At 58.3% G+C, this 56215-nt stretch carries 57 protein-coding genes (2 of these 57 only partly in view); 30 read left to right on the top strand and 27 right to left on the bottom strand.

Annotation, left to right across the window (positions count from 1 at the left end; genetic code table 11):
* Together ACXWTF_RS08135 and ACXWTF_RS08140 are read right to left on the bottom strand one after the other, a co-directional pair.
* On the bottom strand, nucleotides 1–1003 hold the 5' portion of the coding sequence (locus ACXWTF_RS08135) for a glycerate kinase type-2 family protein (protein WP_461714500.1). The gene continues 281 nt to the left of window position 1, outside the view; 1003 of the gene's 1284 nt are visible here — the first part of the coding sequence; it begins with the start codon at nucleotides 1001–1003; its stop codon lies beyond the left edge, outside the window.
* Nucleotides 993–1802 carry an HAD-IIB family hydrolase gene (locus ACXWTF_RS08140; RefSeq protein WP_461714501.1) on the bottom strand — a complete coding sequence of 270 codons (810 nt, stop codon included), beginning with the start codon at nucleotides 1800–1802 and terminating at the stop codon, nucleotides 993–995. The genes ACXWTF_RS08135 and ACXWTF_RS08140 overlap by 11 nt, the downstream gene beginning before the upstream one ends.
* Nucleotides 1803–1946: 144 nt before the next feature.
* Between ACXWTF_RS08140 and ACXWTF_RS08145 the strand changes: the two genes are divergently transcribed.
* The 3 genes from ACXWTF_RS08145 to ACXWTF_RS08155 all read left to right on the top strand — a co-directional run bounded on the left by ACXWTF_RS08145 (nucleotide 1947) and on the right by ACXWTF_RS08155 (nucleotide 3825).
* A complete protein-coding gene (locus ACXWTF_RS08145) occupies nucleotides 1947–2699 on the top strand; it encodes a TIGR01458 family HAD-type hydrolase (protein WP_461714502.1) in 753 nt (250 codons plus the stop codon).
* Between the two features lie 75 nt (nucleotides 2700–2774).
* Nucleotides 2775–3377, top strand: coding sequence for a hypothetical protein (locus tag ACXWTF_RS08150; protein ID WP_461714503.1), 603 nt, complete (start codon nucleotides 2775–2777; stop codon nucleotides 3375–3377).
* A gap of 13 nt (nucleotides 3378–3390) precedes the next feature.
* Entirely contained in the window at nucleotides 3391–3825 is a 435-nt protein-coding gene (locus ACXWTF_RS08155) for an ankyrin repeat domain-containing protein (RefSeq protein ID WP_461714504.1), read from the top strand.
* 88 nt (nucleotides 3826–3913) lie between these two features.
* Here ACXWTF_RS08155 and ACXWTF_RS08160 read toward each other — a convergent pair whose 3' ends face one another.
* A complete protein-coding gene (locus ACXWTF_RS08160) occupies nucleotides 3914–5668 on the bottom strand; it encodes a hypothetical protein (protein ID WP_461714505.1) in 1755 nt (584 codons plus the stop codon).
* Nucleotides 5669–5861: 193 nt separating this feature from the next.
* Here ACXWTF_RS08160 and ACXWTF_RS08165 point away from each other — a divergent pair, with 193 nt between their 5' ends.
* Nucleotides 5862–6491, top strand: coding sequence for an HAD hydrolase-like protein (locus ACXWTF_RS08165; protein WP_461714506.1), 630 nt, complete (start codon nucleotides 5862–5864; stop codon nucleotides 6489–6491).
* A gap of 21 nt (nucleotides 6492–6512) precedes the next feature.
* On the opposite strand, the gene ald is transcribed toward ACXWTF_RS08165, so the two are convergent.
* Nucleotides 6513–7610 (bottom strand): alanine dehydrogenase, encoded by a 1098-nt coding sequence (ald, locus tag ACXWTF_RS08170; RefSeq protein ID WP_461714507.1) that lies wholly within the window; start codon nucleotides 7608–7610, stop codon nucleotides 6513–6515.
* 513 nt (nucleotides 7611–8123) lie between these two features.
* On the opposite strand from ald, the gene ACXWTF_RS08175 reads away from it, so the two are divergent.
* From ACXWTF_RS08175 to ACXWTF_RS08185, 3 genes are all read left to right on the top strand, one after another.
* Complete coding sequence (locus ACXWTF_RS08175) at nucleotides 8124–9914, top strand: metallophosphoesterase (RefSeq protein WP_461714508.1); 1791 nt, start codon at nucleotides 8124–8126, stop codon at nucleotides 9912–9914.
* Nucleotides 9915–9927: 13 nt separating this feature from the next.
* A complete protein-coding gene (locus ACXWTF_RS08180; protein ID WP_461714509.1) occupies nucleotides 9928–10743 on the top strand; it encodes a tetratricopeptide repeat protein in 816 nt (271 codons plus the stop codon).
* Between the two features lie 76 nt (nucleotides 10744–10819).
* On the top strand, nucleotides 10820–11743 hold the full coding sequence (locus tag ACXWTF_RS08185) for a glutaminase (RefSeq protein ID WP_461714510.1): 924 nt from the start codon (nucleotides 10820–10822) through the stop codon (nucleotides 11741–11743).
* A 171-nt stretch (nucleotides 11744–11914) separates the two neighbouring features.
* Here ACXWTF_RS08185 and ACXWTF_RS08190 read toward each other — a convergent pair whose 3' ends face one another.
* The 6 genes from ACXWTF_RS08190 to acsA all read right to left on the bottom strand — a co-directional run bounded on the left by ACXWTF_RS08190 (nucleotide 11915) and on the right by acsA (nucleotide 17418).
* Nucleotides 11915–12070, bottom strand: a complete 156-nt coding sequence (locus tag ACXWTF_RS08190) for a hypothetical protein (RefSeq protein WP_461714511.1) — start codon at nucleotides 12068–12070, stop codon at nucleotides 11915–11917.
* A gap of 183 nt (nucleotides 12071–12253) precedes the next feature.
* The gene (locus ACXWTF_RS08195) at nucleotides 12254–12499 is read right to left on the bottom strand and encodes an acyl carrier protein (RefSeq protein WP_461714512.1); all 246 of its coding nucleotides are present in this window, start codon (nucleotides 12497–12499) and stop codon (nucleotides 12254–12256) included.
* Complete coding sequence (locus ACXWTF_RS08200) at nucleotides 12496–13713, bottom strand: dihydrolipoamide acetyltransferase family protein (protein WP_461714513.1); 1218 nt, start codon at nucleotides 13711–13713, stop codon at nucleotides 12496–12498. Before ACXWTF_RS08200 ends, ACXWTF_RS08195 begins: the two co-directional genes overlap by 4 nt.
* Nucleotides 13710–14693, bottom strand: a complete 984-nt coding sequence (locus tag ACXWTF_RS08205; protein WP_461714514.1) for an alpha-ketoacid dehydrogenase subunit beta — start codon at nucleotides 14691–14693, stop codon at nucleotides 13710–13712. Before ACXWTF_RS08205 ends, ACXWTF_RS08200 begins: the two co-directional genes overlap by 4 nt.
* Nucleotides 14690–15655 (bottom strand): pyruvate dehydrogenase (acetyl-transferring) E1 component subunit alpha, encoded by a 966-nt coding sequence (pdhA, locus tag ACXWTF_RS08210; RefSeq protein ID WP_461714515.1) that lies wholly within the window; start codon nucleotides 15653–15655, stop codon nucleotides 14690–14692. The genes ACXWTF_RS08205 and pdhA overlap by 4 nt, the downstream gene beginning before the upstream one ends.
* An 11-nt stretch (nucleotides 15656–15666) precedes the next feature.
* Nucleotides 15667–17418, bottom strand: a complete 1752-nt coding sequence (acsA, locus tag ACXWTF_RS08215; RefSeq protein WP_461714516.1) for an acetate--CoA ligase — start codon at nucleotides 17416–17418, stop codon at nucleotides 15667–15669.
* A 111-nt stretch (nucleotides 17419–17529) separates the two neighbouring features.
* Here acsA and ACXWTF_RS08220 point away from each other — a divergent pair, with 111 nt between their 5' ends.
* From ACXWTF_RS08220 to ACXWTF_RS08285, 14 genes are all read left to right on the top strand, one after another.
* A complete protein-coding gene (locus ACXWTF_RS08220) occupies nucleotides 17530–18315 on the top strand; it encodes a lipoate--protein ligase family protein (RefSeq protein WP_461714517.1) in 786 nt (261 codons plus the stop codon).
* Complete coding sequence (gene lipA / locus ACXWTF_RS08225) at nucleotides 18284–19150, top strand: lipoyl synthase (protein ID WP_461714518.1); 867 nt, start codon at nucleotides 18284–18286, stop codon at nucleotides 19148–19150. Before ACXWTF_RS08220 ends, lipA begins: the two co-directional genes overlap by 32 nt.
* Entirely contained in the window at nucleotides 19147–20484 is a 1338-nt protein-coding gene (locus ACXWTF_RS08230; RefSeq protein WP_461714519.1) for a dihydrolipoyl dehydrogenase family protein, read from the top strand. The genes lipA and ACXWTF_RS08230 overlap by 4 nt, the downstream gene beginning before the upstream one ends.
* A 130-nt stretch (nucleotides 20485–20614) precedes the next feature.
* Nucleotides 20615–21619: an AAA family ATPase gene (locus ACXWTF_RS08235; RefSeq protein ID WP_461714520.1), complete on the top strand. Its 1005-nt coding sequence runs from the start codon at nucleotides 20615–20617 to the stop codon at nucleotides 21617–21619.
* A 142-nt stretch (nucleotides 21620–21761) separates the two neighbouring features.
* Entirely contained in the window at nucleotides 21762–22931 is a 1170-nt protein-coding gene (locus tag ACXWTF_RS08240; RefSeq protein ID WP_461714521.1) for a vWA domain-containing protein, read from the top strand.
* A 56-nt stretch (nucleotides 22932–22987) separates the two neighbouring features.
* A complete protein-coding gene (locus ACXWTF_RS08245; protein ID WP_461714522.1) occupies nucleotides 22988–23368 on the top strand; it encodes a hypothetical protein in 381 nt (126 codons plus the stop codon).
* Nucleotides 23368–24060: a DNA/RNA nuclease SfsA gene (gene sfsA, locus ACXWTF_RS08250; protein ID WP_461714523.1), complete on the top strand. Its 693-nt coding sequence runs from the start codon at nucleotides 23368–23370 to the stop codon at nucleotides 24058–24060. The genes ACXWTF_RS08245 and sfsA overlap by 1 nt, the downstream gene beginning before the upstream one ends.
* Nucleotides 24061–24143: 83 nt before the next feature.
* Nucleotides 24144–24962 (top strand): thioredoxin family protein, encoded by an 819-nt coding sequence (locus ACXWTF_RS08255; RefSeq protein WP_461714524.1) that lies wholly within the window; start codon nucleotides 24144–24146, stop codon nucleotides 24960–24962.
* 71 nt (nucleotides 24963–25033) lie between these two features.
* Nucleotides 25034–25672 (top strand): hypothetical protein, encoded by a 639-nt coding sequence (locus ACXWTF_RS08260; protein ID WP_461714525.1) that lies wholly within the window; start codon nucleotides 25034–25036, stop codon nucleotides 25670–25672.
* A 136-nt stretch (nucleotides 25673–25808) separates the two neighbouring features.
* Nucleotides 25809–27362: a SulP family inorganic anion transporter gene (locus ACXWTF_RS08265; protein WP_461714526.1), complete on the top strand. Its 1554-nt coding sequence runs from the start codon at nucleotides 25809–25811 to the stop codon at nucleotides 27360–27362.
* A 104-nt stretch (nucleotides 27363–27466) separates the two neighbouring features.
* Nucleotides 27467–27922, top strand: a complete 456-nt coding sequence (locus ACXWTF_RS08270) for a MarR family winged helix-turn-helix transcriptional regulator (protein ID WP_461714527.1) — start codon at nucleotides 27467–27469, stop codon at nucleotides 27920–27922.
* Nucleotides 27919–29043, top strand: coding sequence for an efflux RND transporter periplasmic adaptor subunit (locus ACXWTF_RS08275; protein ID WP_461714528.1), 1125 nt, complete (start codon nucleotides 27919–27921; stop codon nucleotides 29041–29043). The genes ACXWTF_RS08270 and ACXWTF_RS08275 overlap by 4 nt, the downstream gene beginning before the upstream one ends.
* 12 nt (nucleotides 29044–29055) lie before the next feature.
* Complete coding sequence (locus ACXWTF_RS08280; protein ID WP_461714529.1) at nucleotides 29056–32190, top strand: efflux RND transporter permease subunit; 3135 nt, start codon at nucleotides 29056–29058, stop codon at nucleotides 32188–32190.
* Nucleotides 32177–33580 carry an efflux transporter outer membrane subunit gene (locus ACXWTF_RS08285; protein WP_461714530.1) on the top strand — a complete coding sequence of 468 codons (1404 nt, stop codon included), beginning with the start codon at nucleotides 32177–32179 and terminating at the stop codon, nucleotides 33578–33580. Before ACXWTF_RS08280 ends, ACXWTF_RS08285 begins: the two co-directional genes overlap by 14 nt.
* A gap of 27 nt (nucleotides 33581–33607) precedes the next feature.
* Here ACXWTF_RS08285 and ACXWTF_RS08290 read toward each other — a convergent pair whose 3' ends face one another.
* Nucleotides 33608–33805, bottom strand: a complete 198-nt coding sequence (locus tag ACXWTF_RS08290; protein WP_231018395.1) for a hypothetical protein — start codon at nucleotides 33803–33805, stop codon at nucleotides 33608–33610.
* Complete coding sequence (locus ACXWTF_RS08295) at nucleotides 33805–34017, bottom strand: hypothetical protein (RefSeq protein WP_345984606.1); 213 nt, start codon at nucleotides 34015–34017, stop codon at nucleotides 33805–33807. Before ACXWTF_RS08295 ends, ACXWTF_RS08290 begins: the two co-directional genes overlap by 1 nt.
* A gap of 186 nt (nucleotides 34018–34203) precedes the next feature.
* On the opposite strand from ACXWTF_RS08295, the gene ACXWTF_RS08300 reads away from it, so the two are divergent.
* Both ACXWTF_RS08300 and ACXWTF_RS08305 read left to right on the top strand, forming a co-directional pair.
* On the top strand, nucleotides 34204–35331 hold the full coding sequence (locus ACXWTF_RS08300; protein ID WP_461714531.1) for a hypothetical protein: 1128 nt from the start codon (nucleotides 34204–34206) through the stop codon (nucleotides 35329–35331).
* A 9-nt stretch (nucleotides 35332–35340) separates the two neighbouring features.
* On the top strand, nucleotides 35341–36507 hold the full coding sequence (locus ACXWTF_RS08305) for a hypothetical protein (protein ID WP_461714532.1): 1167 nt from the start codon (nucleotides 35341–35343) through the stop codon (nucleotides 36505–36507).
* A gap of 17 nt (nucleotides 36508–36524) precedes the next feature.
* Here the strand turns inward: ACXWTF_RS08305 and ACXWTF_RS08310 are convergent, their stop codons facing one another.
* The 14 genes from ACXWTF_RS08310 to nifB all read right to left on the bottom strand — a co-directional run bounded on the left by ACXWTF_RS08310 (nucleotide 36525) and on the right by nifB (nucleotide 48356).
* Nucleotides 36525–37094, bottom strand: coding sequence for a DUF2628 domain-containing protein (locus ACXWTF_RS08310; RefSeq protein WP_461714533.1), 570 nt, complete (start codon nucleotides 37092–37094; stop codon nucleotides 36525–36527).
* Between the two features lie 112 nt (nucleotides 37095–37206).
* The gene (locus ACXWTF_RS08315) at nucleotides 37207–37446 is read right to left on the bottom strand and encodes a hypothetical protein (RefSeq protein WP_461714534.1); all 240 of its coding nucleotides are present in this window, start codon (nucleotides 37444–37446) and stop codon (nucleotides 37207–37209) included.
* A gap of 10 nt (nucleotides 37447–37456) precedes the next feature.
* Complete coding sequence (locus ACXWTF_RS08320) at nucleotides 37457–37642, bottom strand: hypothetical protein (RefSeq protein WP_461714535.1); 186 nt, start codon at nucleotides 37640–37642, stop codon at nucleotides 37457–37459.
* A gap of 210 nt (nucleotides 37643–37852) precedes the next feature.
* Nucleotides 37853–39403, bottom strand: coding sequence for a nitrogenase molybdenum-iron protein subunit beta (nifK, locus tag ACXWTF_RS08325; RefSeq protein ID WP_461714536.1), 1551 nt, complete (start codon nucleotides 39401–39403; stop codon nucleotides 37853–37855).
* Nucleotides 39403–40875, bottom strand: coding sequence for a nitrogenase molybdenum-iron protein alpha chain (nifD, locus tag ACXWTF_RS08330; RefSeq protein WP_461714537.1), 1473 nt, complete (start codon nucleotides 40873–40875; stop codon nucleotides 39403–39405). Before nifD ends, nifK begins: the two co-directional genes overlap by 1 nt.
* Before the next feature lie 45 nt (nucleotides 40876–40920).
* On the bottom strand, nucleotides 40921–41274 hold the full coding sequence (locus ACXWTF_RS08335; RefSeq protein ID WP_461714538.1) for a hypothetical protein: 354 nt from the start codon (nucleotides 41272–41274) through the stop codon (nucleotides 40921–40923).
* Between the two features lie 101 nt (nucleotides 41275–41375).
* Complete coding sequence (gene nifH, locus ACXWTF_RS08340) at nucleotides 41376–42281, bottom strand: nitrogenase iron protein (RefSeq protein WP_461714539.1); 906 nt, start codon at nucleotides 42279–42281, stop codon at nucleotides 41376–41378.
* Between the two features lie 327 nt (nucleotides 42282–42608).
* Complete coding sequence (locus ACXWTF_RS08345) at nucleotides 42609–44117, bottom strand: GNAT family N-acetyltransferase (protein ID WP_461714540.1); 1509 nt, start codon at nucleotides 44115–44117, stop codon at nucleotides 42609–42611.
* A 2-nt stretch (nucleotides 44118–44119) separates the two neighbouring features.
* Nucleotides 44120–44389 (bottom strand): hypothetical protein, encoded by a 270-nt coding sequence (locus tag ACXWTF_RS08350; protein WP_461714541.1) that lies wholly within the window; start codon nucleotides 44387–44389, stop codon nucleotides 44120–44122.
* Between the two features lie 36 nt (nucleotides 44390–44425).
* The gene (locus tag ACXWTF_RS08355; RefSeq protein ID WP_231018408.1) at nucleotides 44426–44620 is read right to left on the bottom strand and encodes a CCE_0567 family metalloprotein; all 195 of its coding nucleotides are present in this window, start codon (nucleotides 44618–44620) and stop codon (nucleotides 44426–44428) included.
* Between the two features lie 71 nt (nucleotides 44621–44691).
* The gene (locus tag ACXWTF_RS08360) at nucleotides 44692–44919 is read right to left on the bottom strand and encodes a FeoA family protein (RefSeq protein ID WP_461714542.1); all 228 of its coding nucleotides are present in this window, start codon (nucleotides 44917–44919) and stop codon (nucleotides 44692–44694) included.
* Between the two features lie 11 nt (nucleotides 44920–44930).
* Nucleotides 44931–45755: a GNAT family N-acetyltransferase gene (locus ACXWTF_RS08365; protein WP_461714543.1), complete on the bottom strand. Its 825-nt coding sequence runs from the start codon at nucleotides 45753–45755 to the stop codon at nucleotides 44931–44933.
* A complete protein-coding gene (gene nifV, locus ACXWTF_RS08370; protein ID WP_461714544.1) occupies nucleotides 45746–46861 on the bottom strand; it encodes a homocitrate synthase in 1116 nt (371 codons plus the stop codon). Before nifV ends, ACXWTF_RS08365 begins: the two co-directional genes overlap by 10 nt.
* Before the next feature lie 112 nt (nucleotides 46862–46973).
* Nucleotides 46974–48356 carry a nitrogenase cofactor biosynthesis protein NifB gene (nifB, locus tag ACXWTF_RS08375; protein WP_461714545.1) on the bottom strand — a complete coding sequence of 461 codons (1383 nt, stop codon included), beginning with the start codon at nucleotides 48354–48356 and terminating at the stop codon, nucleotides 46974–46976.
* 348 nt (nucleotides 48357–48704) lie between these two features.
* On the opposite strand from nifB, the gene ACXWTF_RS08380 reads away from it, so the two are divergent.
* The 6 genes from ACXWTF_RS08380 to ACXWTF_RS08405 all read left to right on the top strand — a co-directional run bounded on the left by ACXWTF_RS08380 (nucleotide 48705) and on the right by ACXWTF_RS08405 (nucleotide 53527).
* Nucleotides 48705–49145 carry a hypothetical protein gene (locus tag ACXWTF_RS08380; RefSeq protein ID WP_461714546.1) on the top strand — a complete coding sequence of 147 codons (441 nt, stop codon included), beginning with the start codon at nucleotides 48705–48707 and terminating at the stop codon, nucleotides 49143–49145.
* Nucleotides 49135–49617, top strand: a complete 483-nt coding sequence (locus tag ACXWTF_RS08385; RefSeq protein WP_461714547.1) for a hypothetical protein — start codon at nucleotides 49135–49137, stop codon at nucleotides 49615–49617. Before ACXWTF_RS08380 ends, ACXWTF_RS08385 begins: the two co-directional genes overlap by 11 nt.
* Complete coding sequence (locus ACXWTF_RS08390) at nucleotides 49617–50483, top strand: SIR2 family protein (RefSeq protein WP_461714548.1); 867 nt, start codon at nucleotides 49617–49619, stop codon at nucleotides 50481–50483. The genes ACXWTF_RS08385 and ACXWTF_RS08390 overlap by 1 nt, the downstream gene beginning before the upstream one ends.
* A gap of 91 nt (nucleotides 50484–50574) precedes the next feature.
* Entirely contained in the window at nucleotides 50575–51171 is a 597-nt protein-coding gene (locus tag ACXWTF_RS08395; RefSeq protein WP_461714549.1) for a ClpP family protease, read from the top strand.
* On the top strand, nucleotides 51171–52400 hold the full coding sequence (clpX, locus tag ACXWTF_RS08400) for an ATP-dependent Clp protease ATP-binding subunit ClpX (protein ID WP_461714550.1): 1230 nt from the start codon (nucleotides 51171–51173) through the stop codon (nucleotides 52398–52400). The genes ACXWTF_RS08395 and clpX overlap by 1 nt, the downstream gene beginning before the upstream one ends.
* 131 nt (nucleotides 52401–52531) lie before the next feature.
* Complete coding sequence (locus ACXWTF_RS08405) at nucleotides 52532–53527, top strand: rod shape-determining protein (RefSeq protein ID WP_461714551.1); 996 nt, start codon at nucleotides 52532–52534, stop codon at nucleotides 53525–53527.
* A 67-nt stretch (nucleotides 53528–53594) separates the two neighbouring features.
* Here the strand turns inward: ACXWTF_RS08405 and ACXWTF_RS08410 are convergent, their stop codons facing one another.
* A complete protein-coding gene (locus ACXWTF_RS08410; protein WP_461714552.1) occupies nucleotides 53595–55598 on the bottom strand; it encodes a GGDEF domain-containing protein in 2004 nt (667 codons plus the stop codon).
* 194 nt (nucleotides 55599–55792) lie between these two features.
* On the opposite strand from ACXWTF_RS08410, the gene ACXWTF_RS08415 reads away from it, so the two are divergent.
* Nucleotides 55793–56215, top strand: the start of a protein-coding gene (locus ACXWTF_RS08415) for a NifS family cysteine desulfurase (protein WP_461714553.1). 759 nt of this gene lie beyond the right edge of the window; the window shows 423 of its 1182 coding nt (coding positions 1–423); the start codon lies at nucleotides 55793–55795; its stop codon lies beyond the right edge, outside the window.

Genomic DNA, 56215 nt, shown 5'->3' on the forward strand with positions numbered 1-56215 from the left:
GATTCCGTCCCCCTTTTCCGTTTCCGGAGACCGTCACCGTCGTTTCGCCCCCCTGCAGAAGAAGGGTGCCCGGCGGCAGCGCCTCAAAACGGCGGCAAAACGCCTCCGCCGCCTCGGTGACGTCCCCCTCGATGGGGGTTTCGACCACCCGGACGTCGCGGCCGTGTTCCGCGCCGCAGGCCGCCGCAGCCTCCAGGGCCTGCCTGTTGCTGCCGATCAGCAGATGTTTGACCGTCGGCAGCGGAGCCGTCGGGGTTTCGGGGACCTCGCCGCGCTCCCCTTTTGTCAATACCTCGCGTACCGTCTCGGGCAGTGCTTCCAACAATCCCTTTCCCCGCAGCAGTGCTGTCACGTCGGCGTAGGTGCTCCGGTCGCAGTACAGCGGTGCCGAGCCGATGGTCTCCAGATCATCCCCGATGACATCGGAAACGACCAGGACGAGGACTGTCGCCCGGGTCATCTGCGCCAGCCGTCCCCCCTTGATCATGGAGAGGTGCTTGCGCACGCTGTTCGTCTCTTCGATGCTGCAGCCGTTTTCCAGCAGCAGCCGGGTCGTCTGCGCCATCGCCTCGAGCGTCACCGGCGGCAACGGTTTTTCAATGAGAGCGGAGGTGCCGCCGCTGAGCAGGAAGAGTATCAGGTCCCCCTCGCCCGCCCTGGCAAGCTGTTCCATCAGCCGTTCGGCCGCCGCGACACTCTTTTCGGAAGGGATCGGGTGCGTGCTCCCGACATAGGTGCAGTATTGAAGCGGGCGTTGCGCTTCAGGGGTGACGATGACGCCGCCGGCGATACGCTCCCCCAGGATCGCTTCGCACGCCTCGGCCATCGGCAGTGCCGCTTTGCCTGCACCGCAGAGGTAAAGATGGTCGTAGCGCTCCAGGTCAAACTGCTCCCCCTCGACCGAAAGTATCCCTTCACGCAGCTGCATCCGGCCCGTCAGCATGCGCTGCGGCATCACTGCGTCCACCGCCGCTTCAAAGACGGCATTAAGCTCAGGCAACACCGAAGAGCTCCTGCAAAACGGCATTCCAGCCCCGGGGTCCCGGATAGGGCGCCTTGATGAGATTGGGCAGGTTGATGGCGGCATAACTGCCGTCATGTTTCGGGATGAGTACAGGGATATCGACGCTCTGCAGCATCGAGAAGTCGTTCTCGCTGTCACCCAGTGCGATGGATTTGAACGCAATGCCCGTCGATGCTTCCGCGCGATCGAGCAGGGCCTCAACTGCGCTCCCTTTGCTCTGGTTTCGCCCGATGAGATGGTAAAAACGCCCCCCTTTGGTCACGGTGAACCCCTCGGCCGAAACCGCCGCGACCAGATCGTCAAGCAGGCTCTCGTCTTCCATAATAAAGGGTTCGGAGCAGTAGCGCGTCTTCGCCATCTGCGCTCCTTCGGTGTGCAGCCCCGTCCGTTCGGCCACCTCGTCGTGGTGCATGTGCGAAAAGCCGCGGAGGCGGTAGCGGGTCTTCAGGTTGTCCAGCAGGTTCGTACAGGCGTCGTAGGCGGCCCCGAGGGTGATCACCTCGTAGTCAGCCTCGTGATCGGCGCCGTAGAAACGGCTGCAGCAGCGCGGGATGAAGATCGCCCCGCCGTTCTCCACGATAAAGGGGGCGCAGAGCCCCATCTTTTCCTGGAGTTTGACGGCTTCGGGCTGCGTTTTACTGGTAACGAACACCAAGGGAATCTCTTCACGTATCAGGTAATCGATCGCGGGCTGCGCCGCAGAATGCGAGTAGGTTTCGTGGTCAAGCAGTGTGGCATCGAGGTCAGTGAAAACGATGTAGTGCGGCGAATCAGACATTCGCTTTGCCTTGCATGTTTATCATGTCCCCATTGTAACATCACTGGGGGCGTTATCGGCTGGTGGACTGCCTGCTTTTTAGGCATGTTTCAAAGGCTCCGTTGGGGTATACTATGAAAATACCCCGGAATAAGAGGACATTTTATGAGCACCTCTACCATTAAAGGCGTCCTGTGCGATATCGGGGGTGTGCTGTATGAAGGCGACACCCCCTACCCCGGTGCCGTCGAAGCGGTCGCGCGCCTCAAAGCGGCCTATCCCGTCCGCTTTATCACCAACACGACCCAGAAACGGGGGAGCGACGTCGTCTCCAAGCTGCAGCAGATGGGCTTCGGGATCGAAGCGTCGGAGGTGATCACCGCCCTGGACGTCACCAAAGCGTACCTGATCGAGCGCAAAAGCCGGGCGGTCTTTCTCCTCACCGACAGTGCCGAGACCTTTTTCGACGACCTCCCCGACGCCCCCTGCCGCTGCGTCGTCGTCGGCGACGCCCAGGAGAACTTCACCTATGCGCGCCTCAACGCGGCCTTCCGAACCCTCATGGAGGGCGGCGAACTCCTCGCCGCGGCGAAAAACCGCTACTTCAGGGACCACGGTGGCCGGCTCAGCATGGATGCTGGCGGTTTCGTCGCGGCCCTGGAGTACGCCTCGGGCAAAACGGCAACGGTCATCGGGAAACCGAGTGCGGAGTTCTACCGGCTCGCCTGCGCCCGGATGGGGGTAGCGCCCGAAGAGACCGTGATGATCGGCGACGATATCGAAAGCGACGGCGGCGGCGCGCAGGCGGCGGGCCTGCGGGGCATTCTCGTCGAAACGGGCAAATACACCCCCGCCGACCTGGAGCGCGGCATTACGCCCGATGCCGTCTTCCCCTCCCTCGCCGAAGTCACCCTCTGAAAATCCCCGGAACCGGACTTGCATATTCTTCCCCGCAATAGGGCAGTTCTGTGCCCTAAAGAGGAGTTTCCATATATGACCATTGACGTCAACGTTAAAGCAACCAATGAGGATTTTCTCGACGATATCGACGAGATCATCGAGGATACGATGGTGCAGATCTTTTTTCTGCAGCCCGAAGATGAAGACGCGCTTGAAAAAGCCAAAGAAGAGGCCGAGGAGTACACCGCCCTCTTTTACACCGCCCCCCTCTCCGCGGGGGAGCAGAGCGATGCAAAATGCGTAGGCTACCGCGTCAAGGGCGCCGACGAACTGCGCGCCTCTTCCGTCACGGGCAAACCGCTCTTCGTGGATGAAGCCGACCTGGACGACGCGCTGCGCGCGCTTTTGATCGAGCGCGGCGACCAGGGGGTCATCCTCAACGCCACGCAGGCGCACGACGACCTCGAGCACTTCTTCGTCGCCATCGGCCCGTCCAACGTCAATGCCTTCGACCATGAGGTCCTCGCCGGTCTCTCCATGGACAAGATCATGCTGCAAAGCGGCTTCCCCGACCACGGCTTCGACGAGATCTTCCCGGCGGTCAAAACGATCTCGGACGCGATGTTCCGCCCCGAACACAGCATCATCGCCCGGGCGACCAAGCATGCCCTCTCCCTTGCGGGCCTGAAAAAATAGTCAGGAGAAACGCATGACCGATATTACAATGAACTGGCTCGCCGAAAACGATTACGACGCCAAGAACCTCGACCTGCAGGGCAGCTACGGCAACACGGCGCTTATGAAGGCTGCCCGCGAAGGCAACGCGGCGATCGTGCGCGAACTGCTCGACGCCGGCGCGGACATCATGCTCAAAAACGTCGACGGCAACACGGCGCTGTGGCTCTCCTGCTTCGGCGAAAACCCCGAGGTCGTTTCCATGCTCATCGATGCGGGCATCGAGCTTGACACGGCAAACGTCAACGGCGTCACCCCCCTGATGTACGCCGCCTCCAGCGGCAAAGAGGCGATGGTAAAGATGCTCGTGGACGCGGGCGCCGACGTCTCCATCAAGAACCCCGACGACTTTACGGCCCTCGACCTCGCCGTCACCCCGAAGATCCTCCGCCTCCTGCGGAAGAAATAAACCCGGACGGGGATTTCAAAGTCCTCTCTGCCCGGCCCCCGCATCCGAACCAAAGCATGGCAGCAACCTCTCCCCTTTTCCCCTGCCTTTAATACGAATAGGTATAGTAGAGATCGGCACCCTCCGCCGTCTGCTTATAATAGGCGATATACACCCGTCCTGACGCATCAACACCGATTGCCGGCATCAAATACGCTGCACCGTAGGTGTTTCGGGTGGTATTCAGATAATAGTATGTCCAAGCTCCTGATTGATTTGTGGAATAACAGAGGTAATAGGAGTCGCATTCCGAAGCGACATGGGCCAATTTGTTGTCGTCTGTAACCAGAACAGGTTTGGCTTGAACAAGGTACCCCGATCCTGCATATCCGGCATTTTCAACCTGCCATCCATATCCATTGTTAAAGTAATGTTTCAGGTAGTAGTACCCGTTCATTTTACTGGCAACAACGCGAGGATCATCGTAGATACCTTCTGCCATCGCAATATAGGCAACGTCTGCATCATCAAGGGGCATGACAGCTCCGTTCACTCCGTATTGGAAATAGAGGGCATTCCCCACGACATAGGCGAACCTTTCCACATTGTAGAAGCTCTCGATCACGATGGCTGACTGGCCATATCCGGGACAGACAAAAGGTGCATCGTTCAACGTCACTGTTGTCCATGCCCCCGGTGCGTTTGTCGTATACTTCAAACCTGCAATACTCTGATGCAGGACATGAATGGCATCATAAAAATCAATCGCGACAGACGCACTGCAGCTCTGATTCGCATCGATCACACTGCTGCTCCAACTCCCTGATGCGTTTTGCCAATGCGTCAACTGCCCCCCCGCATGAACGATGTGCACCACATTGCTCTTATCGACGACCATCGCGGCATCCGGAGGAGCTGCGTCGGTTTGAAGCACACTGCTTTGCCAACTGCCGCTTTTGTTCGTCAAATAACGCATCTCCGTTGTATTGGAATCCCGTCGACGGTACACGCTTTCAATGTGCACATTATTGTTACTGTCGATTGCCAGCGCAAGTTCATTGTCAGGGTCAAAGGCGGCATGCGTATCGAGTAATGTTGTATGCCACCCCGCTGTCGCCCTGATGAGCCGGCTGGGTGCACTCTCAATGTTTTCATCATTGACCGACGTCAATCGATAACTATAGGTCGTCATGTTGTTCAAAAGCATATGGGTAAACGGCGGGGTAATATTTTCAATTTTGCTGGCAGTCTCCATGTCAAAATTGTAATCTGTCGTGAAATAGAGGTTGTAGGCTCGGGCATGGGGTACCTCCTCCCAATCCAGTGTCATTTCCGAATCACCCGGGGTCACTGTAATGTTGTTCGGTGCCGATGCCACGCGGTTCACGATGAACGTTTCCGTTGCATATCCGCCGTCCTCATGACGCACGACAACGTCGATCACATTTTCTCCATATTCCAGCGTCGAGGCCAGATGAAAATACGGGACACAGGTACACCACAGACTACACTCTGTCAGCCACATTGCGGAACCACCCCCTTCCGCTCCGGTTGTCGAATTGTGCCATGTCACGGTCAAAAGGAGGGGGCCCGTATCGACGTCGCTGCAGGCCTGGGCATAGGTTTCGGTCAACCCAAAAACCTTGCCGGCGATCTGGATCTCATCTGACGAGGTGGTATAAATCGTCTCCCCTGTCCCCGGATCCGTACTTTCATACAGTACCGGAGCAACCGATGTAATCCAGAGTGTCCCGATCGACACCGGTTCCGAACCGCCGCTTCCATCCGAACCGCCGCACCCCTGAAGCAGGAAAACCGCTATCACCAACCCCGTCATTTGTGCCAACAACGTTTTAAACACCATATCAGCTTCTTTGAACTTAATCTCATTTCAGCGTATCACAGGCACCATAAAATAAATATAATACAACGCTCTTGGTGCAAGAAGGCATCTGGCTCACTTGATATAACTGTCCATGGAATCCTTCCCTGTCGCGGAGAACGCTTGCATAGTATAATGAGTCATAATAAGTGTAAAAAACCTCCAGGGGGAAGCCGTGAAGTACAAGCTCGTCATTTTCGATTTTGACGGTACCCTCGCCGACTCCTTCCCCTTTTTCCTGCGCGCGGTCAACGCCCTGGCCGAATCACACCGTTTCAGACGGATCGATGCGGAACAGGTCGAGACCCTGCGGCATTATGACGCGAAACGCATCATCAAGCAGCTGCATATCCCCTTGTGGAAAGTGCCGATTGTTGCGGCCCTTTTCAGAAAAAGCATGGCCCGCAATGTTGCACATATTCCCATCTTCCCGGGCGTGACGGAGATGCTGCACGCCCTGTCGCGGCGGGGCATCATCCTCAGCCTCGTGACAAGCAACTCCCAGGAAAACGTGCTGAAAATTCTCGGTCAGGAGAATACGGCGCTGTTCATGCATCCGCAGTACGGGACCGGTCTGTTCGGAAAAGCGTCGAAATTGAAAAAGATCCTGCGCCGGACAGGAACCGCTCCGGAGGATGCCATCTATATCGGGGACGAGATCAGAGACCAGGAGGCCGCCCTCACCGTCAAAATGGATTTCGGTGCGGTCTCGTGGGGCTACACCCATGAAGATGCTTTGAAGGAGCACTCCCCCGCAGCGATGTTTTACCGTGTCGGGGAGATTGCGCAGAGGCTGGCGTACTGACGCGCCGGTGTTGCAGCTGTTTTACAGTTCGCAGTATTCGAGGCCGTGTGCCTCGGCGACGGCAAGGTTGGTCAGTTTACCGTCATAGGTATTAAGCGCGCTGTGCAGCAGCGGGAATTTCGCGTAGGCTTCCTCACCGCCGAATTCGGCCAGTTTGAGCAGGTACGGCAGCGTCGCGTTGGTGAGCGCCATCGTCGAGGTGCGCGGGTACGCCCCGGGCATGTTGGCGACGCAGTAGTGCACGACCCCGTCAACAACATAGGTCGGCTCGGTATGCGTCGTCGCCCTGGAGGTCTCGAAACAGCCTCCCTGGTCGATAGAGACGTCAACGAGCACACTGCCCTCCCGCATGATGGAGAGCATCTCCTTGGTCACGAGTTTCGGGGCCTTCGCCCCGGGGATCAGCACCGTACCGATGACGACGTCCGTCGTCGGCAGCAGGGACTCGATGGCGTCCGTCGTGCTGTAGAGAGTGCTGACGTTCGCGGGAAGCACGTCGTTGAGGTAGTGCAGACGGGCCAGGTTAATGTCGAGGATCGTCACCTTCGCCCCCATCCCCGCCGCGACCTGCGCCGCGGAGATCCCTGCGACCCCGCCGCCGAGAATCAGGACATTGGCTTTTTCCGTCCCGACGACGCCGCCGGGCAGAATCCCCCGGCCGCCCTGGTAGCGTCCCAGGTAAAAGCCCCCCATGATCGCCGCCATCTTTCCGGCGACCTCGCTCATGGGTTCGAGCAGCGGCAGACGGCGGTCAACCTTGAGCGTCTCGTAGGCGTAGGCCTTGATCTTCTTCTCCAGCAGAAACTTGGTCTGCGCTTCGTCCGCGGCCAGGTGCAGGTAGGTAAAGAGGGTCTGCCCCTCCTTGAACAGGGGGTACTCCTGCGCAATCGGCTCCTTGACCTTGACAATAAGCTCCGCCGCGTCGAAGACAGCCGCGGCACCGTCAAGCAGTTCGGCACCGGCCGCGCTGTAATCATCGTCGCTGAAGCCGCTCCCCTCCCCCGCACTGGTCTGTACATAGACCGTATGGCCGTTTTTGACGAGCTCCTTGACCCCCGAAGGCGTCACCGCCACCCGGTACTCTTCCGTTTTGACTTCTTTTGGCACACCGATTTTCATGGGGTCCCCTTTAATGATTCGTGATATGGATTGTAACTAAAGGATAAATACTATCGTCTACATGCATTAACAATTCCCAAAGCGGGTTTCCTGCCTGTTTACCGTACTTTCATACCGCTGCCGTCATCAATTTGTCGTGTCGGTAATGTGATATGATATAGCAGATTGAAGCGGAAGGGTCCATTATCAAACGTATATGTCCGTTTTTTGTGTCGGTTTCCGTCCTTCGATGTCATCCAGCTCTTCTGTATCCCTAACATTTAGCAGTTCCTTCTTTACACCCTTGTACCATAACGGCTCTAATCTCTATCCACCGCGTCGTCACGAATTCAGGAGAAGATATTCATCTCACGCACCTTTATGAGATATCTATATGGAAAAAAACACTTGTACACTGTTCTTTTCCAAACTGTAACAGCCCCGTAATAACCTTCGATTAGTATTGCGCTTCGATTTCATGGGGAGCAAAGCTGCTCTTGCCTTCCCTCAGCCCCTCCGAAATGGATATTGCCTATGAAAACCGTACTGTTTTACCCCATCGCGATCGCAGCGGTGCTCACACTTCTTTCCGGCTGCGGGAGTACCAACGATCTCCCCGCCTCCGATTCCAATCTGTCGAACAGCGATGTCAATACGTCGATCATCGACAACAATACCTCGCTTCCCGACAGCAACACGACAATTATCGACAACAACACTACCGTCCCGGACAACAACACAACGATCGTCGACAACAACGGCACGGTCCCCGACAACAATACGACATCCCCTGTCACTCCCTGCAGCGGAACGGCTGTCATGCCCGAACGGCTCTTTCTGCAGCAGCTCGGCAGCAACCGCGTCATTATCAAATGGCGCGGCAACAAGGAGGGCGGTGCCGAAGCGGAAACGGTCTGTTTCGGTACCGCTGCCGCGCTGCTCCCCGCCGAGAGCGAAACGGCGGCAAGCATCACGGCAGCCGGACACAGGGAGGCCCTGATCACGGGACTGCAGCCGGACACGACCTACTACTACTCCGTCGGCGGGGCGGGTGCGGCCGATCCGGCGCACGCCTTTCGCACGGCACCCCTGACCGGCGAGGTCCCTTCGGACGGCAATACGCGCATCTGGCTCCTGGGCGATGCGGGTACGGCGGGCTTCTCCGGCATCCCCGGGGCGGAGCTGATAGCCGAACAGGGGGGCTATGACGCCGCCGACCAGATCGCCGTACGCGACGGTTTTTACCAGTGGCTCGCAGCCAACGGCGGCGAACCCGTCGACCTGATGCTGATGCTGGGGGACAATGCCTACCTGGAAGGCACCGACGAACAGTACCAAAGGGCGGTGTTCGACATGTACCCGGAGACCCTGGCGACTGTGGGGATGTGGTCGACCATCGGCAATCACGAGATGGGGCTGGCCGGCATGTCCGTCGCCGACACCCCCGATCTGTATATCTCCGGGACCGCAGCGGCGGAGGTCCTCAACCTGCTGAAGATTTTCCCGGACCTTTTCAATCAGCTCTCCTCCCTGATCGCCGACCTGCTGGCCCAGGATCCGACGCAGCTCGCCTCCGATTCGCGGATGCCGTATCTGAACATCCACACCTTCCCGACCCAGGGGGAGAACGGGGGAATTCCGAGCGGGACGGAACAGTACTACGCTTTTGATTACGGCAATGTCCACGTCGTCAGCCTGGATTCACAGCTGAGCGCACGCAATGCGGACAACCGCGCGGCGATGCTGGCATGGCTGCAGAGCGACCTGGACGCCAATACGAACGACTGGACCATCGTCATCTTCCACCATCCCCCCTACACCAAGGGCTCCCATGACTCGGACGATTATACCGGCGGTACCCGTCTGGGCACACGCGATCACGCAATGGACCAGCCCATTTTTGACATGCGTGAGACGTTTACGCCGATGTTTGAAAACTACGGCGTCGACCTGGTCTACAGCGGTCACAGCCACGTCTACGAGCGCTCCTATTACCTCCACAACCACACCGGCCTCTCCGATACGTTCGACGCGGCACAGCACGCGGAACTTAACGCAAACGGGGCGCCGGCCAGCGGCAGAGCGGAAGAGGGCGAAACCTATACGCAGATCACCCAAAGCGGCAGCGACGACAAAGTCGTCTATACCGTTGCCGGCAGCTCGGGACAGACCGGCGGGCTCGCGGCGGACGGTCCGCACCCGGCCCACTTTTTCACGGCGGCCGCACTCGGTTCCGTAGTCGTCGATGCGAACAAAACCGCGCTGAACGCCCGTTTTATCGACGTGAACGGCAGCGTGCTGGATCACTTCACCCTCACCCGCTAAACAGGAGTACCCCATGCAACACTTTGTCTTATGGTTGGCACTCCTCCTGCTTGCGGGCAATGTCCCTGCCGCTTTGGCGCATCCGGGAGCACACGAGCGCCTGGCGTTCCTTGACCGCCTGATCGCCCATGAGCCCGGGAACGCAACGCATTATCTCCACCGGGCGCAGGCGCACCTGGAGGCGGGACACCCGGACCACGCCTTCGAGGATATCGACGCCGCAGACCGTCTCGGCGCACCCCGGCAGGCTGCCATGCTGCGGGCGGAAGCCTATGAATACCGCGGTGAGCTTCTCAAAGCCAGAGAGGTTTATGATGCGATCTTGAAAGCAGCCCCGGACTACCGGCATGCACTGCTGCACCGCGCAGAGCTTCTAGAGGCGCTCAAACAGCCCATAGCCGCGCTCCGGGACTACCTGTCGCTGCTGGAACGGAACCCGGAAGCCGCCAGCGGGCAGTACCGAAGCGCCGCACATCTCATGCTGTCGCAACCGGCATACGGCGCCGATGCCGCGCTTGCCCTGCTCGACAAGCGCATGGCCGTAACGGGTCCCCTGCCGCAGCTGCAGGAGCCCGCCATCGAGATCGAGCTGGCACGCGGCAAAACATCCGCGGCGCTCAAACGCATGCACTCCCTCAACCCGCTAACACGCAAAACGCCGAAATGGAACTGCAAAATGGCGGAGATCCTACTGATGGAGGGTCGGCCCGAAGCGGCGGGGCACTATGTGGCATACGCGGAACAAGAGCTGAAACGGCGCGCACCTACGGCACAGAACAGAGCACTGTCGGCACGCGTCGCCCGTCTCAAGGCACAAACGGCGCATTAAACTGCCCGCATCAGCCGCGGCCGCCTTGTAGACCCGTTGCCCGTTTCGCTACACTAGCGGTAAGCAAGGAGCCCCGATGGATTATCAAGCCGTACTGAACGAGATCGCCGAGGAGATCAAGCCCTACATCGGAGAGGGCAGAGTCGCCGATTATATCCCCGCCCTGGCGGAGGTCGACCCGCAGCAGTTTGCAATGACACTGACCCTCTTCGACGGGACGCAGTACAGTGTCGGGGACGCCGATACCCTCTTCTCGATCCAGAGCATCTCCAAGGTCTTCACCTTCACGCTGGCGCTCGACGCCTACGGCTATGACCTCTACCGCCGCATCGGCCGCGAACCCTCCGGCAACCCCTTCAACTCCCTGGTGCAGCTCGAGTACGAACACGGGATTCCCCGCAACCCCTTCATCAACGCAGGCGCCATCAACGTCACCGACGCGCTGATCTCGCACTACGGCTCCGTCGCCCGTACCTCCAAGGAGATCCTGACCTTTATCCGCGAGATCGCCGACGACGGGATGATCGAAAGCGACAAAGAGGTGACGGAGTCGGAGATGCGGCACGGGTTCCGCAACCGAGCGCTGGCGAACCTGATGAAGAGTTTCGGCAACCTCGACAATGACGTCCTGGAGGTCGTGCACACCTATTTTGAGCACTGCGCCATCGCCATGAACAGCCGCACGCTGTCGCGCGCCATGCTCTACCTCGCCAACCACGGCGAAGACCCCATCACAGGCAAGGAGTTCATCACCCCGCAGCAGGCCAAACGGATCAACGCCGTCATGCTCACCTGCGGCCACTACGACGCCTCGGGCGATTTCGCCTTTCATGTCGGTCTGCCCGGCAAAAGCGGGGTCGGCGGGGGTATCGTTGCCGTCATCCCGAAAATGATGGGCCTATGCGTCTGGTCACCGGCGCTGAATGAACAGGGGAACTCCCTGGCGGGAACGAAAGCGCTGGAGCTCTTTACCAGTAAAACAGGATTGTCGATTTTTTAGGAGGAGCGTACCGGGGAGACCCGGTACGTATTTTAAACATAGGTCAAGCGGCGTCGGATCGTATGGAGGAGAATGCGCCGCCGTGGGGGTGGTGCTTAATACCGAAGTCTTAAAAGGGCACCCCTCAGGCCGTTGCCACAAGGGGCTTCAGGGGTACCCTCGCAGAAGATCTCAGTCCCAGAGGATCTCTTCGCAGCAGTCCGCCAGGGCATCGATGCAGTCAAACTCTTCGTTGAAGTGCATCTGTTCACAGTTGCAGTCATCATAGTGATGCAACAGGTGGTTAAAACTAAAATCTTCCAGCTCGATCATTTCACATTCAAACATTTTGTATCCTTTATGGCGGAACCGCTCCGGCTCCAAATTTACCTACTTGATACAATTACTGTTCCCGTTTTTCTCCTCAAATGTATGCAATTTTCATACTAATATTATAATAATAAGACAATTTTGTCGCATTTGTCGGAAATAGCCTGATATTTGTCACTAAAAAGAGTAAATCACTCTTTTTTAGGAGAGCTTTGCGTCGAAATAGTCCGTCATCTGTGCCAGCGTCGACACCATACCGTAATCCGCTTCGGGGACGTCAACGCCCAGTTTGTCGTTGAGCTCCGTCAGGATTTTCAGAAAATCGAAGGAGTCGATCTCCAGCGAACGCTGAATAGGGGCATCGGGGAGGATCTCCTCCTCCTCGACCTCCGGCGCGACCGCCATGATCGCATCTTTGATAGCGCGGCTGATTGCTTCTTTGGTCATTGTAATTGCTCCGGGTTTTGGAATAGGTCGTTCAGGGTCTGCAGGAAAAGTGCCCCTGTACGGCCGTCGGTAGCGCGGTGGTCGCCGGCCAGGGTGGCATGCATCACCTTGCGCACGCAGAGCGCGTCGCCCTCCGCCCAGGGCGCTTCGGTGATGCGCCCCAGCCCCACCAGGGAGACCTGCGGCGGGTAGATAACGCCGTAGACCCGCTCGACACCGAGGTCTCCCAGGTTGGTGACCGTCACGGTCTGGCGAGTCATCTCCGCGCTGCGCAGTTTGCCCGAGCGGGTGCGGGTGATCAGATCGTCGAGTGCCTTCATCGTACCGTCCAGATCAAGGGTCTGGGCATCAAGGATCGCCGGAGTGATCAGACCGCCCTTTCGCAGCGCGATAGCGATGCCGGGGTTGATGGACGCGCTCTGTTCCAGCGCCCCGTCGCGCCAGAAACCGTTCAGCTCCGGCACATGCTCCAGGGCCTTTGCAACCGCGCGGACAAGCATGGCGGCGGGCAGGACCCTGTTACGGATGCCGCGCTCGGCGTTGATCCCCTCAAGCCATGCAAGCGCGGGCGTCATATTGATCGGCGCGGAGAGGTAGTAGTGGGGGATCTCCGCATTCGACCGGCTCATCGCCGCGGCGATGGCCCGGCGCATCCCGTCTGCCGTTTCCCCCCTCGTCTCAACCGGCTCCGGTTTCGCTGCCTCACTCTGGGCGGCGGCTTCCACCCTGTTGAGATGGACGGGCTTTTCTCCCGATGCAAGCGCGGCGAGCTCCACCCCGAGCTCGGCAGCGCGTCTCCGCGCGGCCGGGGAGGCCCTGACACGCCCCTCTGCCTCCGCCGCCGGCACCGCTGCTTCCGCTTCGGCCTCCTCGGTTGCCTCCTCCGTGTCGGCACTCTCGGGTACCGCCACCGGCGCAGCGGGCACGGGGCTCTCCTCCGCGACGGCCGCGGTTTCGGCTATTTCGGACCCTTCAGCGCCTTCGGTGCGTATCAGGGCCATCGGCGTCCCCACCTTGCACTCCGTCTCCGGTGCCACGAGGAGTTTTTCAACAATCCCCTCCTCGAAGACCTCGATCTCGATCACCCCCTTGCTCGTCTCGACCTCGGCGATCACGTCGCCTTTTTTGACGCGGTCCCCCGCTTTGACATGCCACTCCATCAGCACCGCCGATTCCATATCTGCGCCCAGGCTGGGCATCTTGAACTCGCTCATGCATCCTCCAGCAACCGCCGGGCCGCTTCGACAATCTTGTCGGGCTGCGGGATCGCGGCATCTTCAAGATGCTTGGCATACGGCAGGGGGACTTCGACGGTACAGACCCGCGCCATCGGGGCATCCAGTTCGTAGAATGCCTGTTCATTGATCCGGGCCATGATCTCGGCGGAGATGCTGCCCGACTTCCACCCCTCGTCGACGATCAGGACGCGGTGCGTCCTGGTGACGGAGGCCACGATGCTTTCATCATCTAGCGGGCGCAGCGAACGCAGGTCGACAATCTCGGCCTCTATCCCCTCCTTGGCAAGGGTCTCGGCGGCTTCCAGCGCCTTGAAGAGACTGATACCGTAGGTAAAGATGCTCAGATCCTTCCCCTCCCGGTGCGTTTTGGCCCTGCCGATCGGCAGCGGCTGCGCCTCCGTATCCAGCTCCCCCTGCTTGTTGTAGAGCAGCGAGTTCTCGAACACCAGCACCGGGTCGGGGTCTTCGAGGGCGAGCAGCTGCATATCGTAGGCGTCCTGCACCGTTGCCGGGGTAAGTACCTTCAGCCCCGGGATATGCGCGAACCACCCCTCCAGGCTGTGCGAGTGCTGCGCGGCAAGCTGCTTGCCGCCGCCTGTGGCCATGCGGATCACCAGTGGGACGCTGAACTGCCCGCCGGACATATGCAGCAGGGTCGCCGCGTTGTTCATGATCTGGTCGAGTGCAAGCAGGCTGAAATTCACGGTCATAATCTCCACGATGGGACGCATGCCGTTGAGTGCCGCGCCGATACCGGTCCCGGTGAAGGCGGACTCGGAGAGGGGCGTGTCGATGATGCGCTCGCTTCCGAACGTCTCCATCATCCCCATGCTGACGGCAAAGCAGCCGCCGTAATGGCCGACGTCCTCGCCAATCAGAAAGACCCGTTCGTCGCGGTTCATCGCATCGGTGATCGCCTGCCGCACCGCTTCGCGGTAGGTTGTTTCAGTACTCATGGCGCCACCTCCGTGTAGACGAACCGTTCAAGATCTTCCATCGGTTCGGGCGTGCCGTTCTCTGCGAAGGCGACGGCCTCATCGACGATCCGCTCCACCTCCGTACCGATCGCTTCGATGTCAATCTCGTCCCAGAGCCCGGCCTCCTCCAGGCGTTTTTGCATAACGACAAGGGGCCCCTTCTTCTTCCATGCCTCCACCTCGCCCTTATCCCGGTAAAGTTCGGCATCGAACATGGAGTGGGCGCGGAAACGGTAGGTCAGGCACTCCAGGAAGACGGGCCCCAGCCCGTCACGGATCTCCTGCAGCGCCGTCTCCGCCGCCTCGGCCACCTTGAAGACGTCCATGCCGTCCACCTGCCGCGCTTCGAGCTTGTAGGCCGCCGCTTTGCGGGCGATGTTCGTTTCCGCTTCGCAGATCTCCAGCGCCGTGCCCATGGCGTAGCGGTTGTTCTCGCAGACAAAGAGGATCGGCAGCTGCCACAGCGATGCGAGGTTGAGGGATTCGTGGAATTCACCCTCGGCCACGGCGCCGTCACCGAAAAAGGCGACGGTCACGCGTTCGCGTCGCCTCATCTTGTCGGCCAGAGCCATCCCCACCGCCAGCGGGAGGCCGCCGCCGACGATGGCACTGCCGCCGTAAAAGCGGGTCTGGGCGTCAAAAAGGTGCATGGAGCCGCCCCGTCCGCGCGAGCACCCCTCGGCCCTGCCGTACATTTCGGCCATGATACGGTTCGCCGAAACGCCGCGGGCGAGGGCCTGGCCGTGCTCGCGGTATGTCGCCAGGACGTTGTCCTCGGGACGCAGGGCCTGCATAATGCCCGTCGCCACCGCCTCCTCACCGATATAGAGGTGCAGGAAGCCCCGTATTTTCTCCGCGCTGTAGAGCTCCACGCACTTCTCCTCGAAGCGGCGGATCAGCAGCATCATCCGGTAAAAGGCCCGTGATTTTTCCAGATCCATGTCGTTCTCCTTTAATCTTCCAGCGTGGAAATATCGCCCTCGGGGAGCCCAAGTTCGCGCGCTTTGAGCAGGCGGCGCATAATCTTGCCGCTGCGGGTCTTCGGCAGGTTCTCCTGGAACGCGATCTCTTTGGGCGCCACGGCGGCGCCGAGTTTCTTGCGGCCGAACCCGATGAGTTCGCGGTTAAGCGCGTCGCTGGGCTCGTAGCCCGGTTTGAGCGCGACAAAGGCCTTGACCAGCTGGCCGATGACGGGGTCGGGCCTGCCGATGACCCCGGCCTCCGCCACTGCAGGATGCTCCAGCAGGGCGCTTTCGACCTCAAAGGGCCCCACCATATGCCCCGAGGTCTTGATGATGTCGTCGGCCCGCCCGACGAACCAGAAGTAGCCCTCATCATCCCTGTAGGCTAGGTCCCCCGAGAGGTACCACTCCCCGACAAAGGATTGTTGATACTTCTCCTCGTTGTGCAGGTAGCCACGGAACATGGAGGGCCAGCCCGGCCGCAGTGCCAGTTCGCCCTCCCGGCCGGCCTCGGTCACCTCGCGCACGCCGCCGTCGTCACTGCGGCGCACGATCCCCGCGGTGATCCCCGGCAGCGGGCGCCCCATGGAGCCCGGGCGCACCGGCTGCGAGATCAGGTTGGCGATCATGATCCCCCCTGTCTCCGTCTGCCACCAGTTGTCGTGGATCGGCATCTTCAGCTTCTTTACGCCCCAGAGAACCGCCTCGGGGTTGAGCGGTTCACCGACGCTCTGTACAAGCCGAAGCCGGGAGAGGTCGTACTCCTCTGTCGGTTCGTTGTCGATGCGCATCAGCCGTCTTATCGCCGTGGGCGCCGTGTACCAGACGCTGATCTTCTCATCCTGCAGGATCCCGTACCAGCGCTGGGCATCGAACTCCGCCTCGTCGACGACGTTGGTCACCCCGTGCACCCAGGGGGCGATAATCCCGTAGGAAGTTCCCGTGACCCAGCCGGGGTCCGCGGTGCACCAGTAGATGTCGCCGGGGTGGAAATCGAGCACGTACTGCCCCGTCATCCAGTGGGTGTAGACGGCCTTGTGGACGTGCACGACCCCTTTGGGCTTGCCGGTCGTGCCGCTGGTGAAGTGCAGCACGGACATATCCTCGGGGTCGGTCGGCGGGATCGCAAAGGTGTCGGAGGCCTCCGCCATCAGTTTCGGGAGCGAAAGGACCTGACCGCTCTCATCCTCCTCGGCGTCGATCAGCAGCACGTAGCGGAGCTCGGGAAGCTGCTCCATTATGGGAAGGACTTTTTTCCGGAAGAGGCGCGACGTCGTCAGCAGAAGCCGCGCATCCCCGCCCTGCATCCGCTGCAGGATCGGTTCGGGCCCGAACTGCGAAAAGAGCGGACAGATGACACTGCGGTTTTTCAGCGTTCCTATCGCGCCGATATAGAGTTCGGGCAGCCGGGTCGACAGCATGAAGACGCGTTCCCCCTTGCCGATGCCGAGCCCCGCCAGGACATTGGCGAACCGGGCGGTGAGTTTTTTCATTTCGGCGAAGGTGAAGCGCCGCTTCTGCCCGTTCTCCCCCAGCCACAGCAGTGCCGTCTTGTCGGCCAGCCCCCCGTCGGCATGGCGGTCGATCGCCTCGTGGGCGATATTGAGCCCCCCGCCCTCCAGGCCGTCGAGATGCCCGCGGACGTTTTCCCACTCAAACGTGTTGTAAACGCCTTCGTAATCCATGAGATTCGGCACCTCAGGAAAGTTTTCCGGTGATTTCCCGATCCACTTCTCTTCCATCATTCCCCCCTTCTGCCCGCTTCAAGTTCGGAATAAACCAATAATAACATATAATATACGATAAGCGTGCAAACGGCCCGGCAGTTCTTACGGGTCGGAAAGGAGTGCAGCATGCACGAACCCATCACCTGGCGATTGCTGGAGAACGGCCGCGGTTCGGCCGGAGCGAACATGGCGCTGGACGAAGCGCTGCTGCAGGGCAGTAACACGCACGAACTCCCGGTGCTCCGCCTCTACGGCTGGGAGCCCTCGCTGACCTTCGGCCGCTTCCAGCACCCCGACGAGCACATCGACCTGCACGAAGCACGGCGGCAGGGGATCGCCTGCGTACGCCGTATGACCGGCGGCGGCGTCATGGCCCACGGCGGGGATCTTTCCTATGCGCTGGTATTGCCGCAGGACCGTGCGCACATGGGGGGCGTCAAGCAGAACTACCGCCGTCTGTGCGGATTCCTTCTGCGTTTTTACGAAATGCTGGGACTGGATGCCGCCTTTGCCGCCGAACGCGGGGGGCCGCTCTCCCCCTCCCCGGTCTGCGCTGCCGGGCATGAGGCGTACGATATCGTGATCGGCGGCAGAAAAATCGGCGGGAACGCCCAGCGCTATGCAAACGGGGCGCTTCTGCAGCACGGCAGTATCCCCCTTCGGATGGATGCGGAGCGGTTCGACGCGCTGCTGCGCAATGCGTCGCTAAAGCGGACGGCAACGCTGGAGAGCTTCGGGGTGGCTGCCGATTTCGACAACGTGTCCGGGGCCTTGAAAACGGCCTTTTGCGACGCCTTCGGGACGGAACTGCTGCCCGCAGAAACGCCGCGGTATGTCCGGGAACTGGCCGGGGTGCTTGAAAGCACAAAATACGCACGGGATGCCTGGAACCATGACGTCCTTCGAACGTAAACCCGCCTGGCTGCGCAAGCCGATCCGCCTCAGCCGCCTCGCCGAGGTCGAGGCGGTGCTGGCGCGGGGGAAACTGCACACGATCTGCCAGGAGGCGGCCTGCCCCAATATCGGCGAATGCTTCGCGAAAAAGACAGCGACCTTCCTGATCCTCGGGACCCGCTGTACCCGCGCCTGCACCTTCTGCAACGTTTCGCGCGGCGTGCCGGATGCCCCCGACCCCGAGGAGCCCGGAAACATCGCACTGACCGTGCAGCAGCTCGGCCTGCGGCACGTCGTCATCACCGCACCGACCCGCGATGACCTGCACGACGGCGGCGCAGAACATTTCGTGCGGACGGTCGGGGCGATCAAACGGCGTGACAAAACGGTCCGCGTCGAACTGCTCATCCCGGACCTTCGCGAAAATGGGGATGCCCTGGCGCGGATCGCGCGCAGCGGGGCGGAGATCCTCGGCCACAATCTCGAGACGGTGCCGCGCCTTTACCATGTACGCAAAGGCGCATCGTACGCGCGCTCCCTTCGCGTGCTCGAACGGCTCGCCGCCCTGGCCCCGGGTGCCGTGACCAAGAGCGGCATCATGCTGGGCTTCGGCGAGCGGGACGCCGAAGTGCTGGCCCTGATGCGGGACCTGCGCGACAGCGGCTGCGGACTGCTGAGCATCGGGCAGTACCTCTCCCCCTCGCCCCGCCACGCTCCGGTGACGGAGTACGTCGACCCGGCACGGTTCGACTTTTTCAAGCAGGCGGGTATGGCGATGGGCTTCCGCTACGTCATGAGCTCGCCCTACACCCGCAGCAGCTACCTTGCACACCAATACCTGGAGGAGAGATGAAAACATACGATACCGTGGTCATCGGGGCCGGCCCCGGCGGCTATGAAGCAGCCCTGGAGCTCGGCCGTGCAGGAATCGCCACGCTCCTTATCGAAGAGCAGAAGGTACGCATCGGCGGTACCTGTCTCAACGAGGGGTGCATCCCCGCCAAGCAGTACCTCGAAGCGGCCGATTTCGCATCGAAAGCCGCCTTTTTCCGGGAGCTTGACGTCGTGGAGACGACAACGGCGCTGGCGCTCGGCCGTCTGAAGGCGAAAACGGTGGCACTCCGGGACGAGATCCGCTCTGGGATGGTCTGGATGCTCGACCGCGCCGGAGTGGAGCTGATGTACGGAAGGGCAGCCTTTACGGATGCGCACACGCTGGAGGTGGACGGCGAGCCCGTCGCCTTCGAGCACTGCATCATCGCGACGGGTTCGGAGGTTCGGCAGATCCCGGCGCTGCCGGCGGACGGGAAGCGTATCATTACCAGCCGGGAGGTTTTCGACCTGGAACGTCTCCCGGCGTCGGTCGCGATCGTCGGCGGCGGGCCGATCGCCTGCGAATTCGCGACCTTCTTCAGCGCCTTCGGCACCGATGTCACCCTTATCATCCGCGGGACACAGCTGCTGAGCGCCGAAGACGAGGATGTCTCCAAGGCGCTGATGCGCGCCTTCCGGCAGCGCGGCATCACCATCATCACCGGCGCCGCACCCGAAAAGGCCGAGGCCGACGGAACCGGTGTACAGCTTCACCTGGGCGGGCAGGAACCGCTGGCGTGCGACCTCGTGCTCAGCGCAATCGGCCGCACCCCCAGGACCGGGACGCTGATGCTCGAAAATGCCGGTGTCAACTGCGACGGAAAGGGGTTCATCGACGTCAACCCGATGTTCCGCAGCTCCGCGCCCCACATCTATGCCGTCGGTGACTGCATCGCGACCCAGGCGGACGCGCATACCGCAAGCGCAGAGGGGCGGATCGCCGCGAAAAACATTGCCGGGTCTACCCTGAACAATCAACACCTCTCCCCCTCTGCGACCTTCAGCGAACCCGCCGTCGCCCGCTGCGGGATGACCGAACGCAAAGCGCTGGAGCAGGGGCGTGATGTCGTGATCAAGAAGGCCTATTTCAAAGCAAATGCCAAGGCGAAAATCATGGGGAACGACGCCGGGTTCGCCAAGCTCGTTGTCGATGCGGCAACCGGGACGATCCTCGGCGCGGCCATCGTGGGGATAGGTGCCGCAGAGGTGATCCATCTGCCGGCGATGGCCGTCGAACTGGAACGCACCGCCGACGAACTCAAATCGATGATCCGCATCCATCCGACCCTCTCGGAAATCGTCACGGCCCTCTAGCAGCTCCCCCTTCCGTGTGATCGCTGCCGTAACGCAGGGATCATTTCCCTCCTTTTGCCCGGCCTGTTCCGCTTTCGTATCAAAATTGCAAAGGCGTCGGCGATAACTATATAGTATTGCAAGGACCGCCATGAACCCGATAAGCACGAAACGCTCCCTGACCCACCTCACCGACCGCAAGGTACCCGTCTTCCTCTGGGGGCCTCCGGGCATCGGCAAATCCTCCATCGTCGCCCAGATCGCCAAGGAGAAGAACATCTCCTACATCGACCTCCGTCTCTCCCTCCTCGACCCGACCGACCTGCGGGGTATCCCTTTCTTTAATGCCGACTCCGGCGAAGCCGTCTGGGCCCCCGCCTCCTTCCTGCCCGACGGCAGCGAGACAGAGGGCATCCTCTTCCTCGATGAGCTCAACACCGCCGCGCCGATGGTACAGGCGTCGGCCTACCAGCTCATCCTCGACCGCAAGATCGGCGAGTACCAGCTCCCCGACGGCTGGGCCATCGTCGCCGCCGGTAACCGCGAGAGCGACCGCGGTGTCGTCTTCCGCATGGCCGCGCCGCTGGCCAACCGCTTCGTTCACCTGGAGATGGAAGCGAGCGTCGAGGACTGGAAACAGTGGGCCATCGGTGCCGGGATCGATCCGGCCATCATCGCCTTTATCTCCTACCGCCCCGACGCACTCTTCACCTTCGGTCAGGGCAAGGATGACAGCCGCTCCTTCGCAACGCCGCGGACCTGGGAGTACGTTAACGAGATCGTCGCCTCCGAGCCCGAACCGGACCTCATCATGCCTCTGGTCGCCGGCGCCATCGGCGAAGACCTCGCCGCGGCCTTCCTCGGCTTCAAAGTCGTCGCGGGCGAGCTCCCCGACCTTGACGGTATCTTCGACGGCAGCGTCTCCGCCGTCCCGACGGAGCCGGCGGCGCTGCATATGCTCAGCACCGCCCTGGCCATGCGCGTGGGCGAGGGGACCAGCAGCAAGAAGCTCAACAACCTCATCGCTTACACCCTGAAGATGCCGGGCGAATTTGCCGTCATGATCATCCAGGACCTGCGCGAACGCAAGATCGAACTCGACCACGTCGACAGCTGGACGCTTTGGATGCGCCAGTTCAACAACCTCCTGCACTAAGGGAATAATATGTCGTCAATATTCTCTGCCGCGCATGCGGCTAGCTTTTGTCCTCGGTACCCTGCGAAATTCCGCTTCGCTCCATGTGCCTCAGCGGCCAGCGTAGTATCCGGGGCTTTGCTCCGGGTACGTGGAAAACGAAATGTCTCCTGAACAGCTACTGACCAAAGCCAAGTCCCGGCTGACGATGAAGCACCCCTACTTCGGGATGCTCGCCTCCCGCCTGAAACAGGAGCCCAAAGAGGGTCTGCGCGGCTATGCCAGCAACGGTAAGCGTTTTTTGTACGACCCGGAGTTCATGGAACGCCGCAGCATCGAAGAGGTGATGTTCATCCTCACCAACTGCGTCATGCACCACGTCCTCTCTCACCAGCAGCGCCAGCTCGGACGCAAAGGGGGGCTCTGGCAGCTGGCCACCGATTACGCCATCAATAACCTCCTGCACAAAAACGGCCTGGCCATCCCCCAGGGAGCCAACTTCAACGAAGAGTTCGAGGGGATGTACGCCGAGGAGATCTACGACGCCCTCAAGGAGAGCTATTACAGCGACATTGATGACGCCTTCGGCAGTGAAGACGACGTGCCGCCTCCGCCGGGGATGCCGGGCGGTGCCGGTGAAGGGGGAGAGGAGGAAGACGACAGCGGCGCTTTCTCCAACCTCGGCAATATCGAGGAGGAGCTCGACGCCCAGAACGAGTCGGAGTGGCAGTACGCCTCTTCCGTCGCCCAGGAGGTCGCCCAGCGCAAAAGCGCGATGCCCTCGGGCATGGAGCGTCTCGGCAAGAAGGTCAAGGCCGCCGACGTCGACTGGCGTTTCGAACTCTATAACGCCGTCAACAAGCATATGCGCAACAACTACGCCTTCATGCCGCCGAACAAGAAGCACATCTACCGCGGGATCGCGCTGCCCTCCCTGGCCAGCGATACACTGAGCCTCTGCGTCGCCGTCGATACCTCGGGCTCCATCAACGAGGCGCTGCTGGGCGCTTTTATGGAGGAGTTCAAAAGCATTATGACGACCTTCCCCGCCATCCGGATCGAGCTGATCATCGCCGACGCCAAGGTGCACGGCCACTACAGTTTCCAGGGCGGCGAGAAGCTGGACTTCCCGCTTAAAGGGGGCGGCGGGACAGACTACCGCCCTGTCTTCGACTACATCGAGGCGGAACTGCCCATGACGACGATGCTTCTCTACTTCACCGACGGAGACGGCTGGTTCCCGCGCATCCCGCCGCCGTACGAGGTGCTCTGGGCCCTCTCAAGACCGGCCAAGGTCCCCTTCGGGCGCGGGCTGGTCATCTTCAACTCCTAGCCTTCAGGCCCGCAGGGCTACAATAACCGACACTTTTTTGTCGCGAGTATGCCACCATGTCCATCCAGACCATAATGATCATCGCTTTTACCGCCGCCACCGTCCTGGCCGCGTGGAAGCTCTACGCCTTTCTGCCCAACAAGCCGCTGCCCGATGACGACAGCAACGAAGCTTCCAAGGAGGAGCTGACCACCCTGATGCTCGAGGTGATCGATAAAGAACACCGCCACGAAGCGCCGCTCAGCGAACAGGAGCTCTTCGAGTATATCGTCCGGCACGAAGCCTTCGACAAAGAGCACTACTGGCGATTCAACCAGAACAAGCTTAACCAGCTGCTGCGCCGCTACTACCTCCACTACCCCCATACCGGTTCCATCCCTGCCATCTACGACCATCTCCGTGACACCAAAACGGACGATACGAAAAAAGAGGCGTGATGCAGTACGAAACACCCCTCATCCCCGGCACGCTTATCAAGCGCTACAAGCGTTTCCTTGCCGACATAAGGCTCGAAGACGGCAGCGTCGTGACGGCCCACTGCCCCAACTCCGGCTCCATGAAGGGGTACAAAGAAGAGGGGCTGCGGGTCTGGCTCAGCGAAAGCGACAACCCCAAACGCAAGCTGCGCTACACCTGGGAGCTCGTCGAGGATGCCGACAGGGAAACGGTGATGGTCCATGCGGCCCGGGCCAATGCCCTCGCCGAAGAGGCGGTCCGCGAAGGGGTCGTCACGGAACTGCAGGGGTATGACCGCCTGCGCCGGGAGGTGAAATACGGCAGCCGGAACAGCCGGATCGACCTGCTGCTCGAGAAAGGGGATGCGAAGTGTTTCGTAGAAGTCAAAAGCGTCACCCTGCGCGAAGGCGACACGCTGATGTTCCCCGACGCCATCACGACGAGGGGGCAGAAACACCTCGAAGAGCTGATGGAAGTCAAAGCCAAAGGCGACCGTGCCGTGCTCTTCTTCGCCGTGCTGCGCGAAGGGGGGCGCCGCTTCGAACCTGCCGCGCATATCGACCCCACCTATGCCGCGCTGCTGGCGCAGGCGAAAGATGCCGGCGTTGAAGTGCTGATCTACCGGGCGTCGTTCGCCCTGGAGGGGGTTGTCCTGGATGAACGCATCGGCTGAAACCGCTTTCCAGAGTACCGTCTGACGCGGATCGCAAAAAAGGCTGTTACAATGCGCGTTAGATTTTTTCTGGAGCTTAAACTATGACCCGTCTATTTTTCCTTTTATTTTTCGCGGCGACCTGGCTGGGCGCCGAGTCCATCTTTACCCTGCGCGGCGTCGACAAGGTCTATCCCGTCGTCGACATTGCCGGCGAAAAAGTGCCCAAAAGCAGCAAAGCCTACCTCCGCGAGGCCCTTGCCGCCACAACCGATGAGCTCGGGATCGACACAAAAGGCTACAGCGGCCGCTCCCTCGCGCTCCTTGTCTCGGAACAGTATGTGGGCAAAAGCGTACTGATCGACGTCCGGCTCGTGATCGGCGAACAGGTCCAGCGCGCCGGGGCGGAGGACAAGGTCTTCGCCCTGACCTACCAGAACGCTCTCGCTTTTCCCTACAGCAAAGAGACGATCGAGGAGAACCTCGAAGACAGCGTCGACGAACTGCTGGCCAAGTTCGCCGACCAGTACGCCCAGGAGCGCGGCACGCTCAAACGCGTCAAGGAAAAAGGGAGCCTCGCGGCATCGCTGGAATATGAGACGAACTTCGTCCATGCCGTCATGCGGGCCAAAAAAGAGCACAAAAACGTCATGCTCGTCCTGGTCGCGAACTACTGCCCCTGGTGCCGGAAGTTCGAAGAGCTCGTCCTGCGCAAAGAGGATGTCAACGCCCTCGTACACCAAAAATACGTCCCCGTGATCCTCAACAAGGAGAAAGATGCCTTCCCGCCGGAATTCAACATCTCCTTTACCCCCGTCGTGCACTTTATCAACCCTGAGACGCTGAAGGGGTACCACACCGTCGCCGGCTACAACAGCCGCGAGGAGTTCATTCACTGGCTGAAAGCGGACAAACGTCCCTGAACAGGGAAGTTGACCCGTTGCTCCCCATACAGTACAATGCCCCAAACCGATTGCTTTGACGAAGGAAGAAAATGAAATTACGCCCGCTGATTCTGGCCGCATCGGCCGCTGCCGCGCTGACGTTCTCCGGCTGCGGCGAGGACAGCTCAACCGAACTGCGCGTCCACCTGCTGACGATGATCAATGCCCTGGATAGCAATATCTCCGCCCACCATTTCTACGGCGACATCACACCGCTGGCGCCAAAGACATCCCTCGACGACGACTACGAAGACGTTTCCGAAGCCCCCAGTATCTGGTATACATCGACAACTGTAACGAAAGAAAATAGCCAAGTGACGATCTCCCAGGGGCACTTCATCAATGCCTATATCGCGACCGACTGCCAGGATGACGGCGGAAAACCGCATATGTATCTCTACCATACGCCCAACCCCGGCTCGCTCAATGTCGTTAATACGACCAATACCAATTTCAACATAGACTTCGGCGGCACGACGGGTCAGCAGTACTTCGGCGCCTGCGCCGTGCGAGAGTTTGACGGGGCCGCGCTTTCCGATCAAAGCAGTATCGATGTTACCGTCGACAGTCAAACCTACACGATCGACCTGCCGCAGAACGGGGGCGTTTACGACGTCGTCATCTACCCGACAGATACGCCTCCCTATGTTGGCGTCAAAGAGTTCTCCGTCAAGGCTTTCAAAGGCTGATCGCCGCGACCTTCCCAGCGCTGATGCCGCTTCTGCGGCAACGCCCGACAAAACTGTCATCTGATTTTTTCCTGATCTGCTATACAATGCCACCTAATCTTTCGGCGGCCTCCCGGCCGTCATGCAAAGGCTACCCGTGTCACTCTTTTCCAACCTTCGCGGCAATCTCTTCGGCGGTCTGACGGCGGCCGTCATTGCGCTGCCGCTCGCGCTCGCCTTCGGCGTCGCCAGCGGTCTCGGCGCGGCGGCAGGGCTTTACGGCGCCATTATCCTCGGCTTCTTTGCCGCGCTTTTCGGCGGCACGGCCACACAGATCTCCGGTCCGACGGGCCCGATGACCGTCGTCGTGGCCGCCGCCGTCGCGTCTTTGGGCGGCGATGTCGGGCAGGTCGCGACCGTCGTACTGCTCTCGGGCATCTTCCAGATCGTTTTCGGTTTCACCCGTATCGGCCGTTTCGTCCGCTTTATCCCCTACCCCGTCATTTCGGGCTTTATGAGCGGGATCGGTGTCATCATCATCCTGCTGCAGCTCAACCCCCTGCTGGGACTCCCCTCGGATGCTGCCGTGCTGCACCTGCTGGTGACGCTGCCCTCGCTGCTGCCCCAGACCAACTTCTGGGCACTCCTGCTCGCGCTGGCAGCCCTGGCCATCGTCTTTTTCACCCCGGCGCGGCTGGCCAAGGTCGTCCCCTCGCCGCTGATCGCCCTTGTCGTGCTCACGCCGGTCTCGGCACTGCTGCAGCTGCCGGTGGAGACGATCGGTACGATCCCCGCCGAACTCCCCGACCTCGTCCTGCCCGATTTTACGCTGGAGCATTACACGGTGATCGTTTCGCTGGCCTTTACCCTGGCCGTACTGGGAACCATTGACACCCTGCTCACCTCCATCGTCGCCGACTCCATCACCCGGACCAAGCACAACCCCGACCGCGAACTCTTCGGCCAGGGGCTGGGCAATGCGCTGTGCGCCCTTGTCGCCGCCGTTCCGGGCGCCGGGGCGACGATGCGGACCGTCATCAACGTCAAAAGCGGCGGTACCGACCGCCTCTCGGGCATGACCCATGCCGTGGTACTGCTGCTCATCGTCCTCTTCCTCGCACCCCTGGCCTCCCAGATCCCGCTGGCAGTGCTGGCCGGTATCCTTATCAAGGTCGGCGTCGACATCCTGGACTACCGTTTCCTGAAAGTGTGGAAAGCGAGCCCCCGCAGCGACCTCATGACCATGCTGACCGTCTTCTTCGTCACCGTCTTCGTCGACCTCATCACCGCCGTCGGCCTCGGCATCGTCCTGGCGTCGCTGCTGATCGTCTACCGTATCACCAAACAGACGCAGATCGTGCTCGAAAGCACCGGTACGGGCAGCCAGCCGGACCTCGAAGGGGAGAACGCGCGCATCATCCGCATCAACGGCGCCTTCTTCTTCGGTTCGAGCACCTACTTTGAGCACCAGGCGAACAACCTGCTCGATACAAAAACGGTCATCATCGACATTATGAACGTCCCGTTCATGGACATCACGGCGATCTTCACCCTCAAAGACCTGATCGAAAAACTGAAAACGGACGGTGTCAAAGTGATCATCGCCGCTCCCGAAGCGTTTGCCGAGAAGCTGATGCGCTTCAACCACGAAAAACGGTTCGAAAACGTCACCTTCGCCCCCTCCCTTCAAAGCGCCGTCGCGCTGATCTGACACCTCGGGGCTTTCCCCCCGAACCCCCGATGTTTTAATTTTTATCGCTAAGCGAAGCAGAAGGTTGTCTATGCAATAGTTGCATAGGTAATTAAAGGAGCCCCATGGAGTATCTACTGGATGATTCGATCGGTTTTCGTCTCAACCGTACGGCCAACATCATTCACGCCGGTTTTTCGAAATGCATCGAACCCTTAGGGATCGCACCCGAACAGTTCGCAACGCTCAAGATCATCAGCGAAGACGGCGAGATCACACAATCCGAGATCGCCGAGATGCTTGCCAAGGGCAAACCGACCGTCAGCCGCGCCCTTGACGCCCTCGAAAAGAAGGGACTGATCGTCCGCGAACGCAAAAGCGAAGACCGGCGGATCAAACCGATCCACCTGACCGAAAAAGGGCAGGAGATCCTGGACCAGGTGATTCCAAAAGCCCTGACCTTCAACAACGCCATCAAAGCCCGGCTCACCCCGGATGAGATAGAAACTTTTTTCCGTGTCCTCGACACCGTCGTCGACACCTCCGAAACCCATATCAAGCAACTAGGAGCATCATTATGAAACGCCCCCCCTTCGCCCCGCTCGTTTTCGCAGCAGCACTGCTGTTCGGAAGCAGCCTCGTCGCCGACACGGCAGCCCCCGCCGCCCCGGCCCCGCACGCCGACGCCTACGTTGTCAAAGCCGTCGCGAAACAGGACGTCGTCCTGAGCTACCCCGCGCGGCTTAAGAGCATCCGCAGTGCGACCGTCGTCTCCCGTGTCACGGGCGTCCTGCTCGACAAACGTTTTAAAGAGGGCGATTATGTCAAGAAAGGCACACGCCTCTACAAAATCGAACCCGACCTCTACCAGGCGGCGGTCAATGAGCAGAAGGCCTCTGTCATCCTGCAGGAGTCGCTCTATACGAAAGCCGAACGCGACTGGGCGCGGGCACAGTCCCTGTACAAGGACAACGCCATCAGCGTCCAGGAACACGATGCCGCGCTCTCGGCCTATGAAACGGCCCGCGCGCAGGTCAATGCGGCCAAGGCGCAGCTGCAGACCCGGGAGCTGGAGCTTGGCTATACCGACGTCAAAGCCCCCATCAGCGGGATCGCCGGCATCAAGCAGACCGACGTGGGCAACGTCGTCAACGCCGGTACGCCGCTGGTGACTATCACCCAAACTGACCCGATCTACGCCCTCTTCTCTATCCCTTCGGGCGACCTGCAAAAAGCGCGCGTCGCGAACAAAGAGGGGCGCTGGAGCTGGGGCGATGAAGGACGCCTCAAAGCCTCCCTCGATATCGACGGTATCAAGGTGAGCGGCGTCATCGACTATATCGCGCCGACGGCGGATACGCAGACGGGCAGCATCAGCGTGCGCGCACGTTTCAAGAACAGCGACAACCTGCTGCTGCCGGGGACCTTCGGTCGCGTCACCCTGGAAGGGATCAGCCGTGAGAATGTCATCATGATCCCGCAAAAAGCCGTCCTGCAGAACCCGATGGGCACCATCGTCTTCGTCGAACAGGAGGGGCAGGCAGCCGTCCGTCCCGTCGTCCTCGGCGACCCTGTCGGCAACAGTTTCGTTGTACGCAAAGGGCTCGCCGAAGGCGATAAGGTCATCGTGAACAACTTCTTCCGTGTCAAGCCCGGCGCCCCGGTCATCATCGACAAAACCGTCGATGCGGAAGGGAAATAAAGGTAACCGTTTATGTTTTCAAAATTTTTCATCGACCGGCCCATTTTTGCCTCGGTCCTCTCCATCATCGTCATTCTGGCGGGGGTCGTAGCGATCAAGGGACTGCCGGTCCAGGAGTACCCCAGCATCGTGCCGCCGCAGATCAACGTCCAGGCGGTCTACCCGGGTGCGGATGCCGAAACCCTCGCCAACACCGTCGCCGCGCCGCTCGAAGATGCCATCAACGGTGCGAAGGATATGATCTACATGACCTCGACCGCTTCGCCGAGCGGGATCCTGACCATGAGCATCACCTTCGCCACCGGCACGGACCCCTCCGCCGCCAACGTCGACGTCAACAACCGTGTCCAGGTGGCCCTGAACAAGCTACCCGAAGAGGTACGACGCCAGGGGGTCAGTGTGCGCGAACGCTCCCCGGACATGCTGCGCGTCATCGCCTTCACCTCGGAAGAGCGCGTCCACGACGCGCTGTGGCTGAACAACTACGCCCTCATCAACGTCATCGACGACATCAAGCGCATCCCCGGTGTCGGGGACGCCTTTTTGTTCGGTTCAAAAGAGTACGCCCTGCGCGTCTGGCTCAAACCCGACAGCCTCGCGGCCTATGACCTGACCGTGAGCGACGTGCTCAGCGTCATCCGCAGCCAGAACGTCCAGCTCGCCGCGGGACAGATCGGCGGCGAGCCCGCCGCAGAAAAGATGGCCTATACCTACACGGTCACGACCCCGGGACGCCTGAAGAGCGCCGATGAGTTCGGCAACATCCTCGTGCGCACCAACCCCGACGGCTCGTCGCTGCGCCTCAAAGACGTGGCCCGGGTCGAACTGGGCGCCGAACGCTACATGCTCAAGGGCACCCGCAACAAGGAACCGATGGCCGTGGCCGGGGTCTTCCTGGCGCCCGGCGCCAACGCGCTCGAGGTCGATGCGGCACTGACGAAGGTGCTCGAGGAGGTCTCCCAGAAGTTCCCCGAGGATGTCCGCTACCATACGCTCTATGACACGACGACCTTCGTCAAGACCTCCATCGAAGAGGTGCTGATGACCCTGGCCGAGGCGATCGTGATGGTCGTCCTGATCATCTACTTCTTCCTCGGCAACGTCCGCGCGACGATCATCCCTGTCCTGGCGATCCCGGTCTCCATCGTGGGGACCTTCGCCGGGCTCTATATCGCCGGCTTCTCCATCAACCTGCTCACGCTCTTTGCCCTGATCCTCGCGATCGGGCTGGTCGTCGACGACGCCATTATCGTCATCGAGAACGTCGAGCGCCTGCTGCACGAGCGCAAGGAGCTCACCGTCCGCGAGGCGACGATCGAGGCGATGCGCGAGATCACAGGGCCGGTCATCGCGATCGTCTTCGTCCTCTCGGCCGTCTTCATCCCCGCCTCGCTCATGGGCGGCTTCAGCGGGGTGATGTACCAGCAGTTCGCCATGACCATCGTGATCTCCGTCGTCATCTCCGGGATCGTCGCGCTCAGCCTGACGCCGGCACTCTGTAAGGTCTTCCTGCGCCGCGAAGAGCCCCGCCCGATCCTGCCGATCCGGATGTTCAACGCCTTCTTCGAGCGCCTCACCTCCGGTTTCAACCGCGGAGTACGCCTGACGATCAAACTGGCGGTCATGAACCTGCTGATCTTCGGCGTCCTCATCGGCGCCGGTGCCTGGATGTCGCAGAAACTGCCGACCGGCCTGGTCCCCGGCGAGGACAAAGGGGTCCTGATGGTCCTCACCTACCTGATGCCCGGTGCGTCGCTTGAACGTACCGTCGACGTCCAGAGCCAGGTCGCCGATACCCTCCTGGCCGATCCGCTGATCGAGTCCCTGGGGGCCATGAGCGGGATCGACCTCGCGACCTTCGCCTTCAAATCCGACGCGGGGGTCGCCTTTGCGCACCTCACCGACTGGTCCGAACGCCCCGATCCGAGCCAGAGCGCCGACGCGATGGCTGGCAAGTTCATGATGCAGATGATGCAGAAAAAAGAGGCAATGATCATCCCGGTCAACCCGCCGCCGATCCGCGGCATGAGCGCCACGGGCGGTTTTGAGCTCTATGTCCAGGACCGCACCGGCGGTGACCTCCTCGCCTTTGACGGGCTGATGAAGAAACTGGTCGAACAGGCCAACGCGCGGCCGGAACTTACACGGGTCCGTACGACCTTCAACGCCGGTGTGCCGCAGTACCGTATCACCGTCGACGAGGACAAGGCCAAGGCGCTGGGGGTTCAGATCTCCGATATCTATACGACGCTGGGCTCGACCTTCGGGACCGGGTACGCCAACGACTTCAACCTCTACGGCCGGACCTACCACGTCAACGTCCAGCTCGAACCCTCCTACCGCGAAAGCGTCGAGGATTACCGCGACGTTTTCGTCCGTTCAACCAGCGGTGCCCTGATCCCGATCAGCTCCCTGGTGGAGGCCAAACGCATCGTCGGTCCCAGCGTTGTGCAGCGCTTCAACATGTTCACCGCGGCTCAGCTCTCCGGGCAGCCTGCCCCGGGCTACAGTTCGGGTGACGCGATGCGCGCCATCCAGGAAGTGGCGGCAGAGGTCCTGCCCGAGGGCTATACCATCGCCTGGGCCGGGACCTCCTACCAGGAGCAGCAGGTGGCGGGCAAAGGCAACAACGCCTTCATCTTCGCCATCGTCTTCATTTTCCTGATCCTCGCGGCGCTCTACGAGAGCTGGATGATCCCCTTCACGATCCTGATGACCGTGCCGTTCGCCCTGCTCGGCGCGACGCTGGCGGTCTATTTCCGCGGGCTCGAGAACGATATCTATTTCCAGGTCGGGCTCGTCACCCTCGTCGGTCTCACCGCGAAGAACGCGATCCTGATCGTCGAGTTCGCCCAGCAGAAACTGCGCGAGGGGCTCGACCTCTACCAGGCGACGCTGGAAGGGGCTCGGATCCGTTTCCGCCCCATCGTCATGACATCGCTCGCCTTTATCGGCGGGACCCTGCCGCTGGCGCTGAGCAGCGGGGCCGGGGCGAACAGCCGCCATATCATCGGGACGACCGTCGTCGGCGGGATGGTGATGCTGACCGTGGTCGCGATCTTCTTTATCCCGCTCTTTTACTACCTGATCATGCGCCTGCGGGCCAAATTCTATACCGACAAAGGAGGCGAAGATGAACACGCATAAGCTCCTCTCCCTCGCGGCGGCCCTCTGGCTGCTCGGCGGATGTTCCATGGCGCCGAAGCTGAGCGTCACGCCGCCCGAGCTGCCGGAACAAAACGCGGCTTCGGCCGACAGCAATGCCAGCACCGTCGGCGCGACATGGTGGAAAGCCTTCAAGGACGAGACGCTCAATGCCCTCGTCGACGAAGCGCTGCACAACAACGACGACCTGAAAATCGCCGCGAGCCGCGTCGCCCAGGCGGCGGCGTCGCTGGGCTTCAGCCGCGCCGAACGCTACCCGACCCTGGACGGCGGGGCGTCGGCGTATCGTCAGAAGACCAGCGGGGAGACACTTTCGCCCTTCTCCGGGTTTAGCTACAACAGTTTCGATCTCTCCGTCACGGCAGCCTACGAGTTGGACTTCTGGGGCAAATACAAAAACCTCGAAGCGGCGGCGCGCGGTGAACTTATTGCCACCGATGCCGACCGTGAGACCGTCCGCATCGGCCTCATTGCCGGTGTTGCGGAGCTCTATTTCAACCTCGTCTCCCTGCGGCGGCAGATCACCGTCACCGAGGAGACGGTCCAGGCCTTCAAGGAGAGCTATGAGTACCGCTCCCGCCAGTTCCGGCACGGCGCCATCGACGAGCTCACCTTGCAGCAGTCCCATGCCCTCTATGCCACGGCGAAGGTCTCCCTCGCCGGGCTGCGCGAAGAGCATGCCCTCGCCGAAAACGCGATGGGCATCCTGCTGGGGCGTTCCCCCAAGGCGCTGCTCGAAGCGGCATACGACACCGTGAACGTCCTGCCCGAACCCCAGCCCGTCCCGGCCGACCTCACCTCGGGCCTGCTCGAACGGCGCCCCGACATCCTCGCCGCCGAATCGCGCCTGCGTACGGCCAATGCGACGATCGGCGTGGCGAAGGCCGCCTACTTCCCGACGATTTCGCTGACCGGCACCGCCGGCTACAGCAGCAGCGAACTGGACAACCTGCTCAACGCCTCGGCGCAGATGTGGGGGCTCGGCGCAACGCTGTACGTTCCCCTGCTCGATTTCGGGCGGATCGAGAACAGCGTCAACGAAGCGGAAGCGAAAAAAGACGAGGCGGTTATGGTCTATGCGCAGACAGTAAAAGCGGCGTTCAAAGAAGTCTATGATGCGTTGGCGAAGATCCGCGCGGCCGATGAGAAGCTCACCGCGCAGGAGGAAGCGAATACGGCACTGGAGAAAGTCCTGGGCCTCTCACAGCGCCGCTTCGACAGCGGGTACGGGACCTACCTGGAAGTGATCGACGCGAAGCGGGCCCTGCTGGCCTCGCGGTTGAACCTGGTGCAGCTCAGTGCCGCAAGGATCACGAACCAGATCTCCCTGTACAAAGCCCTCGGCGGCGGATGGGAGCGTGCCCGCCCCTAACGGGTACCGCTCTCCCGGACTGGGGTATCAGAAGTTCCCGTTGAGAAAATCCGAATCGTTGAGGACTCTCGCTTTTTCGAAGCCGTCCTCGGTCCCTTTGGGATTGGTGGAAAAACCTGCGAGCGAGCCGCAGTGCGGGCATTTGCCCTCATTGAGAAGTGCCAGCTGATCCAGGGTGATCTTCCCGTTACACTCCTGGCAGTAGAAGAAAGTCTCCTCTTCCATCAGAAGCTGCCTTCACCGACGGTAATGACAAAGTTGTCATCGACAGGCACAACATTGAACTCATGGCTGCCGCAGAAAGATTCGTTGAGCTGCTGCGCCCAGGCGCGGGCAACCATCAGAGCATTCTCCTTGTCATCAAAGGTTTTGATCTGCGGCATATTCTGACGTCTGGCACATTTACACATTTTTTCTACTACAACATGGTATTCCATCTGCAATCCTTTTTTTGAGTTCCTCTTATTCTGCATACCCCGTTCCAGAAGCCCCCTTTCACATCACCCCTATTCTTGAATGCACCATTTAGAATGGGATCAATATAAATGCATAATATAACTCACGATAATATTCCGCCCCTCAATACCAATTATCAAGGAATACTTTTGATTCGAAAAAGTCTCATGATTATGCTTTTCGTGTTGTGGCAGAGCGCCCAGGCGTCGACGACAACGGACCTGCAGGGGCTCGTCACCCAGGGCGAAACCCTCAACGGCGAACTCGCCGCGTTCAGTTTTGCCCAGGAGGGTTCCTGCAGCGAACTCGGGACACTCAATACCTCTGTCAAGGAGTATATCGCCTCGATTCAGATGGTGTACACCCATATCCCCTCTCCCTATTCGGTCACTGTTGACGACCTCGACTCCCTCGACAGCCTCTCGGCGCTGGCGCTGCAGATGGCCCGAAACAGTTTCCGCATCTCCACGGGTCTGCAGACAAGCGGCAGCTGCTATGAACGCTCCAATTTCGAGCTGCTCACGGCGGCGATGCTCCGCCTCTCTGACGATATCGGGACCATGGCCGACCGCATCCTCGAAATGGCGGACCGCATCCTTGTCATGGCCGACAATATCGGCATCATGGCCGACCGTATCCTCATCACCCAGCAGCTGCAAAACAGCAATGTCCGCCTGACACAGGCGTCCGTGCTGCAGACGCAGAACAATATGATCAGTCTCAGCGAAGCCCTGGCGCCGGAGATCTATGACGCCACGCTGTCCGGGCTCATCACCAAAAGCCAGGCACTTGCCGACGCCATGGCGGCAACGACCCTCGCTGAGTCGACGATGGACGTCCAGCTGCAACAGCTCGAAGCCAACGCTTCGCGGCTCATGATCTCCACGAAGAACCTCTACGAGTGGGCCGCCAAAAACAACCAGCTTGCGGTCATGGAACCCGGCGACGGCACTCTGACGATGTTCGGCGACCTCTCCCAGATCCACCAGAGCATGGGCGACAGCCTGCAAACCTTCGCGACCGCCATCGAAACCCTCTCCGATCAGACCGATTCTGAGGTGTTGAACGCGGCGATCGCCAGCATGCTGAAGCTCAGCTACGACGTCGGCACCATGTCCAACCGCATTATGGAGATGTCGGACAAGGTCATCGTCATGGCCGATAACATCGGCATCATGACCGACCGTATCCGCCAGACCCAGGAGCTGCAGCAGGGAAGCTTCGAGACAATGTTCCACTCCATGTTCAGTGCTCAGAGCGCCATGATCACCCTGTTCCAGTCCATGAACCCCTAAGGAGGCACCGTGAAAACATTCAAAAACCCTATGAAAACCCTGCTGCTTTTCGGCGCCCTGCTGGCCGCTTCGCTCCCGCTCAATGCGGCGTTGCTGACCGACCTGCAAACCGCCGATGCGAATGCCGCCGCCTTCAAGAGCCAGCTCGAAGCGATCAACCTCAACAGCGACAGCGTCTGCGCACCGCTCCTTCAGGCGAACAGCGCAGCGCGCGATCTCGTCAACGAGATCAGCCGTATCGACGCCGGTCTTGCCGCCCCGCTGCAGGTCGACGCAGACGTGCTGACGGCGCTTGACCAGTACACCCTGACGGTCCTCGGCCTCGCCAACGAAGCACTGCATCTCTCCACGGATCTGCAGATGTTCTCCTCGTCCATGAGCGCCGCCACCCTGAACGACGGCATCACGGCCATGCTCCAGCTCTCCGACGACATCGGGACGATGGCCGACCGTATCGGCGAGATGGCGGACAAGATCCTGATCATGTCGGACAACATCGGCCTGATGGCCGACCGCATCCTCGAGACCCAGCAGCTTCAAAATGACAACGTCGCGCTCACACAGTCGACCCTGCTGCAGACGCAGAAAAACATGCTCGCACTGGTATCGGTAATGCAATCGAACAGTTTCAACAGTCAACTGGAGGGGCTGAAATCGAGCGGCGACTTCCTGGCGCAGCGCATGGATGCCGTCAGCCTGACGCCGTGGACGATGTCTATGGAGCTCGAAGCCGTCTCCTGGGATGTCCGTCAGTACCTGGGCGAAGTCGAATCCGTCTACAGCGATATCTCGGCGAATGCGGTTCATAACAGCTTTTATGTCTCCGCGGACACCCTCGCCGACCTGGGCGATCTCGCCCTGATGCTCCGCTCGCTTTCGACAGCCGTGGACGGCTATGTCGTCGCGATCGGCGGTATGGAGTCCATGACCTCCGATCCCACACTCTACACGTCGCTCAAAAGTATGCTGCAGCTCTCTGCCGATATCGGGGTCATGGCCAACCGCATCCTCGAAGAGGCCGATCTCATCCTGGCAATGGCGGATAACATCGGGCTGCAGGCGGACCAGATTCTTTCCACCCAGCAGTCAATGAACATGAACATCGCCACCGTGCAGGCGTCCATACTCGCCGCGCAGCAGATGACGATCACCCTCTTCGCGCAGCGGGGTCTCTAAGGCTTTTCCACGCGGTATTATCCCTGGCCGGTGCCGGTCAGCACGACGCCGAGCGCCAGGACCCCCAGCATAACACCGAGGAAGATCAGCAGATTGATGATGGCCGCCACGACGATGACCCAGGTGTGGTAGCCTCCGAGCTGCTGCATCGTCGCGATGCGTACCTGGGTATCCGTCGAGGCGGCTTCTGCTCTGCGCTGCAGCTCCCGGTAGTTCTTATAGACAAAATAGGGGGCGGTCCCCCCCGCGATGATCATGAAGAGCAGTGTACCGATAATGCCCAAAGGCAGGAACGAGAAGAGTATCGCGGCACCGAAGTAGCCTATGGCCGCCAGGTAGGCTTTGCGGTAGAGCAGGAACCAGAAGGTGACGAAGAAAGCCCACCAGGACCAGCTCCAGGCAAAGCTGTCGACGCCGTTTTGATTGAACTTGGCGAAGGTGCGTTTGTACCACGCGAACTTCTCCGGTTTCTGGACAAAAGCGCCCAGCATCGCGTCATCATAATGGATGCCCGCCGTATGCTCCTGTTCAGACGCCGCCGGCGCCTCTTCGCTCGTTTCCGCTTCCGTATTCGGTTGGTTTTCCATCACATTGACTCCTCGGATCATCCTTGTTTCACTTGGGCGTAAGCCCCTTGAAGGGCTTTATGTTATCAGAAAAAGCATTTAATATCGTGAATGAGCGGTAAAAACACTGCCGCTAATAAAGCTCGCACGCTTCGACAAAACCGCCCTCTTCGACGGAGATGACAAAGTTGTCGCCCGTCTCTTTGACGTCGAAGCCGTGTTTGCCGCAAAAGCTGTTATTGAGGGTATCCGCCCATTCGTACGCGTGCTCCTCCGCCTCTTCGCGGCTGTAGAAGCTTCGAATCTGCTCGAGATCCCTTTTTTGCGCGCAGCTGCAGAGCTTTTCGACGACGACGTGGTACTGCGCAGGCATGGGAGTGTTCCTAGGAGAGTTTGCTGTTGCTGGAGATCAGGTAGAACTGGTCTTTGAGTTTGTTGAGTTCCCGGATGACGAGGTCGTGGTGTTCATCGCTGAGCGCGTAGTGCTGCTCCATAAAGTCGTAAAGCTTGTCGATGTTGGTGTAGATCTCTTTCATCAGATTTTCCTTGATCTTGTCGGAAACGGCCATTCGTGGGTCCTTTTTTCCGCAACTTATGCAAAAATCGTACTTGAAAGATGAGTGAAAGAGCGCTCCCCGAAGGGAGCAACATGAATTGAGGAGAGAGAAAGTCGGGGGTCCGAAGAAGACGCCCCGGTGCCGCCCCAGCGGTCCGAACCGGCCGTGGGGCCGCGGCGAAACTCAAAAAAAACAGGTATCCCTCTCCCCGGGGGAAGAGATTTAGCGGATAAGGTCGAAGAAGTAGTCCGTCGTAGCGATACCCTTCGTCTCTTCGTCGAGCTGATCAAGAACTTTGTTCGTGATCTGAGTGAGCATGTTGAGCGCACCTTCGTAACCGCTCAGAGAGTAGCGGTGCAGGTGGTGACGGTCAAAGATCGGGAAGCCCATGTAGATGAGCGGTGTACCCGTATCACGCATCAGCTCTTTACCGTAAGAGTTACCGATCATGAAATCGACAGGCTCTGTAAAGAGGAATGAACGCATGTGCCACAGGTCTTTACCTGCCCAGACGTTCAGGTCGTCTTTAGCCGGTGAAGTGTCGAGAAGCGCACGCATCTCTTCTTCCCAGCCGCGCGGTGCATTGTGGCACAGTACGTGTGTCGGTTCCGCACCCATTTCGAGCAGGAAGGAAACAACTCCGATCAGGAAGTCAGGGTCGCCCCAGATCGCGAATTTCTTACCGTGCATGTATGGGTAGCTATCCTGCATTGCATCGACCAGGCGCTGGCGCTCGATCTTCAGTTCTGCCGGGATTTCGTTACCGGTGAGCTCGGAAAGCTTCATGATGAACTCGTCAGTCCCTTTAAGGCCTACCGGGTTACATGTTGTGCTCTCTTTGGACTTCCAGCGCTTCTGAACCATTTTCATGGTTTTCGGCGTCGCGTATTTCTGCAGAGAGATTGTCGCTTTGGAGTTGATACAGTCAGCTGCATCTTCCAGTTTCGTACCGCCGGCGAACATGTTGTACTCACCTGCAGGCATGTCCCACTGATCAGAGTGGTCGCCAAGCATGATGTAGTCTGCACCCATCTTCTCTACGATCGTTTTGACCGCGCGGATAGAACCGATGTACGTTTCAAAGCCCGGGATGATATTGATGCGGTCTTTGACCTCTTCAGTTTTCTTCCCTTCAGTGAGCTGCTGCATCGTACCGTGCATCATGTTGTCGTAACCGGTAATGTGGCTACCGACGAATGACGGAGTGTGCGCATACGGGATCGGGAAAGATTCCGGAAGGTCAACACCACCGTCTTCCTCTTTCGCTGCTGTAATGAACGCGTAGAGGTCGTCACCGATGACTTCCGCCATACAAGTTGTGGAAACCATGATCATGTCCGGCTTGTAAACTGCTGCACAGTTTTTCAGACCGTCTTTCATGTTGACCAGACCACCGAATACCGCCGCGTCTTCTGTCATGGAGTCGGAAACACAAGGAGTCGGCTCTTTGAAGTGACGTGTAAAGTAAGAACGGAAGTAAGCAACACAACCGTGGGAACCGTGAACGTACGGCATCGTGTTCTCGAAACCGAGAGCAACCATGACAGCACCGAGGGGCTGACATGCTTTTGCCGGGTTGACAGTGATCGCTTCACGCTGGAGGTTCTTTTCGCGGTAGTCCCACGTTGTCGTCCACTCAGCTACTTCGGCGACTTTTTCTTTGTCGATGGCGCCCCAGGCACCCTCGAACTGTTTTTTGTTTGCCAGGACATCCCGGTACTCAGGATGCTGGAAAAGGTTTTTACCGTTGTCGATTTTATCTACGTTCTGCATTACGCTTCTCCTTCCGTTTCCCAAGGTGCTTTGCTATATCCCCATACCGGAGAGTTGATCGCGAGGTCCATGTCGGCCGCGAAGATCGCAAAACCGTCGAATCCGTGGTACGGACCGCTGTAGTCCCAAGAGTGCATCTGGCGATACGGCAGACCCATTTTCTGGAAGACGTATTTTTCTTTAATACCAGAAGCAACGAGGTCCGGCTGAAGTTTCTTGACGAACGCTTCGAGCTCGTATTCGTTAACGTCATCGTAGATGACAGTTGAACGCATGATCTCGTCTTTTGTACGTTTGTAGTCATCGTCGTGTGCGAATTCGTAACCCGTACCGATAACTTCCATACCGAGGTCTTCGTAGGCACCGATAACGTGACGCGGGCGGAGACCACCGACGAACAGCATGACTTCTTTACCTTCGAGGCGCGGCTTGTATTTGTCGACGACCGCATCGATCATCGGCTTGTACTTCGCGATAACCTCTTCACATTTCGCCTGGATCTTCTCGTCGAAGAATGCAGCGATTTTGCGCAGAGATTTGTACGTCTGAGTCGGTCCGAAGAAGTTGTATTCAACCCAGGGGATACCGAACTCTTTCTCCATGTGACGGGAGATGTAGTTCATAGAACGGTAGCAGTGCAGGAGGTTCAGTTTAACCTTCGGCGTCTGTGCCATTTCTTTGAGCGTCGCATCACCTGACCACTGAGCCGTGACACGCAGACCCATCTCTTCGAGAAGGATACGGCTTGACCATGCGTCACCACCGATGTTGTAGTCACCGATGATCGCAACGTCGTACTCAGTCGGCTCGATAGCGTCACCCAGTGTTTCAACGTTACCGTCGAAAACGTAGTCACGGACAGTGTCGTTCGCGATGTGGTGACCCAGAGACTGAGAAACACCGCGGAAACCTTCACAGTTAACCGGAACGATCGTGTTACCTGTTTGCTTCGCATAAACTTTAGAAGTTGCGTTGATGTCGTCACCGATCAGACCGATCGGACACTCAGACTGGACAGTGATACCGTTGTTCAGCGGGAACAGCGCGTCGATCTCTTCGAAACAGACAGCCAGTTTCTTGTCACCGCCGAAGACGATGTCTTTTTCCTGGAAATCCGAAGAGAAGTTCATCGTAACGAATGTATCGACACCGGTTGTACCGATGTAGTAGTTACGACGGCCGGCACGTGAATACTGACCACAACCGATCGGACCGTGAGAGATATGAACCATATCTTTAACCGGACCCCAGACAACACCTTTAGAACCGGCATAGGCACAACCACGCTGGCTCATGACACCCGGAACAGTTTTCTTATTCGAACGGACGTTACCGCACGTCTTTTGGCTTTCATCCTCCGGTGAACCTACACCGAGGTGTTTAGCACGATTTTTTGCAGCTTTAGCCGGGTACGCTTTGAGTACCTCTTCGATCGCTGCTTTCTGTTTTGCTTCCAATGATTCTGGACCCATAATATCCTCCTCTATGTCTTTTAAAGAATCTATAAATTTAGTTGATTACGCTGCCGTAATACGGAACTGAGCCATAGAGTCGAATTTCTTACAAAGGGCCATAGTCTCGTCGTCTGCTGCATCGAGACGCTTGGAGAGCTCTGCAATTTGATAGCGGTTTGTATAGATCATGTAGTCAGACTCAGCCGTTGTAGCGTAATGTACAAGTGCTTTGAACATGAACGTATCTTTGTTCGTATAAGAAAGCTCTTCTTTTTGGCCTTCGCGGCTTTCCATCATCATTTTAATTTCGCTGACGCTGCTGAAATCAACGCCTGAGTTATCCAGTTTTTCAACAACTTTTTCGTCCGGGATAGTATTTCCCATGTCTGCCGGGAAGTGGAAACCAAGAATAAACATATTAATTCTCCTTCTTTGTCTGTTTTTTTCTTTTCATTATGAGAATTTTTATTCCCCCGAAGGGGAAAACGCATCTTTCAACCAAGGAAAGCCAAAGGCGATTACGCTTCTGCAGCCTTACCAACGTTTTCTTCGTCAGCCTCTTCTTCAAGACCGTATTTCATCAGAAGGTCTTCGAGGTCGTCCATCTCGAGCGGAGTCGGGATGATTTTCATGTCGTTCGCGATGATTTTGCGAGCAAGTTCTTTGTACTCAAGAGCTTGGTCAGAGTTCGGGCTGTATTCAACAACCGTCATACGGCGAAGTTCAGCGTGCTGAACGATGTTGTTACGCGGTACGAAGTGGATCATCTGAGTGCCGAGGTCTTTTGCCAGCGCGATTGCCAGGTCATACTCTTTGTCAGTCATACGAGCGTTACAAACCAGACCAGCAAGGCGAACGCCACCAGTGTTTGCATACTTCAGAATACCTTTGGAGATGTTGTTAGCAGCGTACATTGCCATCATCTCACCAGACATAACGATGTAGATTTCCTGAGCTTTACCTTCACGGATCGGCATAGCGAAACCACCACAAACAACGTCACCGAGAACGTCGTAAGAAACGAAGTCAAGACCTTCTTCTTCGTAAGCACCCTCTTCTTCGAGGAAGTTAATTGCAGTAATAACACCGCGACCTGCACATCCAACACCCGGCTCTGGTCCGCCAGACTCTGTACAGTTGATCCAACCGCCCGGTGCGTCAGGAGCAAAAATACCTGCACCCGGTTTCATTGCATCTTCGAGTTCGAGGTCCTCAACAGTACCCATTTCAGCAGCGAGCTGCAGAATTGTAGACTGTGCTTTCTCGTGAAGGATCAGACGAGTTGAGTCCGCTTTCGGGTCACAACCAACGATCATGATGTTCTTATCAAAGTAGTGAGCCATAGAGGCCAGAGTATTTTGGGAAGTAGTAGATTTACCAATCCCACCTTTACCATAGAATGCGATTTGACGAAGTTCAGCCATTTTTTTCTCCTTGTAGATGTACTTCGCCGTAGTTGATGCATGATGCGTTCCCGGTTTTTTGAGTAACAATTCCTGACATTTCTAAAAAAGTCGGACAACAACAGGAAAAATGCACAAAATTGTAAGAATAGGATTTGCAGCACTCCCAACATTTTGTCGTAAAACGCTCCAAAGTACCTGTACAAGGGGGTTTGAAGGGTTTTGCTACTGAAAGGAATTCTCAAAATCAGCTGCGACACCCGAGCTTCAAAATTGTCGCAAAGAGGACAAAAATTGTCGCAAATACGACAAAGTGCCGGAAAGCCCCCTGGATTGGGGCTTTGAAGCTTAAATATTATTTTTAAAATGAAAGACGGTGAGATTGGTGCGGCGGAAACCGCGGCGGGTGTAGAAGTGCAGTGCGTTTTCATTGTCGATATCCGCGGCGAGCTGGATCCGTTTGTAGCCGTACGACTGCGCCATAAAGCGCATTTTGTTGATGAGCCGGCTGCCCACGCCCATCTTGCGGTACTCCTGCAAAACGACCAGGTCTTCGATCTGCCCGACAAAGTCCCCTTCGGCACTGGAGATGAGGCGCTGCATTGTCAGCATGCCGACAACCTTGCCCTCGTGGCGTGCGACCAGCAGGTCGGTCCCTTCGTGGGCGTAAAGCTTCGTAATCCCCGAGAGCTGCTTGTCGAAGTCGATCTCGAAGTCCTGTTCGATCGCAAAAAGCACCCCCAGCAGCCCCGCCATATGCGGCAGATCCTCCTGCGTTGCCGGCTCAATGGTGATCCCGGTCTTCATATTGATGTCGCAGATCTCCGGGTGGAGCACTTCGATGACAAGCTTCGCATGCTCGTTGAGCGGGTTGTCGCCGATATAGAGGGAATTCAGGCTTTTCATGTTTGCCAGCTCCTCGGGAAGGTCGACGATGGCGTTGCCGTCGATGTCGAGTTCGTACAGCTCCGTATAGCGGCTGATCGATTCGGGCACCTCGGCGATGGCGTTGGAGGAGTAGCACAGTGACCCCAGGACAGTCGACGGCAGTATCGGGAAGGCCGTCAGTCCGCAGCCGTCGCAGGAGAACGCCCGCAGGTAAGGGGCGAAATCATCCACGATCTCCAGCGTTCTGAGATAATTGTCATCGAGTGTCAGTACCTCGAGCTCTTCCAGGCCGTGCAGCGTCATGTGGTTGATACGGTTCGAAGCGAGGTTGACCGATTCGACCCCGAGGGTAAAAAAGGCTGGATCAATCGTCTCGATACGGTTGTCGGAGAGGTCCAGCTCCAGCAGGGAACTGAGGTAGGCCGCTTCCGGGGGGATGCTTGTGATCAGGTTCCCCTCCAGGTTCAGCCGCTCGACCGACGTGAGCTGCGCCAGCATCCCGGAAAGCTCTTTAATATAGTTGGTCGAGAGGTTGAGGGTGCGAATCTCGTTGGGGACACTCAGGCAGTCGGCGAAGCCTTCGAGGACGTTGCCGCTGAGATCGAGAACCCGCAGCATGGTGAACCGGGTCAGTTCGGAGACTTCGCTGATGCGGTTGCCGCTGAGGTTGAGCGAACGGACGGGGAGCGCTCCCAGGAGGGCAGGAACGGCTGTAAAGGCGTTGCGACGCAGATCGACGTTGCTCAGTTTCGTCATCGACGCCATGGATTCGGGCAGGGAGGAGAGTTTGTTGTTGCCCAGGTTCACCGCGACCAGTTCGCGCAGCAGACCGAATGCTTCAGGCAGCTGCTGCAACCCGCGGTTGCTCAGATCGAGGCGCTTCACCTCCGCGGGGGTTTTGATCTCCGATGAAATAGCCCGCTGTTCCATCAGCCAGGTGCGCAGGGTCTCCCATTGCGGTTCGGACATTGTCACGCTCCTTCCGCCAGGCGGCGTATCCGCTCGAGGCGCTGTTCAATCAGGTGTTCGATCTCTTCAAAATCATAGGTACCGAACTGGTTCATGTCGTACAATTTTACCAGCGCCGCACGGCAACAGCTCTTATTGCATTCGGTCACGAGTTTTTTTGCTTTTTTAAAGGGAAGGGAGGTGTTTTGAAAGATGTCGATGGCCTCGGCCACGTTTTTTTCGCCGCATTCGCAGATCTCCATCTGCAGGATCTCTTCTTTAGTGCGCATCATAATCCTCCGCGGGACGGGAGTCCTGGGCGGGAGGGATCAAAGACCGTTTTCAGTCTTGAACGTGTTGGCTTCTTCGACGGCAACGCGAAGTTTTTCACTCAGTTCCGGCATTTTGACGTAGTCGGTCCAGAGCGTATCTTCAACGATATCATGGATCTCAGACGCGATCTCGACCGCCAGACGTTTGCGCTTGGCCAACTCTTTTTTCAGTTCTTTAGCATCAGCTGACATTCTATCTCCTTGTTCGAGGTGGTTCGGGCCCCTCTGCAAACACGACCGAAATCGTCTTTGCAAAGGGGCCCTCAGGCCACCTTGTGAACCTCGATCAGGGCGGCTTCATCCTTGCGGAGGCCGACCAGGGTACGGTTGATCATCACCTGGACGGTGCTTTTGAACCAGCCGTAGTGTTTGACGCAGATACGGGCGTCCTTGGTCAGCCCCATCGCGATCAGCCGGGCGCGAAGCGCGGCATTGACGTTGAGGGCATCGACCGCTGCTATCTCACCGACTTTCATCTGCAGTAAACACATTTCGGGCTCCTTTAAAGTGAAAATGCGTAAATGTTCTCGAACTTAACCGAGTTGCCGCCCTTGCTCATATGGACGAACTTCTGTTGCTGTTTGAAGTGGTACTTCTCATAAAGATCCACGACCGGCTTCACCCCGAGGGGGACGTCGGCAAAGACCTTTTTGAGCCCCCGGAAATAGAGGACCCCTTTCATCATCTTCTCCGCTTCGTCCTCATGCCCTTCGCGAACCTGCCAGGGGCCAAGGTAGACGTGGCGGGCGTTCACGACGCTGGAGTGCTGAAAGGCATTGGGCAGCGTGAACTTGAGCGAACTGGTGCGCTCCATCTCGTCCAGGAGGAACTCCAGGCGGTTTTCGCCGAAGGTCTCATGGTCGATGACGGAGATGGCCGACTCGAAGTTGCCGCCGTCCAGTTCCTTGGCGTGGGCGTTGGTAAAGTTGAACGGTGGCACCTTGCCGACATTGATAAAACGGCCCACCTCCATGTTCGATTCGAAACCGTGGGCTTCAAAGAACGGCACGAGGTCCGGGTTGGCATGGAGATAGATCTTGCGGAAATCGTTCTCCAGTACCCCCAGCAGCGTCTGGAACAGGCGTTTGCCGATTCCCTTCTTCTGGTACTCCGGACGCACCATGAAATACTTCATCTGTGCCGTCTCGGAAAAGCCGATAGCCATGATCGCCCCGACAAGTTTGCCCTCTTCATAGGCACCGTAACACAGATGCGGCGAGTGCATCATCATCAGTTTGATATGGTAGCCGTCAGCAAGCCAGCCGACGGTATCGGCAATCTTGACCAGTTCACTGACGTCTGCGAATTTAAGCCATCCTATGAACATTGGCTCTGCCTGTAAAGAGATACGAGCTCCATGTCGTCAAGGACCTGCTTTCGTGACGTGACGATTTCGCGGATCCGTGGCAGCAGTGAGTGCAGCGCACTCTTTTCGGCAGTGATACCGAGCTGTTTGAGATGGTACATGACCGTGCCGGTCCCCGAATGTTTGCCGATGGGGAAGGCGCGAAGCCCCCCGACCTCTTCGGCATCAAAGGGTTCGTAGGCGCGGCTGTTTTTCATCATGCCGTCGGCATGAATACCGCTCTCGTGGGCAAAAAGGCGCTCCCCGACAATGGGGGCGTTCGGCGCAATAGTCACGCCCGCCGCCTCGGCGACGATGCCGATGAGCGAACGCATCTGCATCGCGTCGATGTGGCGGGCATCGCCGTAAAGGTGTTTCAGCGCCATCGAGATCTGTTCAAACGAAGCGTTGCCTGCGCGTTCGCCCAGACCGATGACCGTCGTATTGACGCTCTGTGCACCGGCATCGAGTCCGCTGAGCGCATTGGCATTGGCGAGACCGAAATCATTGTGCGTGTGCATTTCGATCGGAAGGAGATTGAGGGAAACCAATGCCTTAATGGCGTCATAGGTACGTGTCGGTGTCAGAATCCCGACAGTGTCGCAGTAGCGGAAACGGTCAGCGCCGAGCGTATGGCCCAGCTGCATCACTTCGGCGATAAAGGCGAGGTCGGCACGGGAGCTGTCTTCGGCTCCGATGCAGACATAGAGTCCTTCGCGTTTCGCGGCCAAAATGACTGCCTCGAGTTGCGAAAGCATCCGTTCCTTGTCACCGCCGAACTTGACGTCGATCAGAATATCCGAAACGGGGATGGAGAGGTCAACGGCCGACACGCCGCAATCAAGTGACGCCTCCAGATCGCGCATCGTCGCACGGTTCCAGGTCATCATCCGCGCCCCAAGCCCCAGGGCCTGAAGTTCACGGATATCCTCCTGTTCGCGCGTTCCCATCGCGGGAATGCCGATCTCGAGTTCATCGGCGCCGCACGCATCAAGCGCACGGGCGATCGCTATCTTTTCAGCGGTGTTGAACGCCACATAGGGCGCCTGCTCACCGTCACGTAACGTCGTGTCGTTGATATAAGCCATTTCCATCCTTCACCTTCGTCAATTCGTCTCATCCGACGCAAATGCGAAAGCATTTGTCTGCTTATTAGCGGCCTGGCGCTGCTGCCCGCCGAGGCGGGGATACAGCGATTGCTCAGTTCGCTTCCATCTCCTCGGGGAGATTGAAGTATTTACGCGTTGCTTTCAGGACGGAAGCTTCCATCGGCTGATACGCGTAGCTCATGTCGGCAACGAGGCCCGCTGCTTTGAGGTCATCCTGCGGACAACCGCCGATCTTCGCCGTGAGGATCAGTTTACAGTCTTTGAGTTTGTCGATAATCGCATCGATCGGATTCGTACCGTCCGGACCTGCGCAGTACTCGTAGTCGAGTTTGCGGTGGTGGATGAAGCGGATACCGAGGTCGCCTGCTTCATAGATGAGGAACTCTTTGACCGAACCGAAGTGCTGGTTGATCATCCCTTCGCCCGCTGTCGTAACGGCAACAAGGATCGTCTGACCGTCAGAACTGAGGTCTGCTTTCTCTTTACGGACACGCTCATTCGCTCTGTCAAGGAAGAAGCGGAACTCTTCGATCTTGGCGTGGGCCTCTTTACGGCCTTCAACGTTGTAGTGGTCTTCGAGGGCGTCGAAGCTCATTTCAGCGAAACGTTCTTTCGTGAATTCCGCACCGCGGTCTTCACCGATCAGACCGACGGCATCGGCGCGGCACTGGCGGCAGTGCTGCATCAGTTTCATATCCATACCGCACGCTTCCTGGACTTCCATCTGCTGCTGATCCGTCGCGGACGGTACACCGTCGAGGGCGAATTTCGTACCGAATTCCGGCTCGGAGATGATCGGCATGATGTTGTGGAGGAAGACACCGATCTCTTTGAGTTTCTTGGAAACTTCCGGCAGGTGCTTGTCGTTGATACCCGGGATCAGAACGGAGTTCGCTTTGATGAGGATACCGTGCTCAACACACTTTGCCATACCTTCGAGTTGCTTCTCGAGCAGGATGCGTGCCGCTTCTTTACCGTAGATACGTTTGTTGTTGTGGTAGATCCACGGATAGATCTTCGAACCGATCTCACCTGTTTCGTCGACAGAGTTGATCGTGACCGTAATGTGGTCGATGTCGTATTTGACCATTTCATCAACGAAGTCCGGCAGGGCGAGACCGTTCGTAGAGAGACACAGTTTCAGGTCGGGCGCTTTTTCGCGGACCATTTCGAATGTCTTGAATGTTTTTTCCGGATTCGCAAGGGCGTCTCCCGGACCGGCGATACCAAGAACACTCATACGCTGAACTTCACCGCCGACGAACATCACCTTCTTAACGGATTCTTCCGGTGTCAGGCGTTCACTTGTAACTCCCGGACGGCTCTCGTTGGAACAGTCGTATTTACGGTTACAGTAGTTACACTGGATATTACATGCAGGTGCAACAGCAACGTGAATACGTGCGTAGTGGTGGTGGGCTCCTTCAGAGTAACATGGGTGATCGTGGACCTTTTCTGCAATATCAGCTGGCAATGCTGATTCTGTTGGGCTTGAACCGCAGCTCATTTTAGCTCCTTTAATAGATGTATAGGTGTGACGAACCTGACCTTGCATCATGTAGCTACAATCATATTCTGCTGCCAATGTTGCAAACCCTATTCCAGCCCTTTTCCGCGTCAGTGGGCTACCACCACCGACAATCTCGACAATTTTGTCCCCTCCTCCCCCACCACAGTGCACTGCAACATTATTAAATAGCATCTCATACATAAAGGCGCATTTCCGTCAAAGCCCCGGTGGGCGGGGAACCCCCGACTGGAACGCATCTTGCAATTTGGGCTGCAAGTACGCCTGTTTCCGGGCGACGGTAAAGGAAAACCTATGAAGATCGCTGTCCCGTTCAGTCAACAGCTTGAGCTCTATCGCGATAACCCTTCCACCGCCCCGAAATTCGGCATCTATGAAATCGTCATGGAAAAAAGCCGGGTCGGTATCTCACTGCTGAGCGTTGAGATGAACCCGTGGTGCAAAACCGCATGCGGTCTCTTTGACACCTCTTCGACACAGTGCACCTGTGACGAAGAGCGTCAAAAGGACATCCGCCACATCACCGAACACTACGCCCTGCTCGAAGTCCTCGGCGGCTGCAGCTACCTGCTGGCCGACCGTTTCTGCGACAACACCAAGCGGGCATTGACCAACGGCGGGATCCACCTGTTCAAATTCCCCTCCGTCATCCGCACGACGGAGAACGCCATCAAAAATTTCATCATAGGAGCTTCGCTTGCAAATACAGTTGAACACGTCTACTATGCGTCTTGAAGAGCTGCCGCTTGATATCGGATACGCGTCCGAACAGGTCACGCTCAAAACCCCGGAAGGGACGGCACAGACCGTCGGGGGACAGGACGGGAAGACCCAGCTGATCGTTACGGCCCCCTTTATTGACGAGGCGCTCATCGCCGAGCTGCAGAGCATCGGCCAGGCACTCCCCGAAGGCGACGGCGTCGATGCATCGCTGATCGTCGCGGCAACCGCCCACGAGGACCCGAAGGTCGACGGCTTCCGTTTCCTGCTTGACAGCGACGAAGAGTTTGCCGACTGGTACGGTGTACGCCTCAGCGGAGAGCCCCTCGAGGGGGAGCTGACAAAAGCCCTGTTCATCATCTCCAAGGATGGTGCACTCTTTTATGATGAATTTGCCACAAACCTGAACGATCCGTTCAACGCCGAAACGGCCGTACGGAAAATCTACGCTGCGCAGGAATGCTATACCGGAAAAGGATGCCACTAATGAGCGAAACAATGACGACAACAGAGACCAAAAACTACAGTGAACTGATCGAAACGATCAAGAAAGAGATCCGCAACCAGACAACCGTCCCCTACTTCGGACTGGGAATCTTCAAAGGGATCACCACCAAAGAGGGCGAACAGATGCCCTTTGATTCGGACAGTATGATCCTGATGATGAACAACGGCCGTGCCATGAGCCCGCGACTGATGTTCGAATACTCCCGTGCCGCCATGCACCTTGAGCAGCGCCGCGGCGTCGACTATATCCAGCAGATGACCAACTGGATCTACACCAAGGAGTTCGAACCGACCCCGCTGCACAAAGCGATCCTCAACATGTCGCCGCGCTACATCATCGACACCAACCGCGATGCCAAACTGCAGGAGATGCTCGCGTTCGAGCCGCATACGCTGATCATCGGGAAGTCCCGTATCCTCGACAACGACTACCGCTACGAGATCTACGAGTGGGATGTCGAGAACAAGAAGTACTTCCAGGTGGATGAAGAGGCCCTCGACGATGCCCAGAAGATCATCTTCAAGCCGATGGGCTCCCCGCTGCCGGATCCGAGCTTCGTCATCTCCGACGCCGACTACGTCGACTGGCTCACCGAGGCGATGGGCGGGTTTGCCGTCCCGTCCGTGCTCAAAACCTACCGCAAGACGAAAAAGTACCTCTTCATGGGAACCTATTTCGACCGCGATACCGACCGGATGGTCGCCAACGAACTGACGCACGATCTTGAGGGCGGTTACTTCATTACCGACCAGGAGCTCGGCAAAAAAGAGAAAAAGTTCGTTGAAAAACACAACCTCGAACTGATCGAGATGACTCTCGAAGCCTTTACAGAGGCCTTTATCTAATATCAACACCTGCCCCACGCGGGGCAAACGATACTCAATCTCGAGCGATCGCTTAGCGGGATGACGCGGCGAAGCCACACAAAGGAAACTTATGCCATACATACCAACCGTAAAAGACAGAACCCCCCGGGGCGAACGCTATTTTGACCTTTTTTCCAAACTGATGGGCGACCGTGTCGTCATGATCACCGAACCGATCGATGACCATATGATGGGGATTATCGTCTCCCAGCTGCTTTATCTTGAAGCCGAAGATTCCGAAGAGCCGATCCACATGTATATCAGTTCTCCGGGCGGTTCGGTGATGGCGGGCCTCGCCATCCTCGACACCATGCAGCTGATCAGCGCACCGGTCTACACCTACGGTCTGGGGATGGTCGCCTCCATGGCCGCCGTGCTCTTTACCTGCGGCGAACCGGGGCACCGCTACGTGCTGCCCAACGCCGAAGTGATGATCCACCAGCCCCTGGGCGGTGCGCAGGGCCAGGCCAGTGATATCGAGATCCAGGCCAACCACATTATCAGCCTTAAAAAGCGCCTCTACAAGATCCTCTCCGATGCGACCGGCGCGTCGGTCAAAACCATTGAGAAGGCCAGTGACCGGGACAACTATTTTGTCGCCGAAGATGCCATCAAATTCGGTCTGGCGGACCAGATCCTCAATGCTATTACGAAAAAGGAAGTCTGATGAGTACCAAAGAAGAAAAAACATGTTCGTTCTGCGGACGTAAGCAGAGCGAAGTGAAAAAAATGTTTTCCTCGGAGAACACCAATATCTGTAACGAGTGTGTCACGACCTGTTCGAATATCCTCCAAAAAGAGGTGCGCTACGAGCAGCAGGAGAAACTGCACCAGGAGCTGCCGAAACCCGCGAAGATCGTCGAGTTCCTCGACAAGTACATCATCGGGCAGGAGGATGCGAAGAAGGTCCTCGCCGTCGCGCTCTACAACCACTACAAGCGGATCGAAAACCCGGTCTACAATAATGTCGAGCTGGAAAAATCGAACATTATGCTGCTTGGACCGACGGGGAGCGGTAAGACGCTGCTCGCCAAATCCCTGGCGAAGATCATGAACGTCCCCTTCGCCGTCGCCGATGCCACGGCCCTGACCGAAGCGGGGTACGTCGGCGAAGACGTCGAGAGCATCCTCTCCCGCCTCCTCGCCGCGGCCAACTACGACATCGAAGCGGCCCAGCGCGGGATCATCTACATCGACGAGATCGACAAGATCGCCCGTAAATCCGAGAGTGCGACCATGGGCCGCGACGTCTCCGGCGAGGGTGTCCAGCAGGGTCTGCTCAAGATCCTGGAAGGCAGTGAAGTCTACGTCCCGGTCAAAGGGAGCCGCAAGAACTCCACGACGGAGACCGTCCTCTTCGATACGACGCACGTCCTCTTCGTCTGCGGGGGCGCCTTCGTCGGCCTCGTCCCGGACAAACACACCAAGCGCACCAACAAGGTCGGCTTCGCCAAGGTCCAGAAGAGCGAAATGGCGGCGGACTTCAAAGTCGACCAGCGCGCCCTGGTCCACTACGGTATCATCCCCGAGTTCATCGGGCGTATCCCGGTCATCGCCCAGCTGCGCGAACTGACCAAAGACCAGATGGTCCAGATTCTCCAGGAACCTGACAATGCCCTGATCAAGCAGTTCCAGGCCCTCTTCGAGATGGACGGCATCAACCTGGAGTTCGAAGACAAAGCCCTCGAAGCGATCGCCCAGCAGGCGATCGACAAAGGGGTCGGTGCCCGCGGTCTGCGCGGGATCATCGAGGAAGCGATGCTGCCGCTGCAGTACAGCTGTCCCTCCCGGGAAAACCTCGAGAGCGTTACGATCACCGAAGCGGTCGTCGCCGATCCGACGGCTGAACCGATCTATACCTTCAAAAAAGAGGAAAAAGAGAGCGCCGAAGCGTAATCCTCCTTCCCGTGTCCCCACGCGGGGAAACCTCCACATCCCGATCTTTTCTGACGTCTTTTTCATGAGCTTACGTAGCCGTACATTTACGGGTATGCTGTACAATCCCTTCAAATCATGAAGGAATCAGCATGTTTTCACGCAGGCGCTACGCCATCGATCTCGGTACGGAAAACACGATCGTCTATGAACCTTCGCGTGGGATCATCTTTAACGAGCCGACCTGTATCACGGTCAACAAAAGCAGCGGGAAGATCGTCTGTATCGGACACGAGTCCAAGAAGATGTCGGGCAAAACGCCGCCGCACCTTCCTGTCATCCGCCCGCTCTCGCAGGGTGCCGTCGCCGACCTTGATGCCACCGTACTTTTTTTAAAGCATCTGATCAATATGCTGATGCGCAAGCGCGGCGTCTTCGGACCTGCTATCGCCGTCAGTGTGCCCTTCGATCTCACGGCCTACGAACGCGATGCCGTCAGATCGGCCGGCTTGCAAAGCGGGGCGAGCAGCGTCGTGATGATCAAAGACCCCTACTCGGCCGCCGTAGGTGCCGGTATCGACTTCCACTCCCCCGACGGTGCCCTGCTGCTCGATATCGGCAGCGGCGTCACCGAGATCTCGCTGCTGAGCTGCGGCGGCATCGTCGCATCGCACTCCGTGCGCTCCGCCGGATGGGATTTCGAACAGGCCATCATCCACTATTTCGACAGCGTACACCGTGAACGTATCTCCTCGCATGAAGCGGAATTCCTGAAATTTCAGCTTTCCCGCCCTCGTACGACCATGGCGGTAGAGGTCCATGCCCTCAACCGGGACAACGCCCTTCCCCATGCCCTTCAGATTCCCTTGAGTGACGTACGTGAAGCCCTGAAACCCGGCGTCCGCCGCCTCCTCCGCTTCGTGCAGGCATTCACACGCACCCTCCCTGCGGATTTCGCCCCCCGTCTACGCGACAACGGCCTCTACTTGACCGGAGGCAGCGCACTCCTCGATGGGCTGGGGAGCGACATTGAAAATGCGCTTGGTTTCAAAACCATTCTCAGCCGTGACCCGCTCCTCGAGATCGCTCTGGGTGCCGGACGTATCATGGAAGACAAAAAACTCTTTACGCGTCTCAGTGCGAGGTAACCCCTCCTGATGCACTGAAATCGCCGATGCATCACGGCTTCGATCTGGTTACCGATCCCTCAAACAGTTAAGCCGACACGACACGGTTTCGGCCGGTTTTTTTGGCCACATACATCGCGGCATCCGCGGCCTCGAGGAGTTTGGCGTCGGTATCGATATGCGCCGAGAGACTGGAGACCCCGAGGCTCACCGTCAGGGAGAACGAACCTTCCGCACTGGTCATATACGGTTCCGCGGCGATCTCGCTGCGCAGACGCTCTGCCAGTTCCATCGCCTTCTCGTGGGTCGTCTCGGGAAGGATGATCACGAACTCCTCCCCGCCGTACCGGGCGGCAAAATCGGTTTGACGCACCGTATGTTTCAACACCCCCGCGACTTTGCGCAGCGCCATATCCCCGACATGATGTCCGTAGGTATCGTTGATCTTCTTGAAATGATCGATGTCGAGCATAAAGAGCGAGAGCGGATGCTCGTAACGTTCCGCCCGGCCGACCTCGGTCTGCAACTGTTTTTCCAGGACATGACGGTTGTAAAGCCCGGTCAGCGCATCGTGCCGCGCTGAGTACTCCAGCGCCCGCTCCATCCGCCGGTATTCGGTCACATCGCGAACGATCCCGAGCATACGCTCCGCCTCCCCGATGATGATGGGGGAAGCGGACACTTCCGCGAGGAAAACACTGCCGTCCTTTCGCCGCATCTGTATCTCGCGCCGGGAGGCTTGACGTGTCTCTGTGATCTTGGGAAACATATCCGGCGTCTGTTCCTGCGGCAGAAGGTCATAGACATGCATCCGGCTCAACTCCTCTTTCGTATACCCTACGAGTTGCGTATAGGCGTTGTTGACCATGATGTAGTGCCCCTCGTCATCCACCAGGCTGATCCCGTCCATGCTCTCTTCCACGACCGCGCTCAACAGCGCTTCGCGCTCCTGCAGGGTCTGCTCATACTGTTTGCGGTCCGTAATATCATAGATGGTCCCGATCGAGCGGACCGGCATGCCCTTTTTGTCGTAAAATGTCTCACCGCTCTCCAGGACATACTTGATCCTTCCGTCGCGCAACAGCAGCCGGTGTTCGATCTTGTAGGGGGTATGGTAACTGACCGAATGCTGGTAGTTTCTGTCGACCATCGCCCTGTCTTCCGGATGGATAAACTCCGTAAAGAGTGCATAGGAGACATCGTAATCATCCGGAGAGATCTCGAAAATCCTGTACACTTCGTCGGACCAGGTCAGCCGGTTCGTTTCAAGGTTGAGTTCCCAGCTGCCGAAGTGCGCCAGGCTCTGTGCCTCCTGCAGTTTGCGTTGGGAGGATTCAAGTTTCTGCGTACGCTGTTCCACAAGGTACTCGAGTTTTCGCCGGTCAAAGATGTTGCGTTTGACAAGATAGCGGTAGATAAAGAGGTTGATGAGAATGTAACCGACAATGACGAGGAACATCACGAATTCAAAAAAAGCAAGTTTGCTGTTGAGGGCATTGAATATCGCCTCGATCCTGTCATTGAGCAGGCCCAGGAAATCGTCGATGGGGTTCATGATCTTCTGCTTGGCCTCGTAATAGGCCGGTGAGTATAGCAGTGCGATGGCCCTCTGCCGGTCAGGCTCCGCCATCACGGTGTAGTGGCCGCCGGCATCCTTGAAACGGCCTTCCACGGCGTTGATGGCCTCGATCTCAAGTTGGACAAGCGCATTTGAATAGTCTTCCGCCGTTTTCAGCCTGGCCTTTTCTTCCGGGGAGAAGGGAAGTGCCGCGATAATCGCATCCATGGATTTTTTCTCTCCCAGCGGGTGTTTGCGTTCCCGCTGCTCTTTCGAGAGGTCCCAGTAGACGTTCGCATACCCTTTCGGTCTCGGGGCCTGGCCGTTGCGGATATCCAGTGTCGTAAAGTAGCGCGCTTTGAACTCCGGATCCTTCGTCACGACATAGGCCCGTGCAAAATGCGTCAGGTCGTCCGAGGTCTGCCGCAGCTCATCGGCCGTCACCAGCATCTGCTTCGCATCGAGGATCTCCTGCTCCATCCTCACGTGCAGGGTACCGGCTTTGTAGAAGATGACCGTGACAATGCCGATCATTACAATTTCACATAATATAATAAAAAGATTATTTTTTGTTTTCATACTATATTCATTATAGCAGAGTAGACGGTAGATCAACCCGTCATAACAAAAAAATCCCCCTTTTTACATCAGGAAACTCTTGCGCTCCTTTTCTCGAACAGATTTTGCATTCTACCGGGCATTAACACCCAAAATACGAGGAACATTCAATGCGCGTTTATCTCGACAACAATGCCACTACCAAGATCGACCCCCTGGTCAAAGTCAAAATGCAGCCCTTTTTCGAGGACCTCTTCGGAAACCCGAACTCCCTGCACCAGTACGGGATGGAAGTCCGTCCGCACCTGAACAAAGCGATGGGTAAGATGTACGACGCCCTGAATGTACCGGACGAAGATGACATCCTCATCACCTCCTGTGCGACAGAGAGCAACAATACCGTGCTCAAGGGGATCTACTTCAAACATATCCTGAAAAACCCGGAGAAGAACCACATCGTCACCACCTCCGTCGAGCACCCCTGTATCCTCGATACCCTCCACTTCCTGAGCGACTACGGTGTCGACGTCACCTACGTCGATGTTGATGAGAACGGCGGTGTCAGCGCCGAGGCGATCAAAGCGGCCGTCACC

It is taken from the genome of Thiomicrolovo sp. ZZH C-3, from assembly GCF_054862725.1.

Bases quoted from the DNA above. Each gene is read 5' to 3' on its own strand.
- ACXWTF_RS08140 (WP_461714501.1), bottom strand. From the start codon at position 1,802: ATGTCTGATTCGCCGCACTACATCGTTTTCACTGACCTCGATGCCACA.
- ACXWTF_RS08145 (WP_461714502.1), top strand. From the start codon at position 1,947: ATGAGCACCTCTACCATTAAAGGCGTCCTGTGCGATATCGGGGGTGTG.
- ACXWTF_RS08150 (WP_461714503.1), top strand. From the start codon at position 2,775: ATGACCATTGACGTCAACGTTAAAGCAACCAATGAGGATTTTCTCGAC.
- ACXWTF_RS08155 (WP_461714504.1), top strand. From the start codon at position 3,391: ATGACCGATATTACAATGAACTGGCTCGCCGAAAACGATTACGACGCC.
- ACXWTF_RS08160 (WP_461714505.1), bottom strand. From the start codon at position 5,668: ATGGTGTTTAAAACGTTGTTGGCACAAATGACGGGGTTGGTGATAGCG.
- ald (WP_461714507.1), bottom strand. From the start codon at position 7,610: ATGAAAATCGGTGTGCCAAAAGAAGTCAAAACGGAAGAGTACCGGGTG.
- ACXWTF_RS08175 (WP_461714508.1), top strand. From the start codon at position 8,124: ATGAAAACCGTACTGTTTTACCCCATCGCGATCGCAGCGGTGCTCACA.
- ACXWTF_RS08180 (WP_461714509.1), top strand. From the start codon at position 9,928: ATGCAACACTTTGTCTTATGGTTGGCACTCCTCCTGCTTGCGGGCAAT.
- ACXWTF_RS08185 (WP_461714510.1), top strand. From the start codon at position 10,820: ATGGATTATCAAGCCGTACTGAACGAGATCGCCGAGGAGATCAAGCCC.
- ACXWTF_RS08190 (WP_461714511.1), bottom strand. From the start codon at position 12,070: ATGTTTGAATGTGAAATGATCGAGCTGGAAGATTTTAGTTTTAACCAC.
- ACXWTF_RS08195 (WP_461714512.1), bottom strand. From the start codon at position 12,499: ATGACCAAAGAAGCAATCAGCCGCGCTATCAAAGATGCGATCATGGCG.
- ACXWTF_RS08200 (WP_461714513.1), bottom strand. From the start codon at position 13,713: ATGAGCGAGTTCAAGATGCCCAGCCTGGGCGCAGATATGGAATCGGCG.
- ACXWTF_RS08205 (WP_461714514.1), bottom strand. From the start codon at position 14,693: ATGAGTACTGAAACAACCTACCGCGAAGCGGTGCGGCAGGCGATCACC.
- pdhA (WP_461714515.1), bottom strand. From the start codon at position 15,655: ATGGATCTGGAAAAATCACGGGCCTTTTACCGGATGATGCTGCTGATC.
- acsA (WP_461714516.1), bottom strand. From the start codon at position 17,418: ATGGAAGAGAAGTGGATCGGGAAATCACCGGAAAACTTTCCTGAGGTG.
- ACXWTF_RS08220 (WP_461714517.1), top strand. From the start codon at position 17,530: ATGCACGAACCCATCACCTGGCGATTGCTGGAGAACGGCCGCGGTTCG.
- lipA (WP_461714518.1), top strand. From the start codon at position 18,284: ATGCCTGGAACCATGACGTCCTTCGAACGTAAACCCGCCTGGCTGCGC.
- ACXWTF_RS08230 (WP_461714519.1), top strand. From the start codon at position 19,147: ATGAAAACATACGATACCGTGGTCATCGGGGCCGGCCCCGGCGGCTAT.
- ACXWTF_RS08235 (WP_461714520.1), top strand. From the start codon at position 20,615: ATGAACCCGATAAGCACGAAACGCTCCCTGACCCACCTCACCGACCGC.
- ACXWTF_RS08240 (WP_461714521.1), top strand. From the start codon at position 21,762: ATGTCTCCTGAACAGCTACTGACCAAAGCCAAGTCCCGGCTGACGATG.
- ACXWTF_RS08245 (WP_461714522.1), top strand. From the start codon at position 22,988: ATGTCCATCCAGACCATAATGATCATCGCTTTTACCGCCGCCACCGTC.
- sfsA (WP_461714523.1), top strand. From the start codon at position 23,368: ATGCAGTACGAAACACCCCTCATCCCCGGCACGCTTATCAAGCGCTAC.
- ACXWTF_RS08255 (WP_461714524.1), top strand. From the start codon at position 24,144: ATGACCCGTCTATTTTTCCTTTTATTTTTCGCGGCGACCTGGCTGGGC.
- ACXWTF_RS08260 (WP_461714525.1), top strand. From the start codon at position 25,034: ATGAAATTACGCCCGCTGATTCTGGCCGCATCGGCCGCTGCCGCGCTG.
- ACXWTF_RS08270 (WP_461714527.1), top strand. From the start codon at position 27,467: ATGGAGTATCTACTGGATGATTCGATCGGTTTTCGTCTCAACCGTACG.
- ACXWTF_RS08275 (WP_461714528.1), top strand. From the start codon at position 27,919: ATGAAACGCCCCCCCTTCGCCCCGCTCGTTTTCGCAGCAGCACTGCTG.
- ACXWTF_RS08280 (WP_461714529.1), top strand. From the start codon at position 29,056: ATGTTTTCAAAATTTTTCATCGACCGGCCCATTTTTGCCTCGGTCCTC.
- ACXWTF_RS08285 (WP_461714530.1), top strand. From the start codon at position 32,177: ATGAACACGCATAAGCTCCTCTCCCTCGCGGCGGCCCTCTGGCTGCTC.
- ACXWTF_RS08290 (WP_231018395.1), bottom strand. From the start codon at position 33,805: ATGGAAGAGGAGACTTTCTTCTACTGCCAGGAGTGTAACGGGAAGATC.
- ACXWTF_RS08295 (WP_345984606.1), bottom strand. From the start codon at position 34,017: ATGGAATACCATGTTGTAGTAGAAAAAATGTGTAAATGTGCCAGACGT.
- ACXWTF_RS08300 (WP_461714531.1), top strand. From the start codon at position 34,204: ATGATTATGCTTTTCGTGTTGTGGCAGAGCGCCCAGGCGTCGACGACA.
- ACXWTF_RS08310 (WP_461714533.1), bottom strand. From the start codon at position 37,094: ATGGAAAACCAACCGAATACGGAAGCGGAAACGAGCGAAGAGGCGCCG.
- ACXWTF_RS08315 (WP_461714534.1), bottom strand. From the start codon at position 37,446: ATGCCTGCGCAGTACCACGTCGTCGTCGAAAAGCTCTGCAGCTGCGCG.
- ACXWTF_RS08320 (WP_461714535.1), bottom strand. From the start codon at position 37,642: ATGGCCGTTTCCGACAAGATCAAGGAAAATCTGATGAAAGAGATCTAC.
- nifK (WP_461714536.1), bottom strand. From the start codon at position 39,403: ATGCAGAACGTAGATAAAATCGACAACGGTAAAAACCTTTTCCAGCAT.
- nifD (WP_461714537.1), bottom strand. From the start codon at position 40,875: ATGGGTCCAGAATCATTGGAAGCAAAACAGAAAGCAGCGATCGAAGAG.
- ACXWTF_RS08335 (WP_461714538.1), bottom strand. From the start codon at position 41,274: ATGTTTATTCTTGGTTTCCACTTCCCGGCAGACATGGGAAATACTATC.
- nifH (WP_461714539.1), bottom strand. From the start codon at position 42,281: ATGGCTGAACTTCGTCAAATCGCATTCTATGGTAAAGGTGGGATTGGT.
- ACXWTF_RS08345 (WP_461714540.1), bottom strand. From the start codon at position 44,117: ATGTCCGAACCGCAATGGGAGACCCTGCGCACCTGGCTGATGGAACAG.
- ACXWTF_RS08350 (WP_461714541.1), bottom strand. From the start codon at position 44,389: ATGATGCGCACTAAAGAAGAGATCCTGCAGATGGAGATCTGCGAATGC.
- ACXWTF_RS08355 (WP_231018408.1), bottom strand. From the start codon at position 44,620: ATGTCAGCTGATGCTAAAGAACTGAAAAAAGAGTTGGCCAAGCGCAAA.
- ACXWTF_RS08360 (WP_461714542.1), bottom strand. From the start codon at position 44,919: ATGTGTTTACTGCAGATGAAAGTCGGTGAGATAGCAGCGGTCGATGCC.
- ACXWTF_RS08365 (WP_461714543.1), bottom strand. From the start codon at position 45,755: ATGTTCATAGGATGGCTTAAATTCGCAGACGTCAGTGAACTGGTCAAG.
- nifV (WP_461714544.1), bottom strand. From the start codon at position 46,861: ATGGCTTATATCAACGACACGACGTTACGTGACGGTGAGCAGGCGCCC.
- ACXWTF_RS08380 (WP_461714546.1), top strand. From the start codon at position 48,705: ATGAAGATCGCTGTCCCGTTCAGTCAACAGCTTGAGCTCTATCGCGAT.
- ACXWTF_RS08385 (WP_461714547.1), top strand. From the start codon at position 49,135: ATGCGTCTTGAAGAGCTGCCGCTTGATATCGGATACGCGTCCGAACAG.
- ACXWTF_RS08390 (WP_461714548.1), top strand. From the start codon at position 49,617: ATGAGCGAAACAATGACGACAACAGAGACCAAAAACTACAGTGAACTG.
- ACXWTF_RS08395 (WP_461714549.1), top strand. From the start codon at position 50,575: ATGCCATACATACCAACCGTAAAAGACAGAACCCCCCGGGGCGAACGC.
- clpX (WP_461714550.1), top strand. From the start codon at position 51,171: ATGAGTACCAAAGAAGAAAAAACATGTTCGTTCTGCGGACGTAAGCAG.
- ACXWTF_RS08405 (WP_461714551.1), top strand. From the start codon at position 52,532: ATGTTTTCACGCAGGCGCTACGCCATCGATCTCGGTACGGAAAACACG.
- ACXWTF_RS08410 (WP_461714552.1), bottom strand. From the start codon at position 55,598: ATGATCGGCATTGTCACGGTCATCTTCTACAAAGCCGGTACCCTGCAC.